The sequence below is a fragment of the Rhodoferax sp. genome (assembly GCF_013297935.1).
Classification (GTDB): domain Bacteria; phylum Pseudomonadota; class Gammaproteobacteria; order Burkholderiales; family Burkholderiaceae_C; genus Allorhodoferax.
In genome coordinates, this window is record NZ_JAAFIX010000011.1 from 57,672 (window position 1) to 114,734 (window position 57,063).

54 protein-coding genes and 1 tRNA gene (2 of these 55 running past the window's edge) are annotated in these 57,063 nt (G+C 58.8%); 24 read left to right on the forward strand and 31 right to left on the reverse strand.

The annotated features are described in order from the left end of the window. From tmk to QZW03_RS14370, 5 genes are all read left to right on the forward strand, one after another. Positions 1-75: the 3' portion of a dTMP kinase gene (gene tmk / locus QZW03_RS14350; RefSeq protein ID WP_296510698.1), read on the forward strand. It extends 582 nt beyond the left edge of the window; 75 of the gene's 657 nt are visible here — the last part of the coding sequence; its start codon lies off the left edge, out of view; the stop codon is at positions 73-75. Next, positions 72-1,079, forward strand: a complete 1,008-nt coding sequence (locus QZW03_RS14355; RefSeq protein ID WP_296510699.1) for a DNA polymerase III subunit delta' — start codon at positions 72-74, stop codon at positions 1,077-1,079. The genes tmk and QZW03_RS14355 overlap by 4 nt, the downstream gene beginning before the upstream one ends. Then, positions 1,076-1,438 carry a PilZ domain-containing protein gene (locus tag QZW03_RS14360; RefSeq protein ID WP_296510700.1) on the forward strand — a complete coding sequence of 121 codons (363 nt, stop codon included), beginning with the start codon at positions 1,076-1,078 and terminating at the stop codon, positions 1,436-1,438. Before QZW03_RS14355 ends, QZW03_RS14360 begins: the two co-directional genes overlap by 4 nt. Before the next feature lie 65 nt (positions 1,439-1,503). Further along, positions 1,504-2,295, forward strand: coding sequence for a TatD family hydrolase (locus QZW03_RS14365; protein WP_296510701.1), 792 nt, complete (start codon positions 1,504-1,506; stop codon positions 2,293-2,295). Further along, entirely contained in the window at positions 2,292-2,951 is a 660-nt protein-coding gene (locus QZW03_RS14370; protein WP_296510702.1) for an ankyrin repeat domain-containing protein, read from the forward strand. Before QZW03_RS14365 ends, QZW03_RS14370 begins: the two co-directional genes overlap by 4 nt. Positions 2,952-3,005: 54 nt before the next feature. On the opposite strand, the gene QZW03_RS14375 is transcribed toward QZW03_RS14370, so the two are convergent. Then, complete coding sequence (locus QZW03_RS14375; RefSeq protein WP_296510703.1) at positions 3,006-3,920, reverse strand: adenylate/guanylate cyclase domain-containing protein; 915 nt, start codon at positions 3,918-3,920, stop codon at positions 3,006-3,008. A 213-nt stretch (positions 3,921-4,133) separates the two neighbouring features. On the opposite strand from QZW03_RS14375, the gene QZW03_RS14380 reads away from it, so the two are divergent. Then, entirely contained in the window at positions 4,134-4,478 is a 345-nt protein-coding gene (locus tag QZW03_RS14380; protein WP_296510704.1) for a hypothetical protein, read from the forward strand. Between the two features lie 3 nt (positions 4,479-4,481). Here the strand turns inward: QZW03_RS14380 and QZW03_RS14385 are convergent, their stop codons facing one another. The 5 genes from QZW03_RS14385 to guaB form a co-directional block, all read right to left on the reverse strand. Then, positions 4,482-5,414 (reverse strand): LD-carboxypeptidase, encoded by a 933-nt coding sequence (locus QZW03_RS14385; RefSeq protein ID WP_296510705.1) that lies wholly within the window; start codon positions 5,412-5,414, stop codon positions 4,482-4,484. 4 nt (positions 5,415-5,418) lie between these two features. Beyond that, positions 5,419-6,603 carry a tRNA adenosine(34) deaminase TadA gene (gene tadA, locus QZW03_RS14390; protein ID WP_296510706.1) on the reverse strand — a complete coding sequence of 395 codons (1,185 nt, stop codon included), beginning with the start codon at positions 6,601-6,603 and terminating at the stop codon, positions 5,419-5,421. 10 nt (positions 6,604-6,613) lie between these two features. Further along, on the reverse strand, positions 6,614-8,401 hold the full coding sequence (locus QZW03_RS14395; RefSeq protein ID WP_296510707.1) for a GGDEF domain-containing response regulator: 1,788 nt from the start codon (positions 8,399-8,401) through the stop codon (positions 6,614-6,616). A 144-nt stretch (positions 8,402-8,545) separates the two neighbouring features. Beyond that, positions 8,546-10,192 (reverse strand): glutamine-hydrolyzing GMP synthase, encoded by a 1,647-nt coding sequence (gene guaA, locus QZW03_RS14400; protein ID WP_296510708.1) that lies wholly within the window; start codon positions 10,190-10,192, stop codon positions 8,546-8,548. Between the two features lie 13 nt (positions 10,193-10,205). Further along, positions 10,206-11,675 (reverse strand): IMP dehydrogenase, encoded by a 1,470-nt coding sequence (guaB, locus tag QZW03_RS14405; RefSeq protein ID WP_296510709.1) that lies wholly within the window; start codon positions 11,673-11,675, stop codon positions 10,206-10,208. A 73-nt stretch (positions 11,676-11,748) separates the two neighbouring features. Here guaB and QZW03_RS14410 point away from each other — a divergent pair, with 73 nt between their 5' ends. Beyond that, entirely contained in the window at positions 11,749-12,258 is a 510-nt protein-coding gene (locus QZW03_RS14410) for a DUF4124 domain-containing protein (RefSeq protein WP_296510710.1), read from the forward strand. Positions 12,259-12,273: 15 nt separating this feature from the next. Here QZW03_RS14410 and QZW03_RS14415 read toward each other — a convergent pair whose 3' ends face one another. Further along, complete coding sequence (locus QZW03_RS14415; RefSeq protein WP_296510711.1) at positions 12,274-12,639, reverse strand: RnfH family protein; 366 nt, start codon at positions 12,637-12,639, stop codon at positions 12,274-12,276. Further along, positions 12,629-13,072, reverse strand: a complete 444-nt coding sequence (locus QZW03_RS14420; protein WP_296510712.1) for a type II toxin-antitoxin system RatA family toxin — start codon at positions 13,070-13,072, stop codon at positions 12,629-12,631. Before QZW03_RS14420 ends, QZW03_RS14415 begins: the two co-directional genes overlap by 11 nt. 80 nt (positions 13,073-13,152) lie before the next feature. Here QZW03_RS14420 and smpB point away from each other — a divergent pair, with 80 nt between their 5' ends. The 4 genes from smpB to QZW03_RS14440 all read left to right on the forward strand — a co-directional run bounded on the left by smpB (position 13,153) and on the right by QZW03_RS14440 (position 15,373). After that, complete coding sequence (smpB, locus tag QZW03_RS14425) at positions 13,153-13,626, forward strand: SsrA-binding protein SmpB (protein ID WP_296510713.1); 474 nt, start codon at positions 13,153-13,155, stop codon at positions 13,624-13,626. A gap of 90 nt (positions 13,627-13,716) precedes the next feature. Then, on the forward strand, positions 13,717-14,091 hold the full coding sequence (locus QZW03_RS14430; protein WP_296510714.1) for a hypothetical protein: 375 nt from the start codon (positions 13,717-13,719) through the stop codon (positions 14,089-14,091). Between the two features lie 6 nt (positions 14,092-14,097). Further along, complete coding sequence (locus QZW03_RS14435) at positions 14,098-14,637, forward strand: sigma-70 family RNA polymerase sigma factor (protein ID WP_296510715.1); 540 nt, start codon at positions 14,098-14,100, stop codon at positions 14,635-14,637. 7 nt (positions 14,638-14,644) lie between these two features. After that, the gene (locus QZW03_RS14440; protein ID WP_296510716.1) at positions 14,645-15,373 is read left to right on the forward strand and encodes an anti-sigma factor; all 729 of its coding nucleotides are present in this window, start codon (positions 14,645-14,647) and stop codon (positions 15,371-15,373) included. Between the two features lie 31 nt (positions 15,374-15,404). Here the strand turns inward: QZW03_RS14440 and QZW03_RS14445 are convergent, their stop codons facing one another. The 12 genes from QZW03_RS14445 to QZW03_RS14500 form a co-directional block, all read right to left on the reverse strand. Further along, entirely contained in the window at positions 15,405-16,517 is a 1,113-nt protein-coding gene (locus tag QZW03_RS14445) for an enoyl-CoA hydratase/isomerase family protein (RefSeq protein ID WP_296510717.1), read from the reverse strand. Continuing rightward, positions 16,514-17,386 carry a DMT family transporter gene (locus QZW03_RS14450; protein WP_296510718.1) on the reverse strand — a complete coding sequence of 291 codons (873 nt, stop codon included), beginning with the start codon at positions 17,384-17,386 and terminating at the stop codon, positions 16,514-16,516. The genes QZW03_RS14445 and QZW03_RS14450 overlap by 4 nt, the downstream gene beginning before the upstream one ends. Before the next feature lie 120 nt (positions 17,387-17,506). Next, complete coding sequence (typA, locus tag QZW03_RS14455) at positions 17,507-19,330, reverse strand: translational GTPase TypA (RefSeq protein WP_296510719.1); 1,824 nt, start codon at positions 19,328-19,330, stop codon at positions 17,507-17,509. Positions 19,331-19,345: 15 nt separating this feature from the next. Further along, positions 19,346-20,347 carry a tRNA pseudouridine(55) synthase TruB gene (gene truB, locus QZW03_RS14460; protein ID WP_296510720.1) on the reverse strand — a complete coding sequence of 334 codons (1,002 nt, stop codon included), beginning with the start codon at positions 20,345-20,347 and terminating at the stop codon, positions 19,346-19,348. 4 nt (positions 20,348-20,351) lie between these two features. Next, on the reverse strand, positions 20,352-20,720 hold the full coding sequence (gene rbfA, locus QZW03_RS14465) for a 30S ribosome-binding factor RbfA (RefSeq protein ID WP_138515459.1): 369 nt from the start codon (positions 20,718-20,720) through the stop codon (positions 20,352-20,354). A 14-nt stretch (positions 20,721-20,734) separates the two neighbouring features. Beyond that, the gene (gene infB, locus QZW03_RS14470; protein WP_296510721.1) at positions 20,735-23,665 is read right to left on the reverse strand and encodes a translation initiation factor IF-2; all 2,931 of its coding nucleotides are present in this window, start codon (positions 23,663-23,665) and stop codon (positions 20,735-20,737) included. 24 nt (positions 23,666-23,689) lie between these two features. Further along, a complete protein-coding gene (nusA, locus tag QZW03_RS14475) occupies positions 23,690-25,186 on the reverse strand; it encodes a transcription termination factor NusA (RefSeq protein WP_296510722.1) in 1,497 nt (498 codons plus the stop codon). Positions 25,187-25,245: 59 nt separating this feature from the next. Further along, positions 25,246-25,845 carry a ribosome maturation factor RimP gene (rimP, locus tag QZW03_RS14480; protein WP_296510723.1) on the reverse strand — a complete coding sequence of 200 codons (600 nt, stop codon included), beginning with the start codon at positions 25,843-25,845 and terminating at the stop codon, positions 25,246-25,248. A 134-nt stretch (positions 25,846-25,979) separates the two neighbouring features. Continuing rightward, positions 25,980-27,584 carry a dipeptide ABC transporter ATP-binding protein gene (locus QZW03_RS14485; RefSeq protein WP_296510724.1) on the reverse strand — a complete coding sequence of 535 codons (1,605 nt, stop codon included), beginning with the start codon at positions 27,582-27,584 and terminating at the stop codon, positions 25,980-25,982. After that, positions 27,581-28,624 (reverse strand): ABC transporter permease, encoded by a 1,044-nt coding sequence (locus QZW03_RS14490; protein WP_296510757.1) that lies wholly within the window; start codon positions 28,622-28,624, stop codon positions 27,581-27,583. Before QZW03_RS14490 ends, QZW03_RS14485 begins: the two co-directional genes overlap by 4 nt. Next, positions 28,602-29,633, reverse strand: coding sequence for an ABC transporter permease subunit (locus QZW03_RS14495; protein WP_296510725.1), 1,032 nt, complete (start codon positions 29,631-29,633; stop codon positions 28,602-28,604). Before QZW03_RS14495 ends, QZW03_RS14490 begins: the two co-directional genes overlap by 23 nt. Further along, a complete protein-coding gene (locus QZW03_RS14500) occupies positions 29,630-31,432 on the reverse strand; it encodes an extracellular solute-binding protein (RefSeq protein ID WP_296510726.1) in 1,803 nt (600 codons plus the stop codon). The genes QZW03_RS14495 and QZW03_RS14500 overlap by 4 nt, the downstream gene beginning before the upstream one ends. A gap of 42 nt (positions 31,433-31,474) precedes the next feature. On the opposite strand from QZW03_RS14500, the gene fabI reads away from it, so the two are divergent. Continuing rightward, positions 31,475-32,269, forward strand: a complete 795-nt coding sequence (gene fabI / locus QZW03_RS14505; RefSeq protein ID WP_296510727.1) for an enoyl-ACP reductase FabI — start codon at positions 31,475-31,477, stop codon at positions 32,267-32,269. A 119-nt stretch (positions 32,270-32,388) separates the two neighbouring features. On the opposite strand, the gene QZW03_RS14510 is transcribed toward fabI, so the two are convergent. Beyond that, entirely contained in the window at positions 32,389-34,659 is a 2,271-nt protein-coding gene (locus tag QZW03_RS14510) for an arginine/lysine/ornithine decarboxylase (protein WP_296510728.1), read from the reverse strand. Between the two features lie 131 nt (positions 34,660-34,790). On the opposite strand from QZW03_RS14510, the gene QZW03_RS14515 reads away from it, so the two are divergent. After that, entirely contained in the window at positions 34,791-35,216 is a 426-nt protein-coding gene (locus QZW03_RS14515) for an NfeD family protein (protein ID WP_296510729.1), read from the forward strand. A gap of 12 nt (positions 35,217-35,228) precedes the next feature. Next, the gene (locus QZW03_RS14520) at positions 35,229-36,137 is read left to right on the forward strand and encodes a stomatin-like protein (RefSeq protein ID WP_296510730.1); all 909 of its coding nucleotides are present in this window, start codon (positions 35,229-35,231) and stop codon (positions 36,135-36,137) included. A gap of 57 nt (positions 36,138-36,194) precedes the next feature. Here the strand turns inward: QZW03_RS14520 and QZW03_RS14525 are convergent. The 4 genes from QZW03_RS14525 to QZW03_RS14540 all read right to left on the reverse strand — a co-directional run bounded on the left by QZW03_RS14525 (position 36,195) and on the right by QZW03_RS14540 (position 38,611). Beyond that, positions 36,195-36,284 (reverse strand) — tRNA-Ser (locus tag QZW03_RS14525). A 94-nt stretch (positions 36,285-36,378) separates the two neighbouring features. Next, positions 36,379-36,738, reverse strand: a complete 360-nt coding sequence (locus QZW03_RS14530) for a hypothetical protein (protein WP_296510731.1) — start codon at positions 36,736-36,738, stop codon at positions 36,379-36,381. Continuing rightward, the gene (locus QZW03_RS14535) at positions 36,735-37,169 is read right to left on the reverse strand and encodes a DNA polymerase III subunit chi (protein ID WP_296510732.1); all 435 of its coding nucleotides are present in this window, start codon (positions 37,167-37,169) and stop codon (positions 36,735-36,737) included. The genes QZW03_RS14530 and QZW03_RS14535 overlap by 4 nt, the downstream gene beginning before the upstream one ends. Beyond that, positions 37,166-38,611, reverse strand: coding sequence for a leucyl aminopeptidase (locus tag QZW03_RS14540; protein ID WP_296510733.1), 1,446 nt, complete (start codon positions 38,609-38,611; stop codon positions 37,166-37,168). Before QZW03_RS14540 ends, QZW03_RS14535 begins: the two co-directional genes overlap by 4 nt. 23 nt (positions 38,612-38,634) lie before the next feature. Between QZW03_RS14540 and lptF the strand changes: the two genes are divergently transcribed. The 7 genes from lptF to QZW03_RS14575 all read left to right on the forward strand — a co-directional run bounded on the left by lptF (position 38,635) and on the right by QZW03_RS14575 (position 45,287). Next, positions 38,635-39,738, forward strand: coding sequence for an LPS export ABC transporter permease LptF (gene lptF, locus QZW03_RS14545; protein WP_296510734.1), 1,104 nt, complete (start codon positions 38,635-38,637; stop codon positions 39,736-39,738). Continuing rightward, the gene (gene lptG, locus QZW03_RS14550; RefSeq protein WP_296510735.1) at positions 39,735-40,841 is read left to right on the forward strand and encodes an LPS export ABC transporter permease LptG; all 1,107 of its coding nucleotides are present in this window, start codon (positions 39,735-39,737) and stop codon (positions 40,839-40,841) included. Before lptF ends, lptG begins: the two co-directional genes overlap by 4 nt. Then, on the forward strand, positions 40,838-41,224 hold the full coding sequence (locus QZW03_RS14555; protein ID WP_296510736.1) for a CbiX/SirB N-terminal domain-containing protein: 387 nt from the start codon (positions 40,838-40,840) through the stop codon (positions 41,222-41,224). Before lptG ends, QZW03_RS14555 begins: the two co-directional genes overlap by 4 nt. Before the next feature lie 43 nt (positions 41,225-41,267). Continuing rightward, complete coding sequence (locus QZW03_RS14560; RefSeq protein ID WP_296510737.1) at positions 41,268-42,233, forward strand: CysB family HTH-type transcriptional regulator; 966 nt, start codon at positions 41,268-41,270, stop codon at positions 42,231-42,233. Then, positions 42,230-43,390: a pyridoxal phosphate-dependent aminotransferase gene (locus QZW03_RS14565; protein WP_296510738.1), complete on the forward strand. Its 1,161-nt coding sequence runs from the start codon at positions 42,230-42,232 to the stop codon at positions 43,388-43,390. Before QZW03_RS14560 ends, QZW03_RS14565 begins: the two co-directional genes overlap by 4 nt. Before the next feature lie 155 nt (positions 43,391-43,545). Next, positions 43,546-44,649: a PQQ-dependent sugar dehydrogenase gene (locus tag QZW03_RS14570; protein ID WP_296510758.1), complete on the forward strand. Its 1,104-nt coding sequence runs from the start codon at positions 43,546-43,548 to the stop codon at positions 44,647-44,649. A gap of 68 nt (positions 44,650-44,717) precedes the next feature. Beyond that, on the forward strand, positions 44,718-45,287 hold the full coding sequence (locus tag QZW03_RS14575; RefSeq protein ID WP_296510739.1) for a hypothetical protein: 570 nt from the start codon (positions 44,718-44,720) through the stop codon (positions 45,285-45,287). 33 nt (positions 45,288-45,320) lie between these two features. Here QZW03_RS14575 and hrpA read toward each other — a convergent pair whose 3' ends face one another. Both hrpA and QZW03_RS14585 read right to left on the reverse strand, forming a co-directional pair. After that, complete coding sequence (gene hrpA, locus QZW03_RS14580; RefSeq protein ID WP_296510740.1) at positions 45,321-49,490, reverse strand: ATP-dependent RNA helicase HrpA; 4,170 nt, start codon at positions 49,488-49,490, stop codon at positions 45,321-45,323. A gap of 199 nt (positions 49,491-49,689) precedes the next feature. Beyond that, positions 49,690-50,196 carry a hypothetical protein gene (locus QZW03_RS14585; RefSeq protein WP_296510741.1) on the reverse strand — a complete coding sequence of 169 codons (507 nt, stop codon included), beginning with the start codon at positions 50,194-50,196 and terminating at the stop codon, positions 49,690-49,692. An 802-nt stretch (positions 50,197-50,998) separates the two neighbouring features. Between QZW03_RS14585 and argA the strand changes: the two genes are divergently transcribed. Beyond that, the gene (gene argA / locus QZW03_RS14590; RefSeq protein ID WP_296510742.1) at positions 50,999-52,345 is read left to right on the forward strand and encodes an amino-acid N-acetyltransferase; all 1,347 of its coding nucleotides are present in this window, start codon (positions 50,999-51,001) and stop codon (positions 52,343-52,345) included. Here the strand turns inward: argA and QZW03_RS14595 are convergent. Further along, positions 52,332-52,823, reverse strand: coding sequence for a disulfide bond formation protein B (locus QZW03_RS14595; protein WP_296510759.1), 492 nt, complete (start codon positions 52,821-52,823; stop codon positions 52,332-52,334). The genes argA and QZW03_RS14595 overlap by 14 nt on opposite strands. Positions 52,824-52,992: 169 nt before the next feature. Here QZW03_RS14595 and QZW03_RS14600 point away from each other — a divergent pair, with 169 nt between their 5' ends. Next, positions 52,993-53,265 carry an oxidative damage protection protein gene (locus tag QZW03_RS14600; protein ID WP_296510743.1) on the forward strand — a complete coding sequence of 91 codons (273 nt, stop codon included), beginning with the start codon at positions 52,993-52,995 and terminating at the stop codon, positions 53,263-53,265. A 22-nt stretch (positions 53,266-53,287) separates the two neighbouring features. Then, entirely contained in the window at positions 53,288-55,033 is a 1,746-nt protein-coding gene (locus QZW03_RS14605) for an FAD-dependent oxidoreductase (protein ID WP_296510744.1), read from the forward strand. 14 nt (positions 55,034-55,047) lie between these two features. Here QZW03_RS14605 and QZW03_RS14610 read toward each other — a convergent pair whose 3' ends face one another. The 3 genes in view from QZW03_RS14610 to QZW03_RS14620 are tightly spaced (at most 24 nt apart) and all read right to left on the reverse strand, a layout consistent with a single transcriptional unit that may run on beyond the window. Further along, a complete protein-coding gene (locus tag QZW03_RS14610) occupies positions 55,048-55,788 on the reverse strand; it encodes a hypothetical protein (RefSeq protein WP_296510745.1) in 741 nt (246 codons plus the stop codon). A gap of 24 nt (positions 55,789-55,812) precedes the next feature. Beyond that, positions 55,813-56,781, reverse strand: coding sequence for an ABC transporter permease (locus QZW03_RS14615; protein ID WP_296510746.1), 969 nt, complete (start codon positions 56,779-56,781; stop codon positions 55,813-55,815). Next, positions 56,774-57,063 carry the 3' end of an ABC transporter permease gene (locus QZW03_RS14620; protein WP_296510747.1) on the reverse strand. 826 nt of this gene lie beyond the right edge of the window, so only the last 290 of its 1,116 coding nucleotides appear in the window; the start codon falls outside the window, past its right edge; the stop codon is at positions 56,774-56,776. Before QZW03_RS14620 ends, QZW03_RS14615 begins: the two co-directional genes overlap by 8 nt.

Consider the following 57,063-nt stretch of genomic DNA (forward strand, 5'->3'; position numbering starts at 1 on the left):
GCAGACCAGACGCAAGATGCCGTTCGGGCAAATGTGTTGGCGGTACTTCGTCAGCGTGGGTACATCCCGGAATGACAGTCGCATCTTGGATTGCGCACCAGCGCGGCGTATTACTCAGCCAGAAAGGACACGCTTGGCTGCTGCAAGGGCCGTCGGGCCTCGGCCACTACACACTGGCCATGGAGCTTGCCCGGGCCTGGCTGTGTGAAAACGCCAGCGGGGAGGGTGCCTGTGGCACCTGTGGAAGCTGTCACGCCATCGATGTGCGCACCCATGCCGACTTGTGCATGCTCATGCCGGAAACCACGGTGCTGGAGCTCGAATGGCCCTTGAGTGAAAAGGCACAGAGCGAGATTGACGACAAGAAGCGCAAGCCCAGCAAAGAAATCAGGGTCGACGCAATGCGCGACGCGGTGGAATTTTCTCAGCGCACGAGTGCGAGAGGCCGGGGCAAGGTCGTGGTGGTGTTTCCCGCGGAACAAATGAACCACGTAACTGCCAACGCGCTCCTGAAGACCCTGGAAGAGCCTGCCGGGGATGTCCGCTTTGTGCTGGCAACCGAATCTGCGCATCAGTTGTTACCGACCATCCGTAGTCGCTGCATCTCACACACGCTCCTTTGGCCGACCCCGCAGGACGCCGCAGCCTGGCTGACAGGGCAAGGAGTGGACGCAACAAAAATTGCTTCGGCACTCCAGGCCGGTGGCGGTCGACCGGAGGTCGCTTTGTCATTGGCGAGGTCGGGGGACGCCCTTAGCCGATGGGCAGACATACCGCTGAGCCTCAAGGCAGGGGATGGGTCTGTCTTTAAAGACTGGTCTGCCGCTCACCAGCTGGATGCAGTCCAAAAAACCTGCCACGACTTGATGACCCTCGCCGTAGGAGCCGAACCCCGCTTTTTCCCCAAGAAGGCGTTTCAGGGGATTCAGCCCGACACGGTGGCGCTGTCAACGTGGTCCCGCCAGTTGAAAGAGTCTATGAAAACCATAGATCACCCATTCAACGCAGGCTTGCTGACTGAGTCACTTGTATCGAATGCCCAATCCGTCCTAAACTCCGGACAGCCAAGGAAACCATGAGCAGCACCCCTATTCCCAGCGCACGGCCCAGTGTCATTCAGCTTTCCATCAAAGAGAAGGCTGCCCTATACGCTGCGTACATCCCCATGTTTACGGAGGGCGGGGTGTTCATTCCCACTACTCGGGAGTACGCATTGGGCGATGATGTTTATGTTTTGCTGTCTTTGCCGGAGGATGTGCAGCGCTACCCGGTCGCCGGCAAGGTTGCCTGGGTAACGCCTGCCAAGGCGGCCGGTGGGCGCACGCAGGGTGTTGGGATTTTGTTCCCTAAGGATGAAAAGTCCCGCGCGCTGAAGCTCAAAATAGAAGAGATTCTCGGGGCACATATGGCGTCTGATCGCCCCACCCAAACGGTTTAACTCTACCAACCGGCTAGGCGCAGGATTAGAAGTCATTGCCAGCCGCGGTATGTTGCGGACTACGCATGTTTACTGATTCACACTGCCACCTCACTTTTCCCGAACTTGCCGCAAACTGGCCAAGCATTTCAGATGCCATGCAGACCGCCCGCGTCACCCGTGCCATGTGTATTTGCACGACGCTGGAAGAGTTCCCTACGGTGCATGAATTCGCCCTGTCGCAGCCTCATATCTGGGCCACGGTCGGCGTCCACCCTGATAACGAAGGCGTCCCGGAGCCCAGCTTGGATAAGTTGCTCGAATGGGGCCGGCTCTCCAAGGTGCTGGCCATTGGAGAAACAGGGCTCGATTACTACCGCCTGAATGGCAGGTCTGTTGCTGATATGGAGTGGCAGCGCAATCGCTTCCGGACCCACATTGCTGCCGGCCGTGCCCTACACAAGCCGCTTGTGATCCACACGCGATCTGCTTCAGAAGACACGCTCGCATTGCTTAAAGAAGCAGGGGAGTGTGGGGACAGCGACAGCGCAGGGGGCGTGTTTCACTGCTTTACGGAAGACACTGAAGTGGCCCGACGTGCCTTGGACTTGGGTTTCTATATTTCGTTTTCAGGAATCATTACCTTCAAAACGGCACAGAGCATCCGGGACGTTGCAGCCTTGGTGCCATTGGATCGCCTTTTGATTGAAACAGACAGCCCTTATCTTGCTCCTGTCCCTTACCGCGGGAAGACGAACAACCCGTCTTACGTTCCATGGGTTGCCAAGGAATTAGCAGCAATCAAACAATGTTCAATTGAGGACATCGCCAAACGGACTTCCAGCAATTTTGACGTTTTGTTCAAGGTGTCAACATGATCCGGATTCTCAGGTTCTGGGCTTTTTCCTTCGCACTATTAGGTGTTGCGAACAGCCATGCGGGGTCTTACGAAGATTTTTTCAATGCCATTGAAAAAGATAACGCGGCGATTGTCGGGAATCTCTTAAGCCGGGGCTTTGACCCCAACACCGTTAATCCTCGGGGCATGCCAGCTCTGATACTGGCGATCAAGTCCGGTGCAGTGAAGTCCACCGAACTTCTCGTCAATCACCCCGAGCTAAGGGTTGAAGCCCGTTCACCCCAGGATGAGAGCGCGCTGATGCTGGCGGCCTTCGTCGGCAATCTGCCGCTGACTACCGACCTCATTTCAAAAGATGCCGACGTCAACAAGCCTGGCTGGACACCATTGCACTATGCCGCAACCAATGCGCATTTGCCGGTGATTCGATTGCTCCTGGAGAACTTTGCGTACATTGACGCGGCGTCACCCAACGGATCAACACCGTTGATGCTGGCTGCGATGTATGGGAATAGCTCCGCGGTGAAGTTACTTCTTGAATCCGGAGCCGACCCAACCATCAAAAACGACAAAGGGCTCGACGCAATGGACTTTGCCCAGCAAGCCAAAAAAACCGAGTCTGCGGAAATCATTGGGGCATTTTTGCGTGCCAGACGGCCTAAGGGAACGTGGTAGTTGTACTTTATACGATGTATATTATGTTAATAAAGATGGCGACAAAGTGATTCTTTAGGCAATTGCAAACTTCACGCTAGGCACACTTGGGTCACTAAACGACGCGCCCAAAGCCAAGTCACCCGATCCGTGTAATACACACTCCTCCCGGCGCAGCAAAATATCTCCGTTCAGATCATCTGCAAAGCGAACCCAAGTTCCATAGCTACTAAGGTCTTCAACGATAACGCCCCCATTTCGCCAAACTAAACGGGCATGGGTCCTCGAAACCCGAGGATCCGTCACAACAAACTCTGCAGTCTTCACACGCCCAATGTGAACAGGCATGTCAAAAGAGCGGAAGATGGCCGATTGATCGAGGTACTGCAAGCGCACTTGTTTACCGAGCACATCAGAAGTGCCGAAAGTGTCCACAAGGATTTGCGCCTGCATCGTCAGAAAGTCAGAGGACTCCTCTTCTTTCCATTCGATTTGAACTACCTCACAAGGTAAGTCCCTGCCACGGATACTTATCGCCCCAAGAGACCGAAGGGAAACGCCCCTGTGATAGACATAGCGATCAACACTGCCCTGGCTGGCCCATATTTGATTAGGTCCGCATAAATCGCACAGGCGCGCAGCTACATTCACCGCATCACCGTAGAAGTCGCCAGCAGTCTGCTCCATATCACCGAACGCAATACCAATACGAACGGGTAGTTGATCCCGAGGGTTCAGACCCTGAGTGTGCCGTAGATGAGTCCTTTGGACGTCAACTGCAAAATCGACAGCTCTGTTGGCATCAGAAAAGACAACCATTACGCCATCACCCAAAGTCTTCACCAACTGCCCTTGGTGAGCACCCGCAAGTGAAGAGATGCGATCTGTAATCCGCGTGATCAAGTCAGTCGCCCGGACATTTCCCATCATGCCGAACATAGCCGTACTGCCATGCAAGTCAGTAAAAACAACTGTTGACTGGATACCCATCCGAGAACTCTCGTGTAAACCTTCTAGGCTTTGAGTTTAGAGCAAACCAACATGCCAAAACAAAAAATCGCTTTATGTTAGATGCCATTCTTCAAGTCACTTGAGCAGCGATCTGCGCCACTTGTGTTGTACTCGCGAAACATTGACATGGATCGTCCTCTTGCGTGATGGGTCGCGAATCCTTAAGGTATCGTCAAAACAAAAGTAGGAACTATGCGTTGGAAATCATCTAGCTTTATGAATGGAGTGGGCTCGCTGTTTCGCGGAGCTTTCCCGTTGAACCAAACACAATCAATAAAGTCAATCAATGAAATTCGGCAAGCGATGTTGGCCGAGCTCGGAGATGCCGCCGATAAACGCTTCGCGCTCATACAACTACGAATTACCTACGCTGACGATATCGATGACCTGTGGTACTTGCGTGGCGACGTGATGGCAGCAGTCGCTTCTTTTGCAGGAGAGGCAATCGCGAAGGAGCGGATTGGCCAAATCAGCGAAATGTTTGTTGGTTTGGTACCAAGCTCCCTTACAGGAAAGCTTGGTCAAAGGTATCGATAGACCTCAAAGGTCTCCCCAATACAACATAACGTCCTTACCGCTAAGGTGCAAATCCACCTTGGCACCAAAAGGAAGCAGAACTTTGGTTTGCACATGTCCATAGGGCAAATTTGTAAGCACCGGAATGGTCAGTCGAGCCCGAAGCCAATCGATGACCTTGGGCAGACCAAAACCTTTGTCATGACCTGACAACTTGTACTCAGTGAATTGGCCGAAAACGATTGCTTTTTGTTTGTCAAAAACACCTGCCCAAAGGAGTTGGGTCAGCATTCGCTCAATCCGATAAGGGTGTTCGGCAACATCCTCAATGAAGAGCACTCCACCTTGAATACTTGGAAAAAACGGAGTGCCCAAAATGGAGGTTAACACGCACAAGTTGCCCCCCCAAAGTACCGCATCTTCAATCACCAACGGTTCTTCGGTAATTGCTAGACCATATCGGTCCTGACGCCAACCTGTGCCCTCCCCCTGCTCCTGCAAGAGGTCGTTAAAACAGTCTTCCATGATGTCGTCGTTTTCTTCCCCAGCGGCGCCCGAGACACCAAATCCCTCGCAAAGTGCGGGACCAGCCCACGTTGTACAGCCCTCCATTGCATAAAGTGCCGACTGCAAGGCAGTGAAATCGCTGATGCCGATAAAATGGGTCCCATTTCCGATTGCAGATGCCAGCCCAGAATAAGGGAGCCTATCCAAAATCCGCGTGAGTCCGTAGCCACCACGGCTGATCAATGCCGCATCGGCACCGGATGCTGCCGCTCTGGATATCGCGCGGAGGCGCGTCTCGTCATCGCCCGCAAAGCGTTGGTGCGCAGTAAGGGCATCGACATCGATCTCAACCTCATAACCAAGCTTGACTAGGCGCCTAACGCCACGACGAAACGCACCTCTGTCACGAACAGCACCGGATGGCGAATAGATGTAAATGGACTTACTCACGGCGTTAGTCATTGGTGAAGTTTTTGAAGAAGCCATTGACCTTGTCGGAGCTAAGCTCAGTCGGTCGAAAGGCGTTTTTCGATAGTGAATGGTAGGGCTGTAGAGAGTGGTGGAGCATACCCTCCAAGACAGCGGCATATCCCTGGTCAGGGAATGGTGCTGAAATGCGTCGACGAATGCTAGGCGGCACGCCCTCTAAACAAGCTAACTGCTTTAAAGTCAAAGCTCTTCGAGGCGTCGATAGATCGCCTCTCTTTACTTCTGCTTCGCGGACTAGAGGTACCTCAGTTGCTGCATTGTCGAAGAAGATGACTTTGTCGTGGTCCAACGACAGACTCTTTTGCAACGTACTTGCGATGGCATTTGCGTTTCCAAGCGCAAGGATATTCAGTCTATCAATTTGCAATTGATTAACTAGATCCGACAGCGACTCGACATGCCTTTCAAGTGAATGCCATGTGCTTTTCTTTGGCTTGTCACTCATGCCGCATCCAATGAGGTCGGGTATCACAATCCGCCAGTCGACGGATCTTGGGTGATCCAGTAAAGGTTGGAATTGCCAACTCCAACTGCCCAACTCCGGGATGCAAAGCAATGTTCTTTGCGCAGAAGGACTCCCTGTGTCACGGTAGTGCATCCGATGACCGCTTTGGGTGTAAAAAAAGTGTCCTGCGTCGTTGTCGGGAACCAAGTCCTTAAAGGCTGAATCCGGTGTCCGCAGGGCATCCTCTCGAAGAGTGGGGCGACGCTCCCGCTTTTGCAAACGTATGGTGGCAAAAAATCGCTGCAGAAGCTCCTGACACTCCGATGCAAGGACACCTCCCTGCACTTGGGTCTGATGATTCAACTGCTTGCTGGCGAAGATATCCATCACCGAACCGGCCACCCCGGTTTTTGGATCCGACACTCCATATACGAGCCTCTTTATTCGACCGTGCAAAACCGCGCCACTACACATGGCGCATGGCTCTAGGGTGACATACAGTGAGGCGTTTTCCAGACGGAAGTTTTTGAGGTTTTTAGCAGCGTCTCGAAGCGCCATAACCTCAGCGTGTGCCGTTGGATCACAAAGCGTAATGGTTTGGTTCCGCCCAACTCCAATTACAGCCCCGTCTTTGACGACAACCGCACCGACAGGTATTTCACCTTCAGCGGCGGCGAGCCCGGCCTGTTCCAAAGCCAGGGACATGAAGGCCTCGTCAGCTCCCAACAATCGATCCACGGGCAATAAGCCACTCTCTGAGTGCAGACGAGGTCATGGGGCGCGCATAAAGGTAGCCTTGTCCCTCATGACATCCGAGCTCTTTAAGGCGGGCTGCTTGCCCCTCGGTCTCAATACCTTCCGCAATCACCTTGAGGTCAAGGTTTCGCCCTAGTTCGATCACCATAGAAGCTATGTGGCCACCCAACGCGTTGTCACTCAATTCAGTGACAAACGCACGGTCGATTTTTAACCGGTCTATTGGAAGCTGTCGCAGCTGACTTAATGACGAATAACCCGTCCCGAAGTCATCAATAGCAATCGAAATCCCAAGCTGCCGGACACCATGTAATGTCTCCAGCATGAAGTCGGCATCCTCCATGGCGACCGACTCGGTGATTTCAAGCTCCAAACACTCAGGCTTAATTCCGGTGTCGGTGAGAGCCGCACGCAACTTGTCCATAAATTCCGGGTTCCGAAACTGGATTTGCGAAACGTTGACCGACATCCGGATATCTTTACCACCTTGCGTTTGAAGTCTAACGAGTTCATGACACGCCATGCGTAGAACCCAGTCGCCGATCGCGATGATCATCCCGGAGGCCTCCGCCAAAGGAATAAAGCGATCGGGCGGAACGAATGTCCCGTCTTCATTTCGCCAGCGAATGAGTGCTTCGAGTCCTACGATCTGGTTCGTAGTGAGGTCAATTTGCGGCTGGTAAACGATAAACAGCCGTTCACTCTCCACCGCATTGCGCAAGCTTTGCAACAAGCGCACACGCTCGCGAATGTCTGAGCCCATTTCTGCAGAAAACATCACAAAGCTTCCGCGCCGGCTCTTCTTTGCTCGTTTCAATGCGATGTTGGCATCTTTTAACGCATCACGGCCCGAGGTGGTACCTGTGAACAACTCAGTCAGCCCCATGGTCGCAGTTACGATCATGGCATCGTCCTGAACTACAAAGGGACGACGGAACAGGGACAGGATACGCAATGGATCGATGACATCCCGAGCGCCCATGAGCCCGAAAGTGTCGCTGCCTATCCGGGCCAACACCGCGTCAGGACCAAGTTCGAACTTCAACCGGTCGGCCACTGACTGAAGAAGCCGATCCCCTTGTTGGTGACCCAGCGCATCGTTGATCTCAGAAAAATCATCAATGTCCAGAATGGCAATAACTACGTCACTCAATGTTGAGGTGGCAAGTCGCTCTTCACTCAAATCTATGAATTTGTTGCGGTTCGGCAGGCACGAGAGGCGATCGTAAAACGCCATTTCGTCAAGCTTTCTAATTTGCTCATAGGCACGCAGTGCTGCAGTCACTGTGGCATAGAGCTTAGTTCTGGTTAGCTCAGACTTCGTCTTGTAATCATTGATATCGAAATCATGGATGGTTTCAATTTCGGGGGCGTAGCCGGGCTGCCCCGTCCGGAGAATAATGCGCAGGTCTGTCAACTTGAGTTCTTGGCGGATAGTCTTTACGAGTGCAAGACCAGCGTCTTCACGCTCCATGACAACATCCAGCAGGACAATTGCAACTTCGGCCTCCCCTGCGAGCAAAAGTGCCGCTTCGCTGGCAGAGTAAGCGTGCAAAAACTCTAATTGACGCCCGAGAATCTGCACACCCGCTAAAGCAAAGGTCGTCGCTCGATGGACATCAGGCTCATCGTCAACGACCAAAAGGCGCCAAACCAGTGGCTTGCTGCTCTCGGCATCCGTCTCATCGTCCAAGAACTGGAGGGTATCGCCGTCTGATGATGGGTCCAACATATTGCCATTACTCATAGAAACATTGTGCATCAACCGCACGTTCAAGGCTAACTGATAAACACCGGAAAAGCCCTACGATTGAGCAAAAACAAAAAAGCGGTCCCACAGGTTTTCCCTAGGTGACCGCTTTTCTAATGTTCAGTGATAAGAACGACGTCGTTATTCCCACTCGATCGTGGCAGGAGGCTTGCTACTCACATCATAGGTAACCCGGTTAATTCCCCGGACCTCATTAATAATCCGGCCCGACACCGTCTTCAGAAGGCTGTACGGCAATTCAGCCCAGTCCGCAGTCATGAAATCGCTGGTTTGCACTGCACGTAACGCAACGACGTAGTCATAGGTCCGGCCATCGCCCATCACACCAACACTCTTTACCGGCAGAAAAACCGTAAATGCCTGTGACACCGCGTCATACCAGGTCTTGGGGGGCTTGCGCGGATTGGAACCAGCAAGACTTCCGCCTTGGTAAGGGGCCCGGCGCAATTCTTCAATAAAGATCGCATCCGCCCGTCGCAGAAGGTCGGCGAAGTCTCTATTCACCGCACCCAAAATTCGTACACCAAGGCCCGGGCCGGGGAATGGATGACGGTAAACCATGTCTGCAGGTAAGCCAAGAGCAACGCCCAATTCACGGACTTCGTCCTTGAACAACTCACGAAGTGGCTCGAGGAGCTTCAACCCTAACTGCTCAGGCAAGCCACCAACATTGTGGTGACTCTTGATCGTGACGGCTTTTTTGCTTTTCGCACCACCAGACTCAATCACATCCGGATAAATCGTGCCCTGTGCCAGCCACTTTGCACCGGACTTAGACGCACCAGACGCCGTCAATTTAGCCGCCTCGGCTTTAAACACCTCGACGAACTCGCGGCCGATGATTTTGCGTTTGGCCTCTGGGTCGCTTACCCCCGCCAGATGCCCCAGAAACTGCTCAGAGGCATCCACACGAATGACTTTGGCGTGCAACTTACCGACGAACATCTCCATGACCATATCGCCTTCATTCAGGCGGAGAAGTCCGTGGTCCACGAACACACAAGTCAGCTGGTCTCCGATAGCACGGTGAATCAGGGCAGCTGCCACTGAGGAGTCAACGCCTCCACTCAGCCCGAGAATGACCTCTTCGTCACCAACCTGCTCGCGAATCTTCTGCACTGCTTCCGCGATGTAGTCGCCCATAATCCAATCGGGTCGGGCTTCACAAATTTGCAGGACAAAGCGCTCCAGCAGATCTTGCCCCTTTTTGGTGTGCGTCACCTCAGGATGAAACTGCACGGCGTAAAAACTGCGCGATTCGTCGGCCATACCAGCGATGGGGCAGGCTGCGTTAGACGCCATCAACGAAAAACCGGGGGGCATTTCGGTGACTTTGTCGCCATGGCTCATCCAGACGTCCAACAAGCCATGGCCCTCTTCCGTCTTCAGATCTTCAAGACCCTCCAGCAGACGAGTGTGACCATGGGCTCGCACTTGGGCAGAGCCAAACTCCCGGGTACGCCCCGCCTCGACCTTGCCGCCGAGTTGCTGCGCCATGGTTTGCATGCCGTAGCAAATGCCCAGCACAGGGACCCCCAAGCTGAACACGGCATCTGGGGCTTTATCAGTCTCGTCCTCGTACACGCTGGCATGGCTGCCGGACAAAATAACGCCCTTCAGATTGCCATCCGCGGCGTAAGCCCGCACCCACTCGTCGGACACATCGCACGGGTGGACCTCGCAGAAAACGTGAGCGTCTCGCACACGTCGCGCGATGAGCTGGGTGACTTGCGAGCCGAAGTCAAGAATCAGGATTTTTTGATGCATGGGCTACTAACCTTCAATCGGCGCGGTAATTGGGAGCTTCTTTCGTGATTTGCACATCATGGACGTGGCTCTCGCGAATACCTGCTGTGGTGATCTCCACAAACTCCGCCTTGTCTTGCATCTCCGCAATCGTGGCGCAACCGCAATACCCCATGCTGGCCCGGATTCCGCCGGCCATCTGGAACACAATCGCGACCATGGAACCTTTGTAAGGTACGCGCCCCTCGATACCTTCAGGCACCAGCTTGTCAGCATTCGGGTTTCCGGTGCTTGATTCTTGGAAATAGCGATCCGCACTGCCCTGCTGCATGGCACCGATACTGCCCATTCCGCGGTAGCTCTTATAGCTGCGACCTTGGTACAAAATCACTTCTCCGGGAGCCTCTTCGGTACCCGCAAACATCCCGCCCATCATGACGGTGCCTGCACCTGCTGCAATAGCCTTGGCAATATCGCCGCTGTAGCGGATACCACCATCGGCGATCAAAGGGACACCGGTTCCACGCAATGCTGTGGCAACACTATCTACCGCCATGATCTGAGGCACACCCACACCTGCGACGATCCGGGTTGTACAAATCGATCCGGGGCCGATGCCGACCTTCACCGCATCCGCACCCGCTTCGACCAAGGCCAGCGCAGCTGCGCCTGTGGCAATGTTGCCACCGACCACATCCACTTGAGGAAAGTTTTGCTTGACCCAGCGCACCCGATCAATCACGCCCTTGCTGTGGCCGTGTGCGGTGTCCACCACGATGGCGTCCACCCCCGCCTGGACCAAAGCCTCCACACGCGCCTCTGTGCCTTCGCCCACACCCACGGCGGCGCCGACCCGCAGGCGACCGGTTGCATCCCGCGCGGCGTTGGGAAAGTTGAGCTGTTTGGTGATGTCTTTGACGGTAATCAGGCCTTTGAGCTCAAACGCCTCGTTAACCACCAGCAAGCGCTCGAGCTTGTGTTTGTTCAACAAAGCTTTCGCGGCTTCCGGGGTGGTTCCATCAGGTACGGTGATCAAGCGCTCACGCGGCGTCATGATCTCGCGAACAGCTTGGTCGTAGCGGGTTTCAAATCGAAGATCACGCCCGGTGACGATGCCAACCACCTTGCCACCGTCGCACACAGGGAAACCTGAAACGCCGAGTTGCTCAGAGAGCGCCATAACCTGGCGCACAGTGGTTTCAGGCGTAATGACCACGGGGTCGCGCAGCAGACCGGACTCGTAACGCTTTACCTTGGCAACCTGGGCTGCCTGTTCCGCGGCAGTAAGGTTTTTATGCACGATGCCCATGCCACCCTCTTGAGCGATTGCAATCGCTAAACGGGCCTCCGTGACGGTGTCCATCGCTGCCGACACGAGCGGCAGATTCAGGGCGATGTTGCGGGAAAAACGGGTGGCTAGGCTGGTGTCCTTAGGCAGGACTTGGGAGAACGCTGGAACCAACAACACATCGTCGAAGGTCAGCGCTTTGCCGAGAAGGCGCATGTCAAAGCTCCAAAAGTCGGATTGTACCCGCCACAGCCCCTTCGCCCTCTGACGGAAGCGCTAAACTGTTGGCATGAAACTGCTCAAGCCCCTCGCCGCACTGTCCCTTGCGTTTATCACCGCTTCGGCCATGGCCCAATGGCAATGGATCGACAAAGACGGGAGAAAAATATTCAGCGACCGGGCACCGGGAGCAGAGATACCTGAAAAAAATATTCTCAAGCGTCCTGCAGGTTCCAAGGCGCCTGTGAGCGACGCCCCCGCGCAGACTGACGTACCAGCCACCAAGCCAGAAAGTTCAGCAAGCCCGTCGACCAAGGACTCGGGTGTAGACAAGACACTGGATGCCAGAAAGAAGCAAGCGGAAGCTGCAGAAGCTGCAAAAAAACAAGCGGAAGCTGAAAAAATCGCGAAGGCCAAGGCTGACAACTGCAAGCTCGCCCGACAGGCAAAAGCCACCTTCGATTCAGGCGTCAGGATTGCGCGCACCAACAGCTCCGGGGAGCGAGAGTTCTTAGACGACTCTGCACGCGCCGCTGAAACTCAGCGCATTCAAAGTGTCATTGAAAAAGATTGCCTATAAGCTCCGCCCAGTAGCTCAGTAGCCGGCCTTCTTACCCGGTTTTGTTTTGGCAAACAAACCCGCCGACTTGGCCCCTTGCCGGACGAAGCGCTCTCGGCGGGCCACCTTGGGATCCACCTTCAAAGGCTGCAGCAATTCCAGCCGGTCGCCGTCCAGCAAAGCCTGGTGCGGGTTGACTCTTTTGCCCCAGACAGCAAGCGACAAGCCATCAATTTCTGCATCACTTTTTCCGGCAAGCAACAGGCTCTTCGCCACCGCATCTGCCGCAGTCGCACCCGGCTTTAAACGAACGACTTGCTCCAGGACGCTCCTCGGTGCACTCGCCATGATGACCAGCACCGTGATAGCGCCCCCACAGTCCTTGCGTGTTTCAGTCGCCATATACTTGTTGCGCACGCTTTACAAATGCATCGACCATGCTGGCTGCAATTTTGTCAAATACCGGCCCGACCAGTTTGGCAAGGGCGTTGCTATCAAAGCCGTAATTCAAACTCAGGCTCACCCGGCAGGCGCGCTGACTACCATCCCCCACAGGCGCAAAAAGCCACTCCCCATCCAACTTGGAAAACGGCCCTTTCACCAGGCTCATGCCGACACGCTCATGGGCGGTGTGCTCATTTTTAGTCACAAAGGTCTGTCGAATTCCGCTGAAGGAAATACCGACCTCAGCGGTCATGCCGAGCTCGTCTTGCGTCATCACATGGGCGTGGTCACACCATGGCAAAAAGCGGGGATACTGCGCAACGTCAGTGACCAAGGCATACATTTCTGCGGGGCTGTACCAGATGAGGACGGACTTGTGAACGGTTTTCATAGAATGGCGTGTTGCGCGGGATTGTAGACAAGCCCATATGCGTCTCTTTCAATCCCCACCGTCATCCCCATTTGCACCCCATGGCCAAGAAACCCGAAACACAAACGCGCATTGCTGACAATAAAAAAGCCACCTTTAACTACTTCTTTGAAGAGCGGTTTGAGGCAGGACTGGTACTCGAAGGCTGGGAAGTTAAATCGTTGCGTGAAGGGAAAGTGCAACTCACCGACGGCTACGTAGTGATCCGCGACGGTGAAATGTTCATCATCGGTCTGCAGATCAATCCATTGCACACGGCCTCCAGCCACGTCAGCCCCGACAAAGTTCGCACCAAAAAACTCCTGCTGCACAAAGAAGAAATTAAGCGGTTGACCGGCAAAGTCGAGCAAAAAGGCTACACGCTGGTACCTATCAACCTGCATTGGAAGAGTGGCAAAGTGAAATGCGATATCGCGCTGGCCAAGGGAAAAGCAGAGCACGACAAACGCGACACTATCAAGGATCGGGAAGGTAAACGCGAGGTAGAACGTGCCATGAAAGATCGCAACCGCTGATTTTTTTCGGAGCAGCGGAATAAATCGCCTGCGGCAAACGTTTATCCCGGGGAGCAGGCATGTCGCCTGTCACACCCCTAGGAGCCTCGCATGAAGTCTTTCTCTGCCCTCGCCCTCTCCGCCCTCATCTTGGGAGGCTGCGCTTCGGTCCCTCCGGGAGCACCTACCGCAACCAGTGGAGGCATTCTGACCGGAACTAACGGCATGACGCTCTACACCTTTGACAAAGATGTGACGGGGAGCAGCAAATCCGTCTGCAACGGTCCCTGTGCCGTGAATTGGCCTCCATTGATGGCACAAGACACTGACAAAGCACAGGGTGAATACAGCATCATCACGCGTGATGATGGGAAAAAACAGTGGGCTCTCAAAGGCAAGCCTCTCTACTTCTGGATCAAAGACACCAAACCCGGCGACACCACCGGCAATGGTGTGAACAATGTGTGGCGCACGGTCACGCCTTGACAAGACATGAACCCCACCCGGCTCACAGAACACTTGCCAGGACTCCGGCGCTATGCCCGGGCACTGACAGGAAGTCAGTGGGCCGCGGACGACTTGGTGCAAGACACCCTGGAACGCGCCTGCACCAAGTGGTCGCTATGGTTGGCTGGCACCGACTTGCGGGCGTGGTTGTTTACGCTGATGCACAACATCTATGCAAGCGATGTCCGCCGCGCAATACGCCGACAAGTTACAGCGCCCACCGATGATTGGGATGAGTCCGTAACGCAGGTCGCGGCACAGGAGACTGACCTTGACACCCGAATTGATCTGCAGCGCTGTCTGATGCAGCTACCGGAGGAGCAGCGGATCGTGCTGCTTCTTGTGGGCATGGAGGGACTGTCGTATTCCGAGGTGGCTCACATAACCCGCACCCCTTTGGGCACTGTTATGTCGAGGTTGTCCCGCGCCCGCTTGCGCCTGCACCTCCTCATGGATGCGAGTCCCCACGAGGCGCAGGACTCGCCGCCAGTCGACAACGTTGTACACCTACCGCTGAAGCACTGAGTACCCTATGAGCGTAACTCCCCTCCCGCCGGAAAGCTCCGAAGAGCGCCGGATCCGCGAACAGCAGGACATTTGGTTGCAAGGTTTGCACCGGGGAGTCCTGAACGAGCCTGTGCCAGTGTATTTGCAGGAGGCTGCACGTGCGATTCAGTCCCGTCACCGCAGCGCGATGCAATGGACTCGCACGGGAGGATGGGCGGCAAGTGTGGCTTTTGCATTCATCATGGGATGGGTGGCTCAGCCTTTATGGGGTACGTCAGCGGTCGGTTTCTCGCAGGCCGCGCGGAGCACCCCATTGTTCGCACAGCAAGCCTTGGCCGCTCATGCGGTCTTCACGCCGGAAGTGCGCCATCCGGTGGAGGTGGGGCCAACGGAGCAACAACATCTGGTGCAATGGCTATCAAAACGTGTCGGCAAACCGCTGGCAGCGCCCGATCTGCAGACTCAGGGTTATCAGCTGATGGGAGGTCGGCTCCTCTCAGCGGAGTCCGGCGCGCGCGCGCAAATGATGTTCGAAAACGCAGCCGGCAAACGGCTGACGCTTTACGTGGGCGGCTTACCCATCAGTCAAACGCCTGCCAGCGCGAGCTCGACCGGTTTTCAGCTGACGCAGCAAGGCCGGAACCTGAGTTTCTATTGGGTCGATCAAAACTTCGGCTATGCACTCACCGGCGAGCTCGATCGGCAAACCATGCTGGCACTTGCCGAGGCGGTGTATGCCCAGTTGCCTCGCTGACCACTCGCCCGCCTCGGTATCTATTGAAACCTTAAGCGAGATCCCGCAGGGGGTGGGCAGCAGCAGGCCACGGGCTGGCAAAAAATGGCGTCACCATCGCGGTGTTTACTTCGTGAATCGAAGCGGGAGCCCACTGTGGCTGGTGGTCTTTGTCGACCGCCAAGGCGCGAATGCCTTCCACGGTTTCACTGCGAGCGCCCTGCCGGTCCAGATGCCGCGTGACAAAGCAGTGCCGCACCATATCGCGCTCCATGCGAAGCTCATCGGCTAAGCCCATATCCCGACCACGACGGATCTGCGCCAACACCACGTGCAACATCAGTGGAGAACGCTTCTGCAATGTCGCCAGCGTGGCCTGTGCCCATTCGGAACCGTCCGACTCCAGCGCTGCAAAGATGCCAAAGATGTCGCTAGCAGCAAAAATAGAATCAATTTGACCTCTAGCCCTTATGGAATATGCGGTAAGTGCTATCGAATGCATAGCAATCCAAGACTCCAGTGAATTCGAGTCCTGCCAGTCAAGAAGTGTCAAACCGTCCCACGCACTTTGCAGACTGGTCGGCGCGAAGACACGGTCAGCCAATCCGGCAGCTACGGCACCCTCGCCGTCCAACAGCTCGCCGGTCAAGGCCAGCCACTCGCCAATGCGCCCCGGGCAGCGGCTCAAAAAGTAGCCTCCGCCCACATCGGGAAACTGGCCGATACCGGTTTCCGGCATGGCCATCTTGGTCCGCCCCGTCACGATGCGGTGCGAGGCGCCTTGGCTCACGCCCATGCCGCCCCCCATGACAATTCCATCCATGAAAGCGATGTAGGGTTTGCCGTAGGTGTGGATCAAATGGTTGAGGGCGTATTCCTCTGTGAAGAAATCCTCAAGCGCGGGGTCTCCGGAGAGTGCAGCCGCATGAAAAAACCGGATGTCTCCTCCCGCACAAAAGGCGCCGAAAGGCCCCTCCTTGCCAATCCCCCGGATGGCCACCGCCTGCACAGCGTCGTCGGCCTGCCAATGGCGCAAGGCTGCGGTGAGCGCTCTCACCATCGGTAAGTTCAGCGCGTTCAGGGCTTTGGGGCGATTCAGCGTGATCAAGCCCACGCCGCCGCGGACCTCGGTCACCACCTCAGGGCATTGCATATCAAAACTCATGTTCTTTGTCTCCAACCAATCCATTCATTGACCACCAGTGCACCGATTACCAGCGCACCCCCGGTGAGCACCGCGGAGCCGGGTTCTTCACCAGCACCCCACCACGCCAGAAGAATACCGAAAATGACCTCCAGCAACTGAAGCAATGATATTTCAGGGGCCTTCAAAATCTGGGCACAGCGCACACTCAAAACGCAGGGTACCGCCAGCTGGAATACGCCCAGCAGTCCGAGCAACAGGACGTCGTGGGAGGTTGCCTGAAACGGGAGCGCCATAGGCAAGGTCACCACACAAGAGATCACGCCACCTGCCCAGACAGCGGGCATCAGGTCCACATCGTGACCTTGGTCATGCGCATGCTGGGTCACGGTCCAGTTGGTTGCGCCCGCAAGGGGCACACACAAAGCGACCAGGGTTCCGGCAAGCGACACACTGTCGAGTTGCGAGGCGTACATGTACACAATGCCGGCACCTGCCACACACACAGCCACCCACGTGCGCCGCGGAATGTGCTGCCCTATAAACAGGCGTGCCAGTAGTGCCGTCATGAGCGGGCCCATCGACATGGTCACGAGTACATTGCCCACGGACGTGAGCGTCAGCGCCACCATGAAAGCCGTGAACATCACACTCCAGCACACCGCACTGAGCCAGAACGAGCGGCCGGCCGTTAATGTCCGGCGAAAGACTGCCTTGCCACTCACCCAAGGCAAGAGCAGGCTCAAGGACAGCACCGTGAAAAAGGCCCGCCAGAAGGTGACCTCAAAGCTGCGGGCTGACTCCAAATGCCGCGTCACCACACCGGCCGTCGACCACAGCAAGGTCACCAGCACCATTAAAAACACCGCCCGGTTATGGCTTAGTTTCATAACACCCCAGTCCATAGAAAAAAGGCACTCCGGACGCAAAAAAGCCGCGGAACCAGCAAGGCTGGGCCGCGGCCGTCCGGGCAATTCTGCACACACCGGCAAGCTACCGGCGCATCAGAATTAGTCGCGGGACGCGCGCTTGCGCTCGTGCTCTTTCAGGAAACGCTTGCGCAGGCGGACCGACTTGGGCGTGATTTCGACCAGCTCGTCGTCTTCAATGAATTCCACGCCGTATTCCAGTGTGAGTTCAATCGGAGGTGTGATCTTGATCGCGTCTTCCTTGCCGCTCACGCGGAAGTTGGTCAACTGCTTGGTACGGGTCGCGTTCACGATCAGGTCGTTGTCACGGTTGTGGATACCCACAATCATGCCTTCGTACACCGGGTCGTTCGCCTTCACGAACATGCGGCCACGGTCATCCAGCTTGCCCAGGGCGTACGTGAAGATTTCACCGTCGTCCATGGAGATCAGCACGCCGTTCTTACGACCGCCGATGTCGCCCTTGTGCGGCTCGTAGCAGTCGAAAATGTTGGCGATCAGGCCGGAACCACGGGTCAAGTTCAGGAATTCGTTAGAGAAACCGATCAATCCGCGGGCAGGAATACGGTATTCCAAACGCACGCGACCACGGCCGTCCGGCTCCATGTTGATCAGCTCGCCCTTGCGCTCGCCCATGGCTTGCATCACACCGCCCTGGTGTTGCTCTTCGATGTCGGCAGTCACCAATTCGATAGGCTCGTGCTTCTCGCCGTTGATGTCCTTGAACATCACGCGGGGCTTGGACACTGCCATTTCGTAGCCTTCGCGACGCATGTTTTCCAGCAAGATGGTCAGGTGCAATTCACCACGACCCAAGACTTCGAACACGCCTTCTTCGTCGGTTTCGTTAACGCGCAGCGCCACGTTGTGTTGCAGTTCTTTTTGCAGGCGGTCCCAGATCTGACGGCTGGTCACAAACTTGCCTTCGCGACCGGCCAAGGGGCTGGTGTTCACGCAGAAGTTCATGGTCAGGGTGGGCTCGTCCACCTTCAGCATAGGCAGTGGCTGGGGGTTGGCGGGATCAGTCACCGTCACGCCGATACCAATGTCTTCAATACCGTTGATCAGCACGATGTCGCCGGGGCCGGCCAAGGGGCTCTGCATACGGTCCAGACCTTGGAAGGTCAGCACCTGGTTCACGCGGCCTTTGACAACCTTGCCATCGGGACCTTCCATGACCACCACGTCTTGCATGGGCTTGATCGTGCCCTGGCTGATACGGCCCACGCCGATACGGCCCACAAAGCTGGAGAAGTCCAACGCAGAAATTTGCAATTGCAGCGGAGCAGCCGGGTCACCGGAGTTCGGTGGCACGTGCTTCAAAATGGTGTTGAACAGAGCCGACATGTCGGGGCCCCACTGCTCACCGGGAGCGCCTTCTTCCAGGGAGGACCAACCGTTGATACCGGAGGCGTACACCACGGGGAAGTCCAACTGCTCGTCAGTCGCGCCCAGCTTGTCGAACAGGTCAAACGCCGCGTTCACCACCTTGTCGGGGTTGGCACCAGGCTTGTCCACCTTGTTCACCACCACGATGGGCTTCAGACCCAAGGCCAAGGCCTTCTTGGTCACAAAGCGGGTTTGGGGCATAGGGCCTTCTTGGGCATCGATCAACAACAAGACGCTGTCGACCATGGAGAGCGCACGCTCCACTTCACCACCGAAGTCCGCGTGTCCGGGGGTGTCCACGATGTTGATGTGAGTGCCTTCCCAGCTCACGGCACAGTTCTTGGCCAGAATCGTGATGCCGCGTTCTTTTTCGATGGCGTTGTTGTCCATCACGGTATCAACGACTTTTTCGTGCTCGGCAAAGGTGCCGGACTGGCGCAGCAACTGGTCCACCATGGTGGTTTTACCGTGGTCAACGTGCGCAATGATGGCGATGTTTCGGATTTGTTTACTCATGGTTCACTTTCTTGCTTAAGCCACTGGGGCCCAGTTTTCGCTACTCTGTTTCAAACTTGTTTCCAGGGCCGCTTGCTGCCCCAGGGATTCACTGATTTCCAGCGGACTCAATAGCCGCACCGGGATCAGTTCCCCGGCCTTGACCTGTGCAGTACCCAACAAGGCTTTGGGTGATGCGGCATACACCGCCACTTGCTCTGCGTCGGCCCAGCTCCCGCGCCGCCGCATTCCACTCAAAAACCGTGCCGCATTCTCGCTGTCCAGTGTGACAAGCGCATGCTGCGGCAGCAATGCATCAACGGGCAGCAGGCACGCCATGCGCTCCGCTTCCGTCATCGCCTCCAGTGCCTCCAGCGTGATGCAGCGGCTGGTATCGAAACCGCCGGTACGCACACGCCGCAGTGCGCTCAAATGCGCTCCGCAACCCAAGGCTTCGCCAATGTCTTCACCCAGGGTGCGGATATAAGTACCCTTACTGCAATCCACTACCAATTTGATAGCAGGCTGCGCAATATCTATAGGGGCTGGCACCTGTTTCAGCCCATGAATCACAACATGGCGCGCCTCGCGCTCCACCTCGATGCCGGCCCGGGCATATTCGTACAAGGCCCGGCCATCTTTCTTGAGGGCACTGTGCATGGGCGGGACCTGGGCGATCGGGCCGGTAAACCGAGCCAGAACCGCATCCAACGCCTCCTGCGTAAACGCCACAGGGCGCTCACTGATCACTTCACCCTCAGCATCCGCTGTGGTGGTTTTGATGCCCAGGCGCACTGTCGTCTCGTAGGCTTTGTCAGCGTCCAAGTGCATCTGACTGAACTTGGTGGCTGCGCCAAAACACAAGGGCAGCACACCGGTTGCCAATGGATCCAAGGTACCTGTATGGCCCGCTTTTTCGGCCCGCAGCAACCATTTTGCTTTTTGCAAAGCCTGGTTGCTGGACAGTCCGATCGGCTTGTCCAGCAGTAGCACCCCATGCACAGGGCGCCTTGCAACCCGTGCACGTGGCGCGTTCATGGTCTTAATCCTCTTTGGCGCGAGACGATACCGCACGAGCAATCAGCGCATTCATGTCTGCGGCTCGTTCGGTTGTCTGGTCAAAAATGAAATGCAAGGTTGGCACCGTATGGATGTGCAGTCGCTTGAACAAACCGGCGCGCAAAAAGCCTGCAGCCTGGTTCAGACCTTCGGCCGTTTCCACCGGATCGCCCACCAACAGACTGAAGAACACCTTCGCATGCGCATAGTCGGGCGTCACTTCGACGCCTTGAATGGTGACCATGCCCACTCGTGGGTCCTTCAACTCGCGAGCGATCAGCTCGGCCAGATCCCGCTGGATCTGGTCGGCCACCTGAAAGCTGCGGTTGGGGGTAGATGACTTTTTTCGCACTCAAAAACCTTCGCTTACAGGGTACGGGCGATCTCTTTGACTTCAAAGAATTCGAGCTGATCGCTTTCCTTGATGTCGTTGTAGTTCTTGAGCTTGATACCGCACTCGAAGCCTTCTTTCACTTCGCGAACGTCGTCCTTCATGCGCTTCAAAGAGTCCAACTCGCCGGTGTAGATCACCACGTTCTCGCGCAACAGACGGAAATGGGCATTGCGGGTCACGTAACCATTGGTCACCATACAACCCGCCACCGTACCGATCTTGGAGGCCACAAACACGGTGCGGATCTCGGCTGTACCGATGACTTCTTCGCGCTTCTCTGGCGCCAACATGCCGGACATCGCTGCCTTCAACTCATCCACGGCGTCGTAAATGATGTTGTAGTAACGGATATCCACACCGTTGCCTTCAGCCAACTTGCGCGCGCCTGCATCGGCACGGGTGTTGAAGCCGATCACGATAGCCTTGGAGGCAATCGCCAAGTTGATGTCGGATTCGCTGATACCACCCACTGCGGAGTAGACCATCTGCACCTTGACCTCGTCGGTCGACAACTTGAGCAAGGACTGCGCGAGGGCTTCTTGCGAGCCCTGCACATCGGCCTTGACGATGATGGGAAGCATCTTGACGTCGCCGCCACCGATGTCCGCAAACATGTTTTCCAGTTTGGCTGCTTGCTGCTTGGCCAACTTGGTGTTGCGGAACTTGCCGGCACGGTAAGTAGAAATTTCACGGGCCCGACGCTCATCGGACATGACCATGAACTCATCACCTGCCTGCGGCACCTCGGTCAAGCCTTGGATTTCCACAGGGATGGACGGTCCGGCCGTCTCGATTTTGTGGCCGTTTTCGTCCAGCATGGCACGAACGCGACCGTAAGTCTGACCCGCCAACACCACATCACCGGCTTTGAGCGTACCCGACTGCACCAAGACGGTTGCGACAGGACCGCGGCCCTTGTCCAGCTTGGCTTCAATCACCAAGCCCTTGGCCATGGCTTCTACTGGGGCCTTCAGCTCCAACACTTCGGCTTGCAACAGCACTTGCTCAAGCAGGTCATCGATACCCATGCCGGTCTTGGAAGACACGGGCACGAATGGAGAATCGCCACCGTATTCTTCCGGCACGACTTCTTCAACGACCAACTCTTGCTTGACCCGCTCCAAATTGGCATCGGGCTTGTCGGCTTTGGTGATCGCAACCACCAGAGGAACGCCAGCCGCCTTGGCGTGCTTGATCGCTTCTTTGGTTTGCGGCATCACGCCGTCGTCGGCTGCAACTACCAGAATCACGATGTCGGTAGCCTGCGCACCACGGGCACGCATGGCGGTAAATGCCTCGTGACCCGGGGTATCTAGGAAAGACACCATGCCACGCGGCGTTTCCACGTGATAGGCACCGATGTGCTGGGTAATACCACCAGCCTCACCGGCGGCCACTTTGGCCCGACGAATGTAGTCCAGCAACGATGTCTTACCGTGGTCGACGTGACCCATCACGGTAACCACAGGTGCGCGGGGCAGCGAGATCGCTTCCTGGCCTTGGACTTCGTCGTCGGTAAATGCTTCCGGATCATCCAGCGCGGCAACAATAGCCTTGTGGCCCATTTCTTCCACCATGATCATGGCGGTGTCTTGGTCCAGAGGTTGGTTGATCGTCACCATCTGGCCCATTTTCATGAGCGCCTTGATCACTTCAGAGGCCTTGATGGCCATCTTGTGGGCCAACTCGGCCACCGTGATGGTTTCAGGCACGTGCACCTCAATGATGCGCGCTTCCACCGGTGCGGACTGCTGGTTGTGATGATCGTCACGATCGCGGTCGTTGCCACGACGACCCTTAGGACCTGCACGCCAGTTGCTGGAGCGCCCTGCCCCGGCAGACGTGTCGCCACGTGTCTTGAGTTCTTTCTTTTTGGCGGGATCGCCTGCCCAGCTACTGGACAGCTTGGCGGACTTGACCTCTTTGCCATTTCCGGCGGGAGCGCCTGTAGTCGCAGCACCAGGTGCAGGTTTTCCGGGCTTGGCCACTGCCGAGCCGTTGGCTGGCTTGTGCAATGTGCCTTTCATGCCGGCTTTGGCGTCTGCAGCGGGCTTGGGTTCTTCCACCTTCTTAGGGGCAACCATCACCTTCTTGGGGGCCGCCATCATGGAACGGATAGCAGCTGCTTCCGCTTCTGCTTTACGACGACGCTCGCCCAAATCAGCGGCACGTGCCGCCTCTTCGGCAGCGGCAGCCTTCGAGGCCTGCGCTGCAGCATTGGCACGCTCTTGCGCGGCAGCCTTGGCAGCCGCTTCAGCAGCTTGTACCACTGCCGCTGTATCAACAGCCGGAGCAACCATAGCAACCGGTTCGGCCTTCACAGAAACCTGGACCTGATCCTGGGCCTTGCGGGCAGCTGCGGCGGCAGCTTGGGCTTCGCGCTCTTGAGCGGCAGCTTGTTCAGCTGCAGCCTTAGCACGGGCTTCCTGCTCTTCACGCTCACGGCGGCGCTGGGCCAACTCTTCTTCCTGGCGACGGATCAACTCAGCCTGACGGCTGGCCTCTTCCTCACGGCGAGCCAGCTCCGCATCTTCTGCGGCTTGCGCAGCATTTGCAGCCACCAGATCTTGCTCTTCAACTTCCACGGTGCCTTCCACGCCATCATCACGGCGGACAAAAGTGCGCTTCTTGCGCACTTCCACCTGGATCGTGCGGGCCTTGCCGGTGGCATCAGCCTGCTTGATCTCGGTGGTCTGTTTTTTCACCAGCGTAATTTTTTTGCGTTCAGGGCTGGCAGTGCCATGGCTGTTTTGCAGGTAGCTCAGCAAGCTGTGCTTGTCTGCATCGGTCAGCGCATCGGAGGGAGACGCTTTGGGCACTCCCGCGGATTTCAGCTGCTCAAGCAGGGTGTCGGTAGATTTTTTGAGTTCATTGGCAAACTCGGCAACGGTCGTACTGGTCATATTCTGTGGAACCTTTCATGACCATTACTCTTGAGAGGCGGCGTCATTGGTAAACCAATGCTCGCGCGCCTTCATGATCAGGGCCTTGGCCTCGTCCGCAGACTGGCCGGTAATATCTGTCAATTCGTCGACGGCAAGGTCGGCCAGTTCGTCGCGGGTATGCACGCCGCCGTCTGCCAATTTGCCAATCAATTCGGGAGTCAAGCCTTCCAGGTCACGCAGATTCTGCGAGACTTCCTCTACGCTTTCCTCGTGTGCAATTTCCATGGTCAACAGTGCGTCTTTGGCACGGTTGCGCAGCTCATGCACAGTGTCTTCGTCAAAGGACTCGATTTCCAGCATCTCTTGTAGCGGCACATAGGCCACTTCTTCGAGGCTGGTGAAGCCTTCAGCGATCAGGATGTCGGCGATTTCTTCGTCCACATCCAGCTTTTCCATGAACAGCTTGCGTCCGGAATCTGTCTCGTTAGCCAGCTTCTGGGCGGACTCAGCGGCGTCCATGATGTTGATTTTCCAGCCGGTCAACTCCGCAGCCAGACGCACGTTCTGCCCACCACGACCGATAGCAATCGCCAGGTTTTCTTCGTCGACAACCACATCCATGGCGTGGCGCTCTTCGTCAACCACGATGGAAGACACGTTGGCAGGAGCCAAAGCGCCGATCACAAACTGGGCCGGATCTTCGCTCCAAAGGACGATGTCCACACGCTCGCCGGCCAACTCGTTCGTCACACCGTTCACGCGTGTACCACGAACACCCACACAGGTGCCGATGGGGTCAACGCGCTTGTCGTGCGACAACACAGCGATCTTGGCGCGGGAACCTGCATCACGGGCGCAAGACTTAATTTCCAGCAGACCTTGCTCGATTTCGGGCACTTCCTGGCGAAACAGCTCGATCATGAACTCTGGCGCCGAGCGCGACAACACAATCGGTGCGCCACGCAGGGTCAGGTCCACTTCCATGATCATGGCGCGAACGCGGTCACCCGTGCGGAGGTTTTCCTTCGGGATCATTTCGCTGCGGCGCAGGCGGCCTTCGACGCGGCCGGACTCGACAATGATGTCGCCCTTGTCCATGCGCTTGACGGTACCGACAAAAATCTTCTCACCGCGGGACATGAAGTCGTTGAGCAGCATTTCGCGCTCAGCATCGCGAATTTTTTGCAGAATAACTTGCTTGGCCGCCATGGCACCGATACGGCCGATAGGCACCGAAGCCACAGGCTCCTCGATGTACTCATCGACTTCAATGTCAGCGATTTGCTCTTTGGCTTCAAACAGCAAAATTTCCTGGTCAGGCAATTGCAGACCTGCCTCATCGGGCACCACATGCCAGCGGCGGAAGGTTTCGTAATTGCCGCTGTCGCGATCCAATGCGACGCGGATGTCCACATCACCGGCGTACAGCTTTTTAGTGGCTTGTGCCAAGGCTGCCTCGACGGCACCCAACACCACATCACGCTCCACGTTTTTCTCACGGGAAATTGCTTCAACCAGCATCAACAGTTCGCGATTCATGCCATGACTCTCCTGAACACTCTAATCAACCAATACAAATCGAATTCGGGGCGCGGGCGTTAAGCCTCATCCACCAGCGACTGGCCATTGCGGCCTTTGAAATTCACAATCGGGGCCAAACGGGCTTCGCGCAGCTCATCCAACGCAAAGCCGAGGGCTTGCAGTGGTGGCGGGACGCGCTGTTTACTGACTTTTTGACCGGGTTTGGGCTCAGGCGCATCGCTCCAGACGATCTGCCAGCCCACCGAAGCATCCGCAGCTACCACACGCTCCAGCGTGCCGCGGAATTTTTTGCGATTGGCGCTCACCTGCCCGTTGGCAGCAGCACCCATAGGTGCTTTCAAAGTGATGTCGATCACCTGACCGGCAAAACGCTCAAAGTCCTGCACATTGCGCAAAGGACGATCGATACCTGGAGAGGAAATTTCCAGTCGCTTGTATTCGATGCCATCGACCTCGAGCGCAAACTGCAACTGCCGATTAACTTTTTCGCAGTCCTCAACGTTGATGAACTGCTCCACAACAGGCTGCCCTTCAACAGGCGGAGTCCAGGGCAAATCGATGGTGATGCGCAGCAATCCTCCGGCGGAACGCTCGATCTCGATCAAGTCATATCCCAGCCCTGCCACGGTTTGTTCAACGATGTCCTGTAATGCCACGTCTGTAATGCCTGCCTGATGTGAGGATGAAAAACGATTGACCAAAAAAAACGGGCGGTAATTACCCGCCCGTTTGGTCGTGAGCTTTGGATTGTACTCGAAAAGCGCCCTAAAGCCCTTGATTCTTAAGGAAATTACCGGCTTGCAGCCAGCAATTTGGCGGTATAAGCATGCTGTGGGGCACTAAAGACATCCGCCAGCGCACCCGCCTCCACCGCACGCCCCTGGTGCATCACTACCACCCGGTGTGCCATGGCCTCCATGACCGCGACATCGTGGGTTATCAGTAGATATGACAAACCCCGGCTTTTTTGCAACCCTTGCAAGAGTCTCAAGACCTGCTGTGCCAAAGTGACATCCAAGGCACTGGTGGGCTCATCCAACACCAGGACCTCCGGCTCCACGACCAGTGCACGGGCAATCGCCAGCCGCTGACGCTGCCCGCCGGAAAACTGGTGCGGATAACGTTGCAACATGCCGGGAAACTGGGTTTCTGTGATGCCGACTGTCCGCAGTGCTTCCACCACCCGCCCTTGCCGCTCTGCCACGGAGGTACCTGCGTCATGGACATCCAGCCCCTCCCCGACCAGCTCTTCGACGGTCAGCCGCGGGGAAAGTGAAGAGAAAGGATCTTGAAATACCACTTGCACCTTTTTTCTCAGCGGCAGGTCTTGCCGGAATCGCCCTGACCACGCCACACCGCCCACAGAAACCGCGCCGGAATACCCCACCAACCCCAACGCAGCGAGGGCCAGCGTAGATTTGCCTGAACCGGACTCCCCCACCACGCCCAGTGTTTCCCCCCGTCGCAACACCAGATCGACCTGCTGTACGGCGGGAAAGCGACCACGGGAAAACCAGCCGCGCCAGCCGCCCTGAGCCACCGGGTAGTTCACGCACACGCCCCGAGCCTCCAGCACGACAGGCGCATCCGCTACCACCGGCGCGACGTCGCGCACAGGCAGGCTGTCCAGCAACTCGCGGGTGTAACGGTGCTGCGGCGCTGCAAAAACCTCTGCCACAGAACCTTGCTCCACCACACAGCCCTGCTCCATCACGGCAACCCGATCTGCGAACTTGCGGACTAGGTGCAGATCATGGGTAATCAAAAGCACCGCCATGCCTTTTCGCACCTGCAGTTCAGCCAACAAATCCAGGATCTGCTGGCGGACGCTGACATCCAGGGCCGTGGTGGGTTCGTCCGCGAGCAACAAGCGGGGTGAGCATGCCAAGGCCATGGCGATCATGGCGCGCTGACGTTGCCCACCCGATAGCTGGTGGGGATAAGCTTTCGCCCGACGGGCGGGCTCCTCAATGCCGGTGTCCGCTATTAAATTAATAGCTAATCGCACAGATTCCTCGCGGGCTAGCCCCTCTTTTTCTTGCAAAATCTCTGCTATTTGCTCACCGATGGTGAACAGTGGATTCAACGCGGTCATGGGCTCCTGAAACACCATGGCGATGTCCCGCCCCCGGATGGGGCGAAGTTGCTGCTCCGGTAGCGCCAGAAGATCGACCATCCCGGTCGTAGCCGCAAACCGGGCGGAACCACCGGTGCGCGCGCCTTGCGCCAAGCCCAGCAACGCCAGCGCGGTCATGGTTTTGCCGGAACCCGACTCCCCTACCAATGCAAGCTTCTCCCCTTCGCGGATCGCAAAGTCAATTCCCTTGACCACCTCACTACCGCCGAATGAAACCCGGAGCTGCTCTACCTGCAGCAAAAGCGGGGCGAGGCTCATGCGTCCTGCTTTCTGGGATCGAGTGCGTCCCGTAAGGCATCACCCATCAGGGTGAGCAACAACAAACTGACCACCAACACCGCAAACGTGGACAACGATATCCACCAGGCATCGATATTGTTCTTGCCCTGTGACAGTAACTCCCCCAGCGAGGGAGTGCCTGGTGGGACCCCAAGCCCCAGAAAATCGAGCGAGGTCAGCGCAAGAATTGCACCGCTCATCCGGAAGGGTAAAAAGGTAACGACCGGCGTCAAACTGTTGGGCAAGATGTGCCGGGTCATGATGACGCGGTCCGACACCCCCAGCGCCCGCGCAGCCCGCACATAGTCAAGTTGCCGGTTCCGCAAAAATTCCGCCCGCACATAGTCCGAGAGCCCCATCCAGCCGAAGAGGCTCAACAACACCCACAGCAAGCCCACACTGGGCGTGAATACCGCGCTGAAAATAATGAGCAGGTACAACTCGGGCATGGAGCCCCAGACCTCAATGGCCCGCTGCATGACAAGGTCGGTTCTACCTGCAAAGTAGCCCTGCACCGCGCCGGCCAGCACACCGAGCACCACACCGGTGACCGTAAGCGCCAAGGCAAACAGCACACTGACCCGAAAGCCGTAAATCAGTTGCGCCAATAAATCGCGACCCCGGTCATCCGTACCCAGCCAATTTGCGCTGCTTGGCGGCGCTGGGTTGGGCGCAGTGGCAAAGTAATTCAGCGTCTTCGGGCCATAGCGGTTGGGTGCAAAAAGTGCCCAGTTGCCTTCCTGCGCCAAGCGCTGCTGGATAAACGGGTCCAAATAATCTGTCGGCGTGGCGAAATCCCCGCCGAACGTGGTTTCCGGATAATCGCGAACCAAGGGCCAGTACGCCTCTCCTTGGTACACCACCACCAGAGGCCGGTCGTTGGACACCAACTCGGCACACAGACTCAGCACCACCAAGCCTGCAAAAAGCAGCAAGCTGGCAAAGCCCAAGCGGTTGCGCCTGAAGCGTCGCCAGGCGCGGGCCACGGGGCCCGGGTTATTCGAAGGTGACACGGGGATCCGCCCAGGCGTAACAGAGGTCGGATACCAATTTGGTCACCAACCCCATGAGGGTAAAAAGATACAGCGTGCCCATCACAACGGGGTAGTCGCGGCGGATCACACTCTCGTAGCTCAGCAGGCCTAGCCCATCCAGCGAAAACTGGGTCTCGATCAGCAATGAACCGGTAAAGAAAGCCCCGATAAATGCGGCAGGAAAACCCGTCACGATGGGGATGAGTGCATTGCGCATCACGTGCTTCCACAGGACTGCGCGCTCAGGCAATCCTTTGGCACGGGCCGTCAACACATATTGCTTGCGGATTTCTTCCAAAAACGAGTTTTTGGTCAACATGGTGATGGTGGCAAAACTCCCCATCACCATGGCGGTCACCGGCATGGCGATGTGCCACAGATAGTCCACCACCCTTGCCCCCCAGCTCAAGCTCTCCCAGTTTGACGAGGTAAGGCCCCGCAGCGGGAACCATTGCAGCTGCCCACCGAACACAACCAACAGGGCCACGCCCAGCACAAAGCCCGGGATAGCAAACCCCACCAGCACTATTGAGCTGGTGACCAGATCGAAACGCGACCCCGCCCGCACTGCCTTGGCAATCCCCAAGGGCACCGCGATGGCGTAGCTGATAAAAAATGTCCACAGGCCGAGGCTCATGGACACCGGCAGCTTCTCCCAGATCAGTTCCGAGACCTTGCGATTCTGGAAAAAGCTGGTTCCCAGGTCAAAACGGGCGAACTGCTGCAGCATGTGCCAAAAACGCTCAGGGGCCGGCTTGTCAAAGCCGTACAAGGCCTTGGCTAACTCCAGGCGCTTGGGATCCACACCCTGCGCGCCGCGATAGCTCAGCCCGCCCTCGGCGCCGACACTGCCACCGGCCTTGGCTTCAGCCAGGTACTGCTCCACCGGCCCGCCGGGCACAAACTGCACCACGACAAAGGTCAGCAACAACACCCCGAACAGGGTGGGCACCATCAGCAGCAAGCGCTTGAGTGTGTAAGACAGAAGATTCATGGTTGCTTGGCCCACCAGGTATCAATGGCCCAGCCCTCACCGGCTGCATAGGGGGGCATGGCGGCAGGCTTGTCCAGGCGCCAGTGGTTGTAGGCCAGGCGGTGGCTGCTGGCCGACCACTGAGGTACCAGCACATGGCTGTGGGCTATCACGCGGTCTAAAGCACGACAGGCCGGCAAAAGTGCACTCTTGGAGTTGGCGGAAGTCATGGTTTGAATCAGCGCGTCCACTGCAGCATTGCGAACTCCACTCAGATTGCCCGAGTCCTCCTGCCCGGCGGCCTTGCTGCCGAACAAGTCTACGAACTCCTGCCCGGGATTCTGCGTACCCGCATAGGCGATGGATGTGATTTCAAACTCAAACTTTTGCAGGCGCTGTTGGTAGAGCGCAAAGTCCACCGGCCGGAAGTTGAGCTTGACGCCAATCTTCTCCAGGTTGCGGGCCCAGGGAGTCACGACCCGCACACCGCTCTCATTGCTATCGAGGTACTCCAACTCCAGAGTCTGGCCTTGGGCATTGCGCAAAGCGCCATCCCTGAACGTCCAGCCCGCCTCGCGCAACAGCTCCTGGGCCACCCGAAGGTTGTCACGCAGACTGCGATCCCCATCGGTACGGGGCGCTACAGCCATGGGGCCGAATGCCGCAGGTGGCACGTTCGCACGCAATGGAGAGAGCAAAGCCAGTTCAGCCGGCGACGGCAGACCCGTGGCTTGGCACGCCGTGTTGCCAAACAAACCTTGCACGCGCTGGTAAGCGCCGTAAAACATCTGCCGGTTCATCCACTCGTAATCCAAAGCCAAGCCCAGTGCCTGGCGCACTCTCACATCTTGCAGTTTGGGGGAACGGGTGTTGAGCACATAGCTCTGGAACCCGGTGGGCAAGGTATGGCGGAACTCTTCTTTCACGAGCTCGCCGGTGTCAAACTTGCGACCGGTGACGCGCCGGGCCCAGTCACCCGCTGAAAAGAAACGCATCAAGTCGAACTCGCCGGCCTTCAAGGCCTCAAGCCGTGCGGTGCTGTCTTTGTAAATTTTGACGGTAATGCGGTCGAAATTGGCCGTACCGCGGCGCACAGGCAGATCGCGCGCCCAATACTGAGGGTCGCGCACATAAGTGATGTCTTTGCCGAAATTCACTGGCCCGACCTTGTAGGGACCGCTCCCGATGGGGACCTCCATCACGATCTGATCAAAGGGCTTGGCGACGCCCCCTACCTCCCCCCACCGGTGGCTGAAAACCGGCAAACCGCCCACGGTCAAGGGCAGCTCCCGGTTGGGCTTCGCAAATCGATAGCGCACGGTGCGTGCGTCCAGAACCTCGGCCGCCACGACCTCTTCCAGCAGACTGCGGTAGCCCGGTGCTGCCTGCGCACTTTTGAGCATGTCAAAGCTATGTTTGACATCCCGTGCCAGCACCGGGTCCCCGTTGTGAAAGCGCGCTTCGGGGCGCAGCACAAAGGTGGCACTCAAACGGTCCGGCGACACCGACACGTCCTGCGCCAGCAAGCCGTAACCGGCCGCAGTTTCGTCCAACGCTCCGGCGAGCAGGCTGTCAAACATTAAGTTGCTCAAATACGCCGGTGCCGAGCCTTTCACGGTGAAGGGGTTGTACTTGTCAAAGGTAGACACCCGCAAGTTACTCACCAGACGCAACTCCCCTCCCTTGGGGGCAGCCGGATTCACGTAGCTGAAATGTGCGAACCCTGCGGGATATTGCAGGTCCCCCCACAACGCATAGCCGTGGGCAGCCCACGTGTTGCACGCCGCAAAACTCCAGAGAAATAGTGCCCAAATCCGCATGCGACAATTCTGCACCAGACCACGCATTTTTAAGAGGACGATATGGGCTTTTTAGCAGGCAAGAAGTTGTTGATTACCGGGGTGCTGTCGAACCGCTCCATCGCCTATGGCATCGCCAAAGCGTGCAAAGAACAAGGCGCCGAATTGGCGTTCAGCTATGTAGGCGAGCGCTTCAAAGACCGCATCACTGAGTTTGCAGCAGACTTCGACTCCAAGCTGGTGTTCGACTGCGATGTAGGCAGCGACGAGCAGATCGACCAGTTGTTCAAAGACTTGTCGACACACTGGCCCACGTTTGACGGATTTGTGCACAGCATCGGCTTTGCCCCCCGCGAAGCGATTGCCGGCAACTTCCTGGACGGCCTGACGCGCGAGAACTTCAAAATTGCGCACGACATCAGCGCGTACAGCTTTCCGGCAATGGCCAAAGCAGCCCTGCCCTACCTGAACCCGAAAGCAGCCTTGCTCACCCTGTCGTACCTGGGTGCTGAGCGCATCATCCCCAACTACAACACCATGGGTTTGGCCAAAGCCTCGCTCGAAGCCAGCGTGCGCTACCTCGCCGAAGCCGTGGGTCCCAAAGGCATCCGGGTCAACGGCATCAGCGCCGGCCCCATCAAGACGCTAGCAGCCAGTGGCATTAAAGACTTCAGCAAACTGCTCAACATGGTGGCAGGTGCATCACCCATCCGCCGCAACGTCACCATTGAAGACGTGGGCAATGTGGCCGCCTTTATGTTGAGCGACTTGGCCGGCGGCGTCACTGCCGAAATCACGTATGTGGACGGTGGCTACAGCCAGACCATGGGCGTGACGACCGAGCCCGCAGCGGGCTGATTTAAGCCAAATCCGGCTCTAGCCCCTATGGATGCTGCGCGGGCAGCTCCTAAAAAAATAGCGCTAATGCCATCGCATTAGCGCTATTTTTGTTAGTGAGCCCCCTAGGGGGCGTACGCTCAGGCTTTGACGCAGTCGGCGTAGTAACGCAGTTTGCCGTCTTCCCCCACCTCGCTCACCAGACCGTGCACATCGGTCTCAAAGCCAGGGCACTGGGCGTTGAATTCGCGTGAGAACTTGAGGTAGTCCACCACTTTCTTGTTGAAGACCTCACCGGGAATCAACAAGGGAATGCCCGGCGGGTAGGGTGTGACCATGCCCACCGACACGCGGCCTTCCAGGTGGTCGATTTCCACCCGCTCGGTCTTGCGCAGTGCAATATGGGCGTATGCGTCGCTGGGCTTCATGGCCGGGGTCAGGTCACTGAGGTACACCTCGGTGGTCAGGCGGGCAATATCAAACTTGGCATACAGCTGGTGAATGTGGTGGCACAGGTCCGCCAATCCCATCTTCTCGTAGCGCGGATACTTTTGCACAAACTCAGGCAGCACACGCCACATGGGTTGGTTTTTGGCGTAGTCGTCCTTGAACTGCTGCAAGGCAGTCAACATGCTGTTCCAGCGGCCCTTGGTAATGCCGATGGTGAACATGATGAAGAAACTGTACAGGCCGGTCTTCTCCACCACCACACCGTGCTCCGCCAGGAACTTGGTCACGATGGAGGCAGGAATACCGGTCTTGGCGAACTTGCCGTTCAGGTCCAGACCCGGAGTCACGATGGTGGACTTGATCGGGTCCAGCATATTGAAGCCGGACGCCAGTTTGCCAAAACCATGCCAGTTGGCTTTTGCAGACTTGGCTTCCCCCTTGATGATCCAGTCTGCCGCTTTGCCGATACCTTCGTCGGCCAGCTTGTCCGGGCCCCAAACCTTGAACCACCAGTCATCACCGTACTCTTCGTCCACCTTGCGCATGGCACGGCGGAAGTCCAAGGCTTCAGCAATACTCTCTTCCACCAGCGCGGTACCACCGGGCGGCTCCATCATGGCAGCAGCCACGTCGCAGCTGGCAATGATGCTGTACTGCGGACTGGTGCTGGTGTGCATCAGATAGGCCTCATTAAAGAGGTGCTTGTCGAGCTTGACCGTCTGCGAGTCCTGCACCAGCACGTGGCTGGCTTGGCTGATGCCGGCCAATAGCTTGTGGATGGACTGCGTGCTGTAAACCACGGCTTCTTTGGGGCGCGCGCGGTTCTTGCCCATGGCGTGGTAGGTGCCATAGAAGGGGTGAAAGGCTGCGTGCGGCAACCAGGCTTCGTCAAAGTGGATGTTTTCCACATAGCCGTCCAGCATGGTTTTGATCGTTTCGGTGTTGTAGAGCACGCCGTCGTAGGTGCTCTGCGTTAGCGTCAAAATGCGTGGCTTGACCTTTTTGGCATCCACGCCCTGGAGCAAGGGGTTGGCTTTGATCTTGGCGCGAATGGTTTCCGGCTCAAATTCGCTTTGCGGAATCGGCCCGATGATGCCGAAGTGGTTGCGCGTCGGCTTCAAAAAAACAGGGATAGCACCCGTCATGATGATGGCGTGCAGATTGCTCTTGTGGCAGTTGCGGTCCACGATCACGATGTCACCCGGTGCCACGGTGTGGTGCCACACCATCTTGTTCGAGGTGGAGGTGCCGTTGGTCACAAAGAAGCAGTGATCGGCATTGAAGATACGGGCCGCATTGCGCTCAGATGCACCAATGGCACCGTTGTGGTCCAGCAGTTGGCCCAGTTCTTCCACCGCGTTGCACACATCGGCGCGCAGCATGTTTTCACCATAAAACTGGTGGTACATCTGGCCCACTGGGCTCTTCAAGAAGGCCACGCCTCCGGAGTGACCGGGGCAGTGCCAGCTGTAGGAGCCATCTTCGGCGTAGTCGAGCAGCGCCTTAAAGAATGGCGGCTGCACGCCCTCCAGGTAACCCTTGGCTTCCCGGATGATGTGGCGCGCCACGAACTCCGGCGTGTCTTCAAACATGTGAATAAAGCCATGCAGTTCGCGCAGGATGTCGTTGGGAATGTGGCGGCTGGTTTTGGTCTCGCCGTACACATAAATAGGCACGTCAAGATTTTTACGGCGAACTTCTTCAATAAAGTGGCGCAAGTTCAAGACTGCGGGGTCCAGATCCGGCCCGGGAGTGAACTCTTCGTCGTCAATCGACAAAATGAAAGCGCTGGCACGGCTCTGCTGCTGCGCAAACTGGCTCAAATCACCGTAGCTGGTGACGCCAAGCACCTCAAAACCTTCAGACTCAATCGCCTGCGCCAGGGCACGGATGCCCAGACCCGACGTGTTTTCCGAGCGGAAATCTTCGTCAATGATGATGATGGGAAAGCGAAACTTCATCTACAGGCTCCAACAACGGGCTAAAAATAGCAAACAGGCGCGAAGTGTAAGGACTAAATGTGGCAAGCCGGCGGCACTGACTTGCAATTGGCCCACAATGTGGCGTCATCAATACAACTGGAGTCCCTGTCATGTCGGAACCCAACCTCTGGTGGCTCGTCGTCGGTGTGCTGGTCGCGCTGGAGCTATTCACTGGAACCTTTTACTTATTGATGCTCGGGCTCGGCGCCGCCGCCGCGGCGTTGGTAGCCTACTCTGGTGCGAGCGTTGCTGTGCAACTGGTCTCAGCCGCCGTGGTCGGAGGCGGCGCCGTCTCGCTGTGGCACCTTCGCCGCACCCGGCCGGGCGCAGAGCTGCCAGCTCAGTCGAACCCCAACGTCAATCTGGATATTGGAGAAATCGTGCAAGTGGGCCAATGGAGCCCTGACGGCACAGCCCAAGTGCACTACCGGGGTGCCGCATGGACCGTCATGCACCGGCCCGGCATCAACCCCACGGGGGGAGCCCATCGGGTTGCAGAAATGGTGGGAAACCGCCTGTTGGTAGACAAAGCTTAACGAGGGAAACTTATGGAAATCGCAATCATTGTTCTAGTCATCGCCATCATTTTCGTGTCGCGGTCCGTCAAGGTCGTGCCACAGCAGCACGCTTGGGTTATTGAGCGCTTGGGCAAGTACCACGGCACCCTGACTCCCGGCCTGAACTTTCTGGTGCCCTTTATCGACCGCGTCGCCTACAAGCATGTGCTCAAAGAAATTCCACTCGACATTGCCAGCCAGGTTTGCATCACCAAGGACAACACCCAGCTGCAGGTGGATGGCATCTTGTACTTCCAAGTCACCGACGCCATGCGTGCGAGCTATGGCTCCAGTAACTACATCATCGCCATTTCTCAGCTGGCGCAAACCTCGCTGCGCTCCGTCATCGGAAAGCTGGAGCTGGACAAAACGTTCGAGGAGCGTGACATCATCAATGCGCAAGTTGTTGCAGCGATTGATGAGGCCGCGCTCAATTGGGGCGTCAAGGTGCTGCGTTACGAAATCAAAGATCTGACACCCCCAAAGGAAATCTTGCACGCCATGCAAGCCCAAATCACCGCCGAGCGCGAAAAGCGTGCACTGATAGCCGCCTCGGAAGGCCGCCGTCAGGAGCAAATCAATATTGCGACCGGCGAGCGCGAGGCGTTTATTGCCCGCTCTGAAGGTGAGAAGCAAGCAGCCATCAACAGCGCCCAAGGCGAGGCCGCGTCCATCACCGCGGTGGCGGAAGCCACTGCCAATGCGATTGAGCGTATTGCAGCGGCCATCCGGCAGCCTGGCGGAGAGCAAGCAGTTCAGCTCAAGGTTGCTGAGCGCGCAGTTGATGCCTATGCCAAGGTGGCCGCCGATGCCACCACCACCCTCATCATCCCCGGCAACATGAGCGAAGTGTCCGGTTTGATCGCCACGGCCATGAAAATGGTTCAGTCCAGCAAATAAGCAGGAAACGGGCAACAAAAAAGCCCGTAGTGCGTAACACTACGGGCTATCTGTTTCTGGCGGAGCAGGCGGGATTCGAACCCGCGGTGGGTTTTACCCCACGCACGCTTTCCAGGCGTGTGACTTAAACCACTCATCCACCGCTCCTAAGCCTCGTATTCTAGCCCGTTATTTCGAGCATTCCGGAAGAAACCTTAATCTTTTTGGAAAAAGCGGCAATGGCACACCCGCTGCCAAGGCCTTAGCTACCCGGCCGACTGTTTGCCAAAGCTTCTGCCACCGCCCGCGCGACGGTGCATTCGACATCCTGCAACACCCCGGGAAGCAATACCTGAAGGCGCGCTTGCAGGCTTTGCTGCAAGGCCTCCTGAACAATCTGCTCCAGCGCCGGGGACAGCATTTGCATCACCCGGCCTACCAACTCTGCGTCGGACATCGCCGCCGGTTCAGGCTCCGGGCTGGCGTGCCATGTTTCAGACGTAGGGGTCAACGTAGGCTGTGAAATCGCAATGTCTGCCGGCAGCTCCGCCGGTTGAGGCTGCCTTACTACCTCGGTAAGTGTCGGCAAAAACCGTGGGGGGTGCTTGGGAGCTTGCATCATTCGGCCCCTTTCAACTTCAAGTCGTGGCGCTGAATCGCGTAGCCGCGTTGCACATAGTGTTTCCAGCGGATTCGGGCCGTAGCGCGGTCTTCCTCGTCCACCGACACTACTTCAATCACCCGCTCAAACTGGTCAAAGCCTGCAGGCACTTCCTGGGTCAAGTTCACCAAAATCCCGTGCTCCACCAAGCCGGGATGCACACGGGACGTCAACACCACGGGACACCGAAGAGACGCTGAGTCTCCGTTGTCCACACCATGCACCAAGAAGTCTGTTGGCGACGTGGCCCACAAGCTGGCATCCAGGTACTGCACTTGCGCTGGAACCGCGAGCACCGTCAAACGCGCACCCCGCCCCACCGCCTTTCGCAGCAAGCGCCCGACATATTCCAGCTTATTCGGGGCCCCGAAATGAAAGGCGATGTCGGTCACTTACCCGCAACCCGACTCAGCACAAAGTCCACCAACAATGGCACAGGTCGGCCGGTCGCACCCTTTGCCGCACCGCCCTTCCAGGCCGTGCCGGCGATGTCTAGGTGTGCCCAGTCAAATTTCTCGGTAAACCGCTGCAAAAACTTCGCCGCAGTAATGGCACCACCGGCGCGACCCGCGACGTTGGCAACATCCGCAAAATTAGTTTTCAAACCATCGGCGTAATCGTCATCCAAGGGCAATTTCCAGCACAAATCGCCGCTGGACTCACCTGCCTTAAACAGTGCATCCCCCAGCGCGGGCTTGCTGGCGAACAATCCGCTTCGCACACCGCCAAGAGCGACCATACAAGCACCGGTCAGGGTAGCAATGTCTACCACCGCATCAGGTTTGAAACGCTCCGCGTAGGTCAATGCGTCACACAGCACCAAGCGACCTTCTGCATCGGTGTTGAGGATCTCAATTGTCTGACCGCTCATGCTCGTGACCACATCGCCAGGCTTGACTGCCTTTCCATTGAGCAAGTTTTCGCAGGCAGGGATCAGGCCCACCACATTAATGGCCGGCTTGAGTTCTGCCAAGGCCCGGAAGGTCCCCAGCACACTGGCGGCCCCGGACATGTCGAACTTCATCTCGTCCATCTCTGCTGCAGGCTTGATGGAGATACCGCCGCTATCGAATGTGATGCCCTTGCCGACCAGCACCAGCGGTGCCTGCGCTTTAGCAGCGCCGGTATATTTCAAAACAATAAAGCGCAGAGGCTCGTCAGACCCTTGGGCTACCGCCATGAAAGAGCCCATTCCCAGCTTGGCCACCTCTTTCGGCCCCAACACTTCGCAAGTGACCTTGGCGAACTCCGCCAAGCTCTCCGCGGCCTGGCCCAGTAACGTGGGCGTTGCATAGTTGGCCGGGCGGTTGGCCCATTCTTTCGCAAACTCCACCCCCACCACAGTGCCTACAGCCACTGCAAAGGACGAAGCCACTTCGGAGGCATTGGTCGCGGCCACCAACACCTTTTGGAGCTGGCGCTCCTCAGGCTTGGATTTGGTGTGCGTGTACACATAGGTGGCGTCCGCCACAGCCAGCGGGACCGCACGAACAGCGTCTTCCCGGGCCGGGCCGGCAAAGCCCACCACGACTTTCTTGACATTGGCAGCCTTCAGGCTGGCAGCACAGGCCCCCACAGCGGAGCGGACTTGGCGAGCCGTACCCTCACCCACACCGGCCAGCAAGACCTTCACGGCATTGGCCTGCACAGGCCGGTGCAAGGCTAATACCGTACCTGGCTTGGCACTGAAATCACCCTGCTTCAGAGACTTGGCCACCAAAAGTGACAACTCATCCTTGCCGGGTTTGAAATCCTGGGCTACCAGCAGCACCAGGACATCCGCTTTTTCATTGGCCAAGGCCACGAGGTTCAGAGGCTTCAGTTCAAAGTTCATAATTCACGCTTTCGTTTCGCACAATGTTATTCCATTCCTCTATCCGCAAAGAGTTAGGCCGCAGTTTCGGGGCGACCCTGATCGTTCTCGTGACCGTCGTCATGACCATGACCTTGCTGCGCACGCTGGGCGAGGCGTCCCGCGGCACCTTTAACCCTGCCGACGTGCTCATCATCATGGGCTACACGGTGCTCTCTGACATGCCGACCATTCTGTCGATGAGTCTGTTCATCTCGGTACTCACCGTAGTGACCCGCATGTACCGTGACAGCGAGATGGTGATCTGGTTCGGCAGCGGGCGCGGGCTGCTCGGGCTTGTTGGACCACTGCTGCGCTTTGCCTGGCCGATTCTCGTGGTGGTGGTGGCACTGGCATTTGTCATCCTGCCTTGGTCATTCAGCAAAATTGAAGACCTGCGCGACAAATACGACAAACGCGGCGACATTGCGCGTATCGAGCCGGGGCAGTTCCAGGAGTCCGCCAATGGTGACCGGGTCTTTTTCATCGAGAAAGACAGCAAGGGGCAACAAACCGGCAAAAACGTCTTCATTTCTACCCAGGAAGGCAACAAGCAAACGATCACCAGCGCCCGCTCCGGGACCATCGAAGTGATGAATGGCGACAAGTTTCTGGTTCTGCAGGAAGGCCAGCGCCTGGAGCGCACCAACGGGAAAAATGACATGACGCTCAGCACTTTTGAGCGCTACGGTGCCCGGGTCGGCGCAGATGACAACTCCAGCCGTGACTACGCCCCCTCCAACGCCAAATCCACGCTCGAACTACTCCGAACCCCTAACCCGCAACACTTTGCAGAACTGGCATGGCGCGCCGGTCTGGCGCTTGCGGCCTTCAACCTGATTTGGATCGGACTGGCGGCGGCGGGGGCCAACCCACGGGCCGGCCGGAGCACCAACCTCATCTTTGCCTTCCTGGCCTTTGTGGTCTATTTCAACCTGCTGGTGCTGGGTAAAAACTGGGTGGAGAGCGGCAAAGCCGAGCTGCTGCCCCTGCTGCTGCAGTTGCACGGTGGTGTGTTGGTCTTGAGCATGGTGTGGCTGGCCAAGCGGCACAACCACTGGACTCTGCGCTTGCCCCGCCGCAAGGCTCGCATTCAAGGTTCCCGATGAAAACTCTCCGCAAACTGCTCTACGGCGAGGTCATCACCGCCGTCACGCTCGTCACGCTGGCCTTCATGGCCTTGTTTTTTTTCTTTGACGTGGTCGAAGAACTCCAACAAGTGAGCCGGTTGGGTGCCACAGGTTACCAGGTGCCCCAAGCTTTGATCTATGTGGCGCTCATGATTCCAGCCCATGTCTATGAGCTCTTTCCCATCACGGTATTGATTGGCACCATTTTTGTGATGGCCCGCCTGGCCCGCAGCTCCGAATTCACTATTTTACGCACCAGCGGCCTAGGGCCTTGGCGGGCTTTACGCACGCTCATGGTCTTGGGGCTGGGCTTTGTGTTGTTCACCTTTGCGGTGGGGGACTATGTGGCCCCGCTGGCCGACAAGACTGCGCAGCTCCTCAAATCGCGCTTTCAGGGCAAGATCAGCGTGGGGAAAACAGGCGCGTGGCTCAAGGAAAAGCAGGCCTACGGCAGCTTTTCCGTTAATGTGGGCTCGCTGGCACCCGACGCCACGCTCAAGGACATCCGCATCTATGAATTCGACAACCAAGGCTTTGTGGTCTCCCTGACCGATGCAACAACCGGCACGTTCGGCAGCGACGAATCCTGGACGCTAGCCAACGGCGAGCGCACCGAATTCAGCGCAGACAAAAACCAGGTCGCCAAGGTGGACCGGGTGGCGTTTGAAAGCTTCCGCTGGCCTACGCAAATCAGTGCCGAAATGGTGGCTGCCGCCGTTCTGCGGCCCGAGCGCATGGGCACGATTGACCTGTTCCAGTACATCCGCCACCTCAACGCCAACGGCCAGAGTGCGCAGAAATACGAAATCCAGTTCTGGAAGAAAGTGTTTTACCCGCTGAGCTGCCTGGTGATGGTGGTGCTCTCGCTGCCCTTTGCCTACCTGCACTTCCGATCCGGGGGAATTGCCAGCTACACCTTCGGCGGCGTGATGGCAGGCATCAGCTTCGTGCTGCTCAACAACGTGCTCAATGACCTTGGAAACCTGCAGGGTTGGCAGCCTTGGATCACCGCCGCTCTGCCCGGCATGATCTACTCCTTCTTTTCTCTTGCCGCCTTTACCTGGCTCGTACTCCGACGATGACAAGCTCCGCCCCCCGCCACGCCATTGTGTTGTTTGCCCACGGTTCCCGCGACCCTCTCTGGCACAAGCCCATGGAGGCCGTGGCAGCACGCATTCGCAGCCAGTCGGCTGAGGTCGAGGTGGCCTGCGCCTACCTCGAGCTCAGTCAACCTGATTTGCCGCACACCGTGGCCCAACTGGTTGCAGCCGGTACCGGCAGCATCACCATCGTCCCGATGTTTCTGGGCGTGGGCCGCCATGCCCGCGAAGACTTGCCAGAACTCGTGGCCCAGCTGCGCAGCACCCACCCGGAGGTGAACTTTGTGCTCCAAAAGGCGGTGGGAGAAGACGAGCGCCTGGTGCACATGCTGGCCGCTATAGCGCTGGACCCCACCGAGGCATAGACCCCTGAGGCATAATGAATTCCATCTTTAGCTGGAATTCGATATGAACCTTCACCAATTCCGCTTCGTGCAGGAAGCCGCCCGCCGCAACCTCAACCTGACGGAAGCGGCCAAGGCACTGCACACCTCGCAACCGGGCGTGTCCAAGGCCATCATTGAGCTGGAAGAAGAGCTGGGCATCGACATCTTTGCCCGTCACGGCAAGCGCCTCAAGCGCATCACCGAGCCGGGCCAGCATGTGCTCAAAAGCATCGAGCTGATTTTGCGGGAGGTCAACAACCTCAAGCGCATCGGCGAGCAGTACAGCTCTCAGGACAGCGGCACCCTGTCCATTGCCACCACCCACACCCAGGCACGCTATGTGCTGCCTGAAAAAGTGGCCCAGCTGCGCACCGCGTTTCCCAAGGTCAACGTCAGCCTGCACCAGGGCGCACCCGACCAAGTGGCCCGCATGTTGATTGACGATGTGGCGGAAATCGGCATCGCCACCGAATCGCTCTCCAACTACAGTGAGCTGGTCACCCTGCCTTGCTACGAGTGGCAACACGTGCTGGTCTTGCCGGCAGACCACCCGCTGGCCCAGAAAGAGCGCGTCACGCTCGAGGATGTGGCAGCCGAGCCGCTCATCACCTACCACCCCTCGTTCACCGGCCGCACCAAGATCGACCAGGCCTTTGAGGCCCGAAAGCTCGAACCCCGCATCTCGCTGGAAGCCATTGACTCCGATGTGATCAAGACCTACGTGCGCCTGGGCCTGGGCATCGGCATTGCCGCCGAAATGGCGGTCACCGATGTCGTCGAGGACATGGAAAAGAACGGCGCCCGGGGCGGCTTGGTAGTGCGCCCCGCGGGCTACCTGTTCGGTCAGAACGTGACCCGTGTCGCCTTCAAACGCAGCGCCTACCTGCGAAACTTTGTGTTTACCTTTGCCGAATTTTTAAGCAGCCGCCTCAACCGCGCCCTGATTGCCAAGGCCATGGAAGGCCATGTTAACGACTACGAGCTATGACTCCCGCACACACCCCCACCCTCACCTCCCGCCTGCCGAATGTGGGCACCACGATTTTTACGGTCATGTCGGCCTTGGCCGCAGAGCACAAGGCGGTGAACCTGGGCCAAGGCTTCCCCGACTTTGCCTGTGACCCGGCGCTGGTGGACGCCGTGACCGCCGCCATGCAAGCCGGCCACAACCAGTACCCGCCCATGACCGGCGTGCCGGTGCTGCGCCAAGCCGTGGCTGCCAAGATTGCGGCGCTGCATGGCAAGCAGTACGACGCGGACCGCGAGATCACCATCACGGCCGGTGCTACGCAAGCCATCATTACTGCCATCCTGGCGGTGGTGCACCCGGGTGACGAGGTCATCGTGCTGGAGCCCTGTTACGACAGCTATGTGCCCAATATCGAGCTGGCCGGCGGCGTCGTGGTGCGGGTTCCGCTCACGCCGGGCACCTTCCGGCCCGACTTTGCCAAGATCAGCGCGGCCATCACGCCTAAGACCCGCGCCATTCTGATCAACACCCCGCACAACCCCAGCGCCACCGTGTGGAGCCGCGCCGACATGCTGGCCTTGCAAGACCTGCTGGCGCCCACCGACGTGCTGCTTATCAGCGACGAGGTTTATGAACACATGGTGTTTGACGGCCAGCAGCACGAAAGCGCCTCCCGCTACCCCGGCCTGGCAGCACGGGCGTTTGTGGTGTCGAGCTTCGGCAAAACTTTTCATGTGACCGGCTGGAAAGTCGGCACGGTGGCAGCCCCCGCCGCGCTGACGGCCGAGTTCCGCAAGGTGCACCAGTTCAATGTGTTCACCGTCAACACGCCGGTCCAGCACGCGCTGGCCGCCTACCTTGCCGACCCGGCGCCCTACCTCAACCTGCCCGCCTTTTACAGCGCCAAGCGGGACCTGTTTCGCGCCGGGCTCGCCGGCACGCGCTTCAAGCTCTTGCCCAGCCAGGGAAGCTACTTTCAGTGCGTGGACATTTCCGAGGTGAGCGACCTCGGTGAGGCGGACTTTTGCCAATGGCTCACCCGCGAGGTGGGCGTGGCGGCCATACCGCTGTCCGCTTTTTATGGCAATGGTTTTGACCAGCGGGTCGTGCGCTTTTGCTTTGCCAAGCAAGACAACACCCTGCACAGCGCACTGGAGCGACTCAAGACCCTGTAAGAATTGCTATTCTTTTAGTAGCTAGCTGCGCAATATTCATAAGGGCTGGAGGCTGTTTTATGCATAAATTGCCACTCACTCGTTCGCTCCGCATCCTGGCAAGCGGCGGATCAGCCGCCCGCAGCGGGGGCATCGCTCTGGCCCTGTGGGTGTGCATGGTGGGCGCGGCACTTGCGCAAGCCACCGCGCTGCGGATCGAAACCGTAGCCTCCGGTTTGGAGCACCCCTGGGCGCTGGCTTTTCTGCCGGATGGCAAATTTCTGGTCACCGAGCGACCCGGGCGCCTGCGCACCATCAGTGCCACAGGCCAAGTCAGTGCGCCCTTAAGCGGGCTCCCTCCGGTTGAAGCCCGCGGCCAGGGCGGCCTGCTCGATGTGCTGCTGGACAGCGCCTTTGCCACCAACCGCCAGCTCTACCTCTGCTATGCCGAGCCGGGCGAAGGCGGCAACAGCACCGCCATGGCACGGGCCACCTTGAGCCCCGATAGCACCCGCCTGTTGGACTTGAAGGTGTTGTTCAGTCAGAAGCCCAAAGTCAACAGCAACGGGCATTTCGGTTGCCGCATGACCGAGGGCCAGCGCGACGGCCAACCCGACGGCACCCTGTTTCTCGCCTTGGGTGAGCGCTTCAGCCGCAAAGACGATGCCCAGACCCTCGGCAACCACCATGGCAAGGTTATCCGCATCCACAAAGACGGCACGGTACCCGCCGACAACCCTTTTGCCACCGCTGCCGCCCAGGCCAGCGGCGCGCTACCCGAAATCTGGAGCCTGGGCCACCGCAACCCCCAAGGCATGGTGATAGCCCCTAACGGCACCCTGTGGGAGTTGGAGCACGGCCCCCAAGGCGGCGACGAAATCAACACGGTGCAGAGCGGGCGCAACTACGGCTGGCCGGTCATCACCTATGGCGAAAACTACGGCGGCGGCAAGATTGGTGCGGGCATCACCGCCCAAGCGGGTCTGGAGCAGCCGGTGCACTATTGGACGCCCTCTATCGCCCCCTCCGGCATGGCCTTTGTCAGCAGCACACGCTACGGCCCCGCGTGGTCGGGAAATCTGGTGGTGGGTTCGCTCAAATTCGGCTACCTGGCCCGCCTGGAACTCAGCGAGCCCTTTGGCGGCCGGGTCGTGCGCGAAACCCGGCATCTGCAAGACCTGGGCGAGCGGGTGCGCGATGTCCGCCAGGGACCTGACGGCTGGCTGTACCTGCTGACGGATGCCCCGCGCGGCCGCTTGCTGCGCGTTTTGCCTGACTAGGCCCGGGGAGCGCTTCACCGATTTGTCATCTGAGTTGTCTGTAATGCGCCCTTCGTTGGAGAAGAACTATGCAGCTACTCAAAACCGACAAAGGGCGGACGGAATTGCAGTTAGGTAACCGCACGCTGGGCCAGCGTGAGCGCGCCCTGCTCATCCTCGCCGATGGCAGAAACACCGTCGACGGGGTCAACCATCTCTTTGGCGGTGAGGCCATGCGCCTGGCTCTGCACCTGATGCAGAGCGGCTACCTGGTGGTGCCGCAGGCGCCGACCGCCCGGGCCGCGCAGGCAAGCCCGCCAGCGGCGCCCGCACGACCCGCGGTGACAAGGCCTGCGACGCGCCCCGCGCCGATCGCTCCAGAGGTGCCGCCGCCAGCGGTAGCCGCAGACAACTTTGAAGGCAAACGCTCGCTGGCGACCACCCGCATGTTTTTGTTCGACATTTGCGAGCGCATGTTTGCCCGCCGGGACCCGGCGCATGCCGACGCTTTCCGTCAAGCGCTGCGCAACGCGAAAGACCGCGAAGCCATGCTCGCCGCCGCGCGCGACATGATCAGCGCCATTGAAGCCATCGCCGGGCATGAACGCGCTGACTCCATCAGTGAGCGCATTGCCATGCTGCTGCCGCCGGAGACCTGAGCCCCGGGAGAGCAAGGAAGGGGAAAGGCTGAATCAGCTCTGGATTTGTGCCCAGGCCTTGTCCAGCCGCTTCACACTCACCGGTTGGGGCGTGCGCAGCTCTTGGGCAAAAAAGCTCACGCGCAGCTCTTCGAGCAACCAGCGGAACTCTTGCATGCGCTCGTCTTGCGCGCCCTTGCGCTCCGCCACCAAACGCCAGTAGCGCTGATCTTGCGGGCGCAATTCGGCCAGGCGGGCGGCGTCGCGGGCTGGGTCGGCGCGGTACTTGTCCAGCCGCAGGGTGATGGCCTTGAGGTAGCGGGCCAGGTGCTGCAGCCGGTCCCAGGGCGTAGCCTGCAAAAACCGCTTGGGGATCAGGCGGTTGATCTGCTGTGCCGCATCGGCCACCGCGTCGGGGGCGTTTTTGGTGTCTTTGATCTTGCGGGCGGCGGTGGCGTATTCCAGCAGCACGGTACCGGCCAGACGGGCCACTTCGTTGGCGATCAGGGTCAGGCGCCCTCGCCCTTCATCGATACGGCGCTTGAAGGCAAACTCGTCAGTGGGCAGCGGGTCGAGCAGGAAGGCGCGGTCCAGTGCCACCGCAATAATTTGCTCGCGCAGCTCTTCGACTGTGCCGCCGGTGGCGGTTTTGCCGCCTTCCAGGGTGCCCACTTGCATGTAGGCCACGGCCATTTTTTGCAGGTCGGGGATGTTTTTTTCCAAGTATTTCAGCGCGTCCTTGATCTGGATGGCAAACAGGCGGCGCAGGCCGGCGCGGTGTTTGGCGGCGGCGACTTCGGGTTCGTCAAACACTTCGACGGTGACGGCGTCGCCCGCGTCGATGAGTGCGGGGAAGCCGATGAGTGTTTGGCCGCCTTTGCGGATTTCCAGCAGTTCGGGTAGTTCGCCAAAGGTCCAGGCGGTGAAGCGGCCGTCGAGAATGCTGGCGGTGCTGCTTTTGCCCTGAGCGCTATTTGCTACTGTTTTTGTAGCTGCTTGCGTAGTGTTGGCGGGGGCTGAGCGCTGGTTCGACCGGGCGCTCTGCTCCGTGTCCCCCGCCCGCTGCGCGGGCTCCTCCTTGACCTGCGCAGAACGCCCGGTCGCACCAGCTCCCGGCGATGAGCCACTGTCTTGGCTCGCCGCCTGGTTTTGCTGCAATTTCAGACTCGCCAGCGCCTGAAAGGCCCCGCGCGCTTGGCTGCCCAGCTCGGCCTTCAATGCACCCAGGTTTCGGCCGTGGCCGAGTTGGCGGCCGTGCTCGTCCACCACGCGGAAGTTCATGAAGAAGTGCGGGCTGAGCATGTCGACTTTGATGTCGGCTTTGACAATGTCCAGGCTGGTCGCATCGCGCACCAGTTTCAGCACGGCTTCTACCAGGCCGCCGCTGCCAAACTTCTCGGGCGCGTTCAGCGCTTCGGCAAACTTGCTGGCGGTGTCGGGCAGCGGCACTAGGCGGCTGCGGGGGCGTTGGTGCAGAGTCTTGAGCAAGGCCTGCACTTTGTCTTTCAGCATGCCGGGCACCAGCCATTCGCAGCGTTCGTCGTTCACCTGGTTCAGCACAAACAGCGGCACGGTCACGGTCAGGCCGTCGCGTGCATCGCCGGGTTCGTGCAGATAGGTAGCGGCACAGTCCACACCGCCCAAGCGAATGGTCTTGGGGAAGGACGCGGTGGTGATGCCCGCCGCCTCGTGGCGCATGAGTTCTTCGCGGGTGAGCTTCAGCAGGTCGGGCTGTTTTTTGACTTCTTCGCGGTACCAGCGCTCAAAGCTGTAGCCACTGCACACATCGGCGGGCAGCTGCTGGTCGTAGAAGGCGTAGATCAGTTCGTCGTCCACCAGCACGTCCTGGCGGCGCGCCTTGTGTTCCAGGTCTTCTACTTGCTTGATGAGCTTTTGGTTGGCGGCCAGAAACGGCAGCGTGGTTTCCCACTCTTTGCCCACCAGCGCTTCGCGAATGAATATTTCGCGGGCTCCGTGCATATCCACGCGCCCGTAGTTCACCTTGCGCCCGCTGTAGACCACGATGCCATACAGCGTAGCCCGCTCCAGCGCCACCACTTCAGCCGCCTTCTTTTCCCAGTGCGGATCGAGCAGCTGTTTCTTGAGCAAATGCCCGCCGACCGTTTCAAGCCATTGCGGCTCGATCGCCGCAATGCCACGGCCGAACAGGCGCGTGGTTTCCACCAGCTCGCTGGCCACAATCCACTTGCCCGGCTTCTTGGTCAGGTGGGCGCCGGGGTGGGCAAAGAACTTGATGCTGCGCGCGCCCAGGTATTCGCCGTTTTGGCCTTCTTCGAGTTTGCAGCCGATGTTGCCTAGCAGGCCCGAGAGCATGGAGAGGTGCAGCTGCTCGTAGCTGGCGGGCTTGGTGTTCAAGCGCCATTTGTGTTCGGCCACCACGGTGTGGAGTTGCGAGTAGATGTCTTTCCACTCGCGCACGCGGCGCATGTTGACGAAGTTCTGGCGCAGGAGTTGTTCGTATTGGCGGTTGGTAAGTTTGTGGGTTGCTGCTTGGGCATTGCCTTGGGCGCGCGCTGGGAGTTGGGGCATCCGGCCGCTCTGCTCCGTGTCCCCCGCCCGCTTTGCGGGCTCCTCCTTGACCTGCGCAGAACGGCCGGACGCCCCAACTCCCGCCTTAGCCTCGTGCGTGCCACCTCTTGCATCGTGAATCCACTTCCATAGCTTCAGGTAGCCGGTGAACTCGCTCTTCTCATCGTCAAACTTCTGGTGCGCGGCATCGGCTTGCTGTTGGGCCTCCATGGGGCGGTCGCGCACGTCTTGCACGCTCAAGGCGCTGGCAATTACCAGCGCCTCATCTAGCGCCTCGCGGCTGCGCGCCTCCAGCAGCATGCGGCCCACGCGCGGATCCAGCGGCAGGCGGCTGAGTTCGGTGCCCAGTGGGGTTAGCTCATTCGCATCGTCCACCGCGCCCAGCTCGTTGAGCAGCTGGTAGCCATCGGCAATCGCGCGGCCGCTCGGGCGCTCCAGGAACGGAAAGTCTTCGACGATGCCCAAATGCAGCGACTTCATGCGCAGGATGACGCCCGCCAGCGAGCTGCGCAAAATTTCCGGGTCGGTAAACCTTGGTCGCCCGTCAAAGTCTTTCTGGTCATACAGGCGAATACAGATACCGTTGGCCACGCGGCCGCAGCGGCCGGCGCGCTGGTTGGCCGAGCTTTGGCTGATGGGCTCCACCAGCAGCTGCTCCACCTTGCTACGGAAACTGTAGCGCTTGATGCGCGCTGTACCTGCGTCAATGACGTAGCGTGTACCCGGCACCGTGAGCGATGTTTCGGCCACGTTGGTGGCCAGCACAATGCGTCGGCCGGTGTGCCCGTCAAAAATACGGTCCTGCTCGGCGGGGCTCAGGCGGGCGAACAGGGGCAGCACTTCGGCACCTCGCATCACCGGCTGGTGGCTCAGGTGCTTGCGCAAATGGTCCGCGGCCTCGCGGATTTCGCGCTCGCCGGGTAGGAACACCAAAATATCGCCTTGGTTGTGCGGGTCGCGCCACAGTTCGTCCACACCATCGGCAATCGCGTTGTTCAAGTCGTATTCACGGCTTTCTTCAAACGGGCGGTAGCGCTGCTCCACCGGGAACATGCGCCCCGACACCATGATGACCGGCGCAGGGCCTTTGCTGGATTTAAAGTGGTCCGCAAAGCGCTGCGCGTCGATCGTGGCCGAGGTGACGATGATCTTGAGGTCAGGCCGGCGCGGCAGTATCTGGCGCAGGTAGCCCAGCAGAAAGTCGATGTTGAGGCTGCGCTCATGCGCCTCGTCGATGATGATGGTGTCGTAGGCCTTGAGCAGCGGGTCGGTCTGCGTTTCGGCCAGCAAAATACCGTCGGTCATCAGCTTGACCGAGGCGTCTTTGCCCAGCCGGTCGTTGAACCGCACCTTGTAGCCCACCACATCGCCCAGCGGCGTTTTCAGCTCCTCGGCAATGCGCTTGGCCACACTGCTGGCCGCAATACGGCGCGGCTGGGTGTGGCCGATGAGCTTGCCGCGCTCGCCTTCAGGGTAGTTGAGCTTGCCGCGGCCCATGGCCAGAGCGATTTTGGGTAGCTGCGTGGTCTTGCCCGAACCGGTCTCGCCGCAAACGATAACGACCTGGTGCGCCGCAATGGCGTCCATGATTTCTTGCCGCTTGCCCGATACAGGCAGGGTCTCAGGAAACTCGATGTGCAGGCGCGGAGAAGCTGGGGAAGAGGTAGAAGACATTGGGTGCAATTATCCCGGCTGGCGGCCTGATGGCCGCCGGGGCGGGTTTTATGCATTAAATCTGACTCTAGCCCTCGTGGAATAAACGCGAGCAGCTATGGTATTTGTAGTGCTTATGAAGTGATCGAGAGCCGACGTTTGAATTCAGTGGCTTGCCGTAGGCACGTCCACTTGAAGAAATATATCGGCCTCGGGGCGCCTACCGGTACGCAATGTAGAAGGGAAGTGCGGCAATGCACAAAGGTGCAATGATCTTGAGCAGTGTTGTCTCGTACCCGGGACCACATACTCGAACGTATAGCGTGAAGGACAGAATTGGCCACATGGCAAAGAGCACGACCAGCCCGCCGCTTCTGGCGGCCTGTACGCCGATGCTCGCTGGCGAAAGCAGGATCAGCACGGCAAACAACAGCGAATTGGTGGCCCCAGCCAGAAAGATTCGACCCTCAATGGACTTTGCAACCTGCGCCCTGAGGAACTCTCCAACTGGCCGACTGGCCCAGCCTTCCGCGAGTGGACCCGCGCTGAGACCACCCTGCGATAGCTGCTTGCCACGCCAAAGAGTTCGGGCAAAGAACACCAGCAGACCGACCATAAAAAGCATTAGAGCGATTCCCCTCCAGTCTTGTGCTTGCGCCGCAAAATAGAAGCCCAGCAGGTTGATGCCGAGCAGAGGCAAGATGCAGAGGAAGCCCAACGTGCGCATGTTCAGCGGGATCTAACGTTGGCGCTGCCCCGCACGCAACCTGTGTCGCGAAGCGGCTGCCTTCGGTTGCGTGTCCGTGCCGAGCGCAATGTTAGAAAACATACTTGGCATTCTTGTTTTGTCGCCCCGTCAAACTGTGCGGTCTGCGATAAGGTTAATCCGAGGCCACTTTGACAAAAAGCGAACAGCCACTATGTCTCTGGGCCGAAAACCGTAACTCATCAATTGCCTACCGCGGTACATCAAGGCATTTCCGCCGGAGCGCGTGGCCGAAAATTCATACGACACGACGAACATCTTGCCGCCGCGAGTGTTGCCCAACTCCACGGCGCTAACCACCCTGCCCCGGGTAGTTGTGCCGCGACGCTCTAGCATGAATTCAGCTAAATAGCGGTAGACAAGCCATCCCACCAAAGCGAAACCCGCAATGGCGGCAGCAGATCTAACGAAGGGCAGGAGTAGGAGTTCCATACGGGCCTTTGAAATGCTATCTAACGTAATGTATGGAGCAAAACGTGCTCGATAAAACTGGGACTGCTCGATATTCTGGACATGCAAAACTCCTGAAACCCTTGCCTGACATGGCTTGCGCGGGATAGATCAAGAATTTATAGCGGTATAAAAATTCCGACAAACACCGCAATCCCATGCAACGAGTGTAGACGCGTATGACCGCACCACCCATCAACCAAAAGGGGGGATTCCGCCCTCCACCGTCGATTCCCCGATGCGCCCTCCGTCTTCGTAGAGAATTGCGGCATATTCGCTCCTCCTTCATCTGCTCCCCCCACCCGCCACCGCAATGACCTCAGTCTTCAATTTCACCTTCGTTCCCTGGTTCCGGTCGGTCGCGCCTTACATCCATAAGTTCCGCAACCAGACCTTTGTGGTGGGTATTGCCGGCGAGGCCATTGCCGCGGGCAAGCTGCACAGCTTGGCGCAAGACCTGGCCATGATCCAGAGCATGGGCGTGAAGATAGTGCTGGTGCACGGTTTCCGGCCGCAGGTGAACGAGCAGCTCGCCGCCAAGGGCCACACCCCCAAATACAGCCACGGCATCCGCATTACCGACGAGGTGGCGCTCGACTGCGCCCAGGAGGCCGCCGGCCAGTTGCGCTACGAGATTGAAGCCGCTTTCAGCCAAGGCTTGCCCAACACGCCCATGGCGGACTCCACGGTGCGCGTGATCTCGGGCAACTTCATCACGGCGCGGCCGGTGGGCATTGTGGACGGGGTGGACTTTCAGCACAGCGGGCTGGTTCGCAAGGTCGACACGGCCGGCATCACCCGCACCCTGGACATGGGTGCCATGGTGCTGCTCTCGCCGTTTGGCTTTTCGCCCACGGGCGAGGCGTTCAACCTCGCCATGGAAGAGGTGGCTACCAGCGTAGCCACCGCGCTGCAGGCCGACAAGCTGATCTTTTTGACCGAGGTGCCCGGTGTGCGCATGGACCCCATGCAGCCTGCCGGGGAAGACAACCCGATCGACACCGAGTTACCCCTGGCCGCTGCCGAGAAGCTACTCCAAGCCCTGCCCGCCGCCAACCAGCCTACCGACGTGGCCTTCTACCTGCAGCACTGCGTGAAGGCGTGCAAGGCGGGCGTTGAGCGCAGCCACATCATTCCGTTTGCGATTGACGGCGCGATTCTGCTGGAGGTGTATGTGCACGACGGCATCGGAACCATGGTGGTGGACGAAAAGCTCGAGAGCCTGCGCGAGGCCACCGAGGAAGACGTGGGCGGCATTCTGCAGCTCATCGAGCCCTTTGAGCGCGATGGCACGCTGGTCAAACGCAGCCGCACCGAGATCGAGCGCGACGCGGGCAACTACACCATCATTGAGCACGACGGGGTGATCTTTGCCTGTGCGGCCCTCTATCCCTACCCCGAATCCAAAACCGCCGAGATGGCGGCTGTAACTGTGTCGCCTGAGGTGCAGGGTCAGGGCGACGGCGAACGCATCCTGAAACGCATTGAGCAGCGCGCCAAGGCGGCCGGGCTGGACAGTATTTTTGTGCTGACCACCCGCACCATGCACTGGTTCATCAAACGCGGCTTTGTGCAGGTGGACCCTGAGTGGCTGCCCGAGGCCCGCAAGCGCAAGTACAACTGGGACCGCAAGAGCCAGGTGCTGGTCAAGCGGCTCTAAGCCGGCGCCAGAGCATCAAGCTGCCAAACACCGCAAAGCCACTGAAGCACACGAATGACCAGTTGGCGATGGTGCCGCCCAGAAAGGTCCAGTCGATCTTGCTGCAGTCCCCGCCACCGCGGAAGATCATGGGCAGTGCGCGCTTGAGCGGGAAGGTCTCGATCATGCCGTAGAGGTCGCGCCCGCAGGACACCACCTCGGGCGGGTACCACTGCAGCCAACTCTGGCGGGCCGCCACATAGGCACCCGCCACGGCAAAAGCCACCAGCAGCACTGCACCGGCAATTTGCAAGCTTTTTCGGCCGCTAGCCCCCGCAATACCTGCGCTGATAGCTACCAAAATGAGAGCATAGCGCTGCACAATACACATCGGGCACGGCTCCAGACCCACCACGTGCTGCAGATACATGCCAAACACCAGCATGGCCACGCAGGCCAGCAACACGCCACCGTACATGCGCCGGGGCGCAGTGTCCATCCAACCGAAAACCAAGTTCAAAATCAAATCCTCATTGAGTTAACCAGCCGCAAGGCGCTGGGGGTTGGTACCTTTTGCGGGACTGAAGTTCCCGCAAAGCCTTGGGGTCAGCCCAAAGCGAATAAGATTCGGCCTTCGTTTTTACACCACCGACAAAGAGGTTTTCCCCATGGCACGCACCGTTAACTGTATCAAGCTGGGCAAAGAGGCTGAAGGCCTGGACTTTGCGCCCTACCCCGGTGAGCTGGGCAAGCGCATCTGGGAAGGCGTGAGCAAAGAAGCCTGGGCCGCCTGGCTCAAGCACCAGACCATGCTGGTCAACGAAAACCGCCTGAACCTGGCCGACGCCCGCGCCCGCCAGTACCTGGCCCGCCAGATGGAAAACCATTTCTTCGGTGATGGTGCCGATGCCGCCCAGGGCTACGTGCCCCCCAGCGCCTGAGGTGCAGGACACCACGGACCGCATGGCTTTTTCGGCCCACAGCGGCTTACCTGCTGCTTGGGCCGGCTGTGCGGCGTGGACGGTGTTGGACACCGGCTTCCATCAGGCCCGGCGCTTTCTTGCCACCTGGGCCGCGTGGCGCGCCGACCCGCAGCGCCCCACCATGCTTCACTATGTGGGGCATGTTTCCCCCGCCGGCCTCGCCCGGCTGCTCGCCCCCCCTGCCCCGCCGCCTCAAGCGCCAGATGACCTTGAGGGTCTGCTGCTTGCCGAGCTACAGGACCGGGGCCCCGGCATTCACCGCATCCTGCTGGACCACGGGCAGGTCTCGCTGACCCTTTGCGTGGGAGACAGCCACGCGTTTTTGAGCGACCACGCGCTCCATGCCAACACGGTTTGGCATACCTCCTCTGACACGGGCTGGAGCAAATGGGCCGCCAAAGCCCTGGCGCGCCTGTGCCTGCGCGGTGCGACCCTGGAGGCCGCACTCCCCGCAGATGCACCGTCCGAGTGGCTGCACGAGGCGGGTTTTGTGCACTGCAGCCCCGCGCTCGACACCGGCACGCTGAACGCAACATTCAACCCGCCATGGCCTTTGGGCGCCAAAGAGCCCCCCAGCAGCGGAGGGCGCGCGCTAAGCAACCTGACGTGTTGCGTAGTGGGTGCGGGTATTTCGGGCGCGAGTGTGGCCTACGCGCTGGCCCGCCGGGGCTGGCAAGTCACGGTGCTCGACGCTGCAGAGCACCTCGGTGCCGGCGCCTCCGGCCTGCCGGTAGGCCTGGTCGTGCCCCATATCTCCGCAGACGACAGCCCGCGCTCACGCCTCTCCCGCGTGGGTGCCAAACTGATGTTGCAACATAGCAAAACACTGCTGCAACACGGGCAAGACTGGTCACTGACCGGTGTGCTGGAGCACCGCTTTGCCGAGGGCCCGGACCGGGCACACGCCCATGCGGCGTGGGTCAAGCCGGGCGCTTTGGTCCGCGCTTGGTTGGCCCACCAGGGCATCACGGTGCGGCACTTAGCCCGGGTCTCGGGCATCGAGCGAACGGGCGAATGCTGGACACTGCGAGACCCCGAAGGCTCGACCCTCGCACAAGCCCCCGTGGTGGTGCTCGCGACCGCGTTTGCCACCCGCGCACTGCTGGAGGCCGATGCCTTGCAACCGCACCGGGCCGGCACCCTGCATTTGACATTGGGGGACCTGCAAGCGGTGCACGGCACAGCGACCACAGGCCCTATGCCCGCCCATGTAAACAGCCCCGCCTGGCGCCACCCGCACAACGGACATGGCTGCTTTATCCCCCAGGTGCCCGGCCGAGGTGGTGATTTTTGGCTAGCCGGCTCCAGCTTCGAGCCCGATAGCCAGCCGACTACACCGACCGGTGAGCCCCACCGGCTGGCACCCTTGGCGCTGCAACATCAAGGCAACCTGGAGCGCCTGCAAACCTTGTGGCCAGCGGCAGCGCAGGCGGTGGCGCCGCTGTTTGAATCCGGTGGGGTTGAAGCGTGGTCCGGCACCCGCTGCGTCAGCCATGACCGCCTGCCCTTGGCCGGACCGGTGGACGCTACCGGCCGCAACGGCCTGTGGATGCATGTGGGCATGGGTGCCCGCGGCCTGACGTTTTCAGCGCTAGGGGCGGAGCTGATTGCAGCACGCATGTGCCATGAGCCCTGGCCCGTGGAGAGCGCGTTGGCGAAGTCGATGGATTCGCAGCGCCTGCGCAAGCGGCGTGCGGTTCGTGAAGTGGAGAGCGACAGCACCTGAGCAGTGCCGCCACCTCAAACTTTTTGAAATGCGCTGAACACCTGCTGGGGGTTGAAGGGCACTTCCAGCAAGTCTGCGCAGCCCATGCTTTCGGACAGGCGCACCGCCTTCCAGTCGGGAGCCGGCATGACCCCCATGACGTTAGCCGGAGGCACCGCCTGGTCTTGAAAGTACTTGGCATAGCGCCAAGGGTCCTGCGTGACCGGGTCCACGTACACCAAGGCGAGGCTGTAACTCCGCTGCCCCATGCGATCCATGCACTCTTCGAGTGAATGCACCTCGTCAATCACCAGCAGACCAGCCAGCGCCAGGCGAGCCCGCAGGTAGTAGGCTGCCACCTGAGGAATACAGACAAACAGCGCACACCGGATGCCCGGCGGGGGCGGCACATCGGTAGACGGTGCTTCGGCAAAAATGTCGATGTCCACCTCTTGCAAAGTGGCAAACAACTCGTCGAGCAAGTGCACCAGCCCACCCCAGTCCACGGGTCGCTGCAAAGCCCGCCATGCACCCAAGGGGGCAGAGTCGCCCACGGCAATCATCTTGAGGTGGGGGTTAAAGCCTGGTGACACCAGATCGAGGCCCGCCTCGTAGCTGTCCACATCAATCAACGCCACGTTCGGAGAACTGCTTTCCTCCGGGGTCCAGAGCACGTAGTTGGGCCCGTCGGCCCGCGACACCCTGAACAAGGTGTTCAGCGAATGCCGCTCGGCATCGCTGAAACCCACTACTTTCACCCGAACCTTGATGCCCATATTTCCCTGTCAGCGCAGCGGCGCTTATCTTTCCTTGGAGTAGGGACGACCCAGCGCCTGCGGTGCCACAGCCTTGCCAATGAATCCCGCCAGCAAAACCACCGTCAACACATAAGGTAGTGCCTGGATGAACTGCACCGGCACTTCACCAAAGCCGCTCACCTGCACGCCCTGCAAACGAATGGCAGCAGCATCCAGAAACCCGAACAACAAACACGCCCAGAAGGCGCCAACCGGATGCCAGCGGCCGAATATCAGGGCCGCCAAGGCCATGAAGCCCCGACCCGCCGTCATGTTGGCGGAGAAGTTGGCACTCTGAGCCAGCACCAGGTAGGCGCCAGCCAAGCCGCACAACACACCGTTGATGGTCAGCGCGGCATAGCGCAGCCGGGAGACCGAAACCCCCGCAGCGTCGACCATTTGCGGGTTCTCGCCCACGGCCCGCAGTCGCAAACCGAAGCGCGTGCGGAACAGCACCCACCAGCACATCGGCACCAAGGCCAGAGTGAGGTAGACCATGGCGTTGTGGCTCAAGAGCCCCTCGCCCACAATCCGCCCCACCCAAGGCACGCCACTCAGCGCGTCTTGCATGCCCGGGAACAAGGCTTGAATGCGGACGTCGCTGCCCACCGGAGGCGTCTGACCGCCCTGCGCAAACCACGCAATGCCCAGCACCACCGTCATGCCGGCGGCAATGATGTTGATCGCCACCCCGGACACCACTTGGTCCCCTTTGTGGCTCACACAGGCCAGGCCGTGCATCCACGAGAGCACCACGGCCACCAGCACCCCCAAAGCCAGCGCCAGGGTGGTGGATTGAAACGCCGCTCCGGCCGCACCTGCGGCGAATGCGGCAAACAGCATCTTGCCTTCCAGCCCGATGTCCACCACGCCAGAGCGCTCTGAAAACATGCCGGCCAGCGCACAGAGAATCAGCGGCGTAGAAACCCTCAGCGTAGAGGCCAGCATGGCCGCAACCAATGCGTCATCCATGTTGCACCCCCGCCTTCAAGAACTTGGACAAAACCCAGGCCAACACCGGCGCAATCACGTACACCATGGCCCCGGAGAACAACACAATGAAACCTTGCAACATCACCACCATCTCCCGGCTGAAGCCCGGTATTTCAAATGCCACCTCGGCGCCCCCTTGAAACAGGGCCCCGAACAACACGCTGGCAAAAATAATGCCGACTGGGTGGTTGCGCCCCATCAGGGCCACCGCAATACCGGTAAAGCCCGCGCCGCTGACGAACTCCAACAAGAGCTTGCCAT

Bases quoted from the DNA above. Each gene is read 5' to 3' on its own strand.
- QZW03_RS14450 (WP_296510718.1), bottom strand. From the start codon at position 17,386: ATGAAACTAAGCCATAACCGGGCGGTGTTTTTAATGGTGCTGGTGACC.
- QZW03_RS14560 (WP_296510737.1), top strand. From the start codon at position 41,268: ATGAACCTTCACCAATTCCGCTTCGTGCAGGAAGCCGCCCGCCGCAAC.
- QZW03_RS14615 (WP_296510746.1), bottom strand. From the start codon at position 56,781: ATGGATGACGCATTGGTTGCGGCCATGCTGGCCTCTACGCTGAGGGTT.
- QZW03_RS14575 (WP_296510739.1), top strand. From the start codon at position 44,718: ATGCAGCTACTCAAAACCGACAAAGGGCGGACGGAATTGCAGTTAGGT.
- lptF (WP_296510734.1), top strand. From the start codon at position 38,635: ATGTTATTCCATTCCTCTATCCGCAAAGAGTTAGGCCGCAGTTTCGGG.
- QZW03_RS14540 (WP_296510733.1), bottom strand. From the start codon at position 38,611: ATGAACTTTGAACTGAAGCCTCTGAACCTCGTGGCCTTGGCCAATGAA.
- QZW03_RS14485 (WP_296510724.1), bottom strand. From the start codon at position 27,584: ATGAGCCTCGCCCCGCTTTTGCTGCAGGTAGAGCAGCTCCGGGTTTCA.
- QZW03_RS14375 (WP_296510703.1), bottom strand. From the start codon at position 3,920: ATGGGTATCCAGTCAACAGTTGTTTTTACTGACTTGCATGGCAGTACG.
- tadA (WP_296510706.1), bottom strand. From the start codon at position 6,603: ATGTCCCTGGCTTTGGAACAGGCCGGGCTCGCCGCCGCTGAAGGTGAA.
- QZW03_RS14365 (WP_296510701.1), top strand. From the start codon at position 1,504: ATGTTTACTGATTCACACTGCCACCTCACTTTTCCCGAACTTGCCGCA.
- QZW03_RS14370 (WP_296510702.1), top strand. From the start codon at position 2,292: ATGATCCGGATTCTCAGGTTCTGGGCTTTTTCCTTCGCACTATTAGGT.
- guaB (WP_296510709.1), bottom strand. From the start codon at position 11,675: ATGCGCCTTCTCGGCAAAGCGCTGACCTTCGACGATGTGTTGTTGGTT.
- QZW03_RS14410 (WP_296510710.1), top strand. From the start codon at position 11,749: ATGAAACTGCTCAAGCCCCTCGCCGCACTGTCCCTTGCGTTTATCACC.
- QZW03_RS14595 (WP_296510759.1), bottom strand. From the start codon at position 52,823: ATGGACACTGCGCCCCGGCGCATGTACGGTGGCGTGTTGCTGGCCTGC.
- argA (WP_296510742.1), top strand. From the start codon at position 50,999: ATGACCTCAGTCTTCAATTTCACCTTCGTTCCCTGGTTCCGGTCGGTC.
- QZW03_RS14510 (WP_296510728.1), bottom strand. From the start codon at position 34,659: ATGAAGTTTCGCTTTCCCATCATCATCATTGACGAAGATTTCCGCTCG.
- lptG (WP_296510735.1), top strand. From the start codon at position 39,735: ATGAAAACTCTCCGCAAACTGCTCTACGGCGAGGTCATCACCGCCGTC.
- QZW03_RS14435 (WP_296510715.1), top strand. From the start codon at position 14,098: ATGAACCCCACCCGGCTCACAGAACACTTGCCAGGACTCCGGCGCTAT.
- QZW03_RS14515 (WP_296510729.1), top strand. From the start codon at position 34,791: ATGTCGGAACCCAACCTCTGGTGGCTCGTCGTCGGTGTGCTGGTCGCG.
- nusA (WP_296510722.1), bottom strand. From the start codon at position 25,186: ATGAATCGCGAACTGTTGATGCTGGTTGAAGCAATTTCCCGTGAGAAA.
- QZW03_RS14355 (WP_296510699.1), top strand. From the start codon at position 72: ATGACAGTCGCATCTTGGATTGCGCACCAGCGCGGCGTATTACTCAGC.
- fabI (WP_296510727.1), top strand. From the start codon at position 31,475: ATGGGCTTTTTAGCAGGCAAGAAGTTGTTGATTACCGGGGTGCTGTCG.
- QZW03_RS14610 (WP_296510745.1), bottom strand. From the start codon at position 55,788: ATGGGCATCAAGGTTCGGGTGAAAGTAGTGGGTTTCAGCGATGCCGAG.
- infB (WP_296510721.1), bottom strand. From the start codon at position 23,665: ATGACCAGTACGACCGTTGCCGAGTTTGCCAATGAACTCAAAAAATCT.
- QZW03_RS14430 (WP_296510714.1), top strand. From the start codon at position 13,717: ATGAAGTCTTTCTCTGCCCTCGCCCTCTCCGCCCTCATCTTGGGAGGC.
- typA (WP_296510719.1), bottom strand. From the start codon at position 19,330: ATGAGTAAACAAATCCGAAACATCGCCATCATTGCGCACGTTGACCAC.
- QZW03_RS14360 (WP_296510700.1), top strand. From the start codon at position 1,076: ATGAGCAGCACCCCTATTCCCAGCGCACGGCCCAGTGTCATTCAGCTT.
- guaA (WP_296510708.1), bottom strand. From the start codon at position 10,192: ATGCATCAAAAAATCCTGATTCTTGACTTCGGCTCGCAAGTCACCCAG.
- QZW03_RS14415 (WP_296510711.1), bottom strand. From the start codon at position 12,639: ATGGCGACTGAAACACGCAAGGACTGTGGGGGCGCTATCACGGTGCTG.
- QZW03_RS14500 (WP_296510726.1), bottom strand. From the start codon at position 31,432: ATGCGGATTTGGGCACTATTTCTCTGGAGTTTTGCGGCGTGCAACACG.
- QZW03_RS14585 (WP_296510741.1), bottom strand. From the start codon at position 50,196: ATGCGCACGTTGGGCTTCCTCTGCATCTTGCCTCTGCTCGGCATCAAC.
- QZW03_RS14520 (WP_296510730.1), top strand. From the start codon at position 35,229: ATGGAAATCGCAATCATTGTTCTAGTCATCGCCATCATTTTCGTGTCG.
- QZW03_RS14600 (WP_296510743.1), top strand. From the start codon at position 52,993: ATGGCACGCACCGTTAACTGTATCAAGCTGGGCAAAGAGGCTGAAGGC.
- QZW03_RS14605 (WP_296510744.1), top strand. From the start codon at position 53,288: ATGGCTTTTTCGGCCCACAGCGGCTTACCTGCTGCTTGGGCCGGCTGT.
- hrpA (WP_296510740.1), bottom strand. From the start codon at position 49,490: ATGTCTTCTACCTCTTCCCCAGCTTCTCCGCGCCTGCACATCGAGTTT.
- QZW03_RS14570 (WP_296510758.1), top strand. From the start codon at position 43,546: ATGGTGGGCGCGGCACTTGCGCAAGCCACCGCGCTGCGGATCGAAACC.
- QZW03_RS14565 (WP_296510738.1), top strand. From the start codon at position 42,230: ATGACTCCCGCACACACCCCCACCCTCACCTCCCGCCTGCCGAATGTG.
- QZW03_RS14445 (WP_296510717.1), bottom strand. From the start codon at position 16,517: ATGAGTTTTGATATGCAATGCCCTGAGGTGGTGACCGAGGTCCGCGGC.
- QZW03_RS14395 (WP_296510707.1), bottom strand. From the start codon at position 8,401: ATGAGTAATGGCAATATGTTGGACCCATCATCAGACGGCGATACCCTC.
- QZW03_RS14420 (WP_296510712.1), bottom strand. From the start codon at position 13,072: ATGAAAACCGTTCACAAGTCCGTCCTCATCTGGTACAGCCCCGCAGAA.
- QZW03_RS14530 (WP_296510731.1), bottom strand. From the start codon at position 36,738: ATGATGCAAGCTCCCAAGCACCCCCCACGGTTTTTGCCGACACTTACC.
- QZW03_RS14495 (WP_296510725.1), bottom strand. From the start codon at position 29,633: ATGAATCTTCTGTCTTACACACTCAAGCGCTTGCTGCTGATGGTGCCC.
- QZW03_RS14440 (WP_296510716.1), top strand. From the start codon at position 14,645: ATGAGCGTAACTCCCCTCCCGCCGGAAAGCTCCGAAGAGCGCCGGATC.
- truB (WP_296510720.1), bottom strand. From the start codon at position 20,347: ATGAACGCGCCACGTGCACGGGTTGCAAGGCGCCCTGTGCATGGGGTG.
- QZW03_RS14555 (WP_296510736.1), top strand. From the start codon at position 40,838: ATGACAAGCTCCGCCCCCCGCCACGCCATTGTGTTGTTTGCCCACGGT.
- smpB (WP_296510713.1), top strand. From the start codon at position 13,153: ATGGCCAAGAAACCCGAAACACAAACGCGCATTGCTGACAATAAAAAA.
- QZW03_RS14380 (WP_296510704.1), top strand. From the start codon at position 4,134: ATGCGTTGGAAATCATCTAGCTTTATGAATGGAGTGGGCTCGCTGTTT.